Origin of the sequence: Streptomyces fumanus (assembly GCF_014655295.1) — a bacterium.
GTDB lineage: Bacteria > Actinomycetota > Actinomycetes > Streptomycetales > Streptomycetaceae > Streptomyces > Streptomyces fumanus.
In genome coordinates this window covers 279,757-336,386 of the sequence record NZ_BNBI01000006.1, presented here as the reverse complement: position 1 = coordinate 336,386, position 56,630 = coordinate 279,757, and the positions used below count along the sequence as shown (strand labels likewise).

Here is a 56,630-nt window from a genome sequence, read left to right as displayed (position 1 = left end):
CCGCGCGGGGCGCCGGGGCCTTTGCCGGGGCGACCGGGCGTTTGCCGGCCCATGGGGCGCAGGCGCGCGGTACGGCCCGGTTCACGCGCCGGCGTTCTTCGCCGCCACCACCGCGTCGAACACCTGCCGCTTGGGCAGCCCGGCCTCGGCGGCCACCGCGGCGATCGCCTCCTTGCGGCGCTCCCCCGCCTCCTCGCGAACCCGGACCCGGCGGACCAGTTCCGCGGCGTCGGTCTCCTCGGGGCCCGGTGCGGGGGCGCCCTCGACGACCACGGTGATCTCGCCGCGCACCCCCTCGGCGGCCCACGCCGCCAGGTCGCCCAGCGGGCCCCGCCTGACCTCCTCGTACGTCTTGGTCAGCTCCCGGCAGACGGCGGCCCGGCGGCCGGTGCCGAAGACCTCGGCCATCGCGGCGAGGGTGTCGTCCAGGCGGTGCGGGGCCTCGAAGTAGACGAGGGTGCGGCGCTCGGAGGCGACCTCGCGGAGCCGGGCGAGGCGCTCGCCGGCCTTGCGGGGCAGGAAGCCCTCGAAGCAGAACCGGTCGACGGGCAGCCCGGACAGGGCGAGCGCGGTGAGCACGGCGGACGGGCCGGGCACGGCGGTCACCTTCACGTCCCGTTCGACGGCGGCGGCGACCAGCCGGTAGCCGGGGTCGGAGACCGAGGGCATCCCGGCGTCGGTGACCAGCAGCACCCGGGCGCCGGCGAGGAGTTCCTCGACCAGTTCGGGGGTGCGGGCGGACTCGTTGCCCTCGAAGTACGACACCACCCGGCCCTGGGGGGTGACGCCGAGCGCCTGGGTGAGCCGGCGCAGCCGCCGGGTGTCCTCCGCGGCGACGACATCGGCGGCGGCCAGCTCCGCGGCGAGCCGGGGCGGGGCGTCCGCGATGTCCCCGATGGGGGTGCCGGCGAGGACCAGGGTTCCGGTGGTGACTGTCACGTTTCCATCCTCGCAGGGACAAGGACGGGACTCGCACAGGCCGTTTCCCTACGATGGCGCGGTGACCAGTACAGCGTCGTCCACGGACTCCACGGACACCCGGCAGGACCAGGTGCCGCACGACCAGCGGCACACCTGGCGGCAGAAGCTGCGCCGCTTCGGCTACACGGCGGGCCCGGCAGACGATGTCCGCGACCGCCTGGTGCCGCCGTACACGCGACCGGGTTCCCGGCTGTGGGCCTTCTTCGGGCTGCGCGGGCCGGTGACCGACCGGATCGCGCGCTGGTCGGACTGGGGCGGGCCGCTGCTGGTCACGCTGCTGGCGGGGGTGCTGCGGTTCTGGAACCTGGGCAGTCCCAAGGCGGTCATATTCGACGAGACGTACTACGCCAAGGACGCGTGGGCGCTGATCAACCGCGGGTTCGAGGTCAACTGGGACAAGAACGCCAACGGCCTGATCCTCGACTCCGGCGGTGACGTCCCGGTCCCCACCGATCCGTCGTACGTGGTGCATCCGCCGGTCGGGAAGTACGTGATCGGCGCCGGGGAGTGGCTGTTCGGGTTCACGCCGTTCGGCTGGCGGTTCATGACGGCGCTGCTCGGCACCCTGTCGGTGCTGCTGCTGTGCCGGATCGGGCGGCGGCTGTTCCGCTCGACGTTCCTGGGCTGTCTGGCGGGCGCGCTGATGGCGGTGGACGGCCTCGCGTTCGTGATGAGCCGGACCGCGCTGCTGGACAGCGTGCTGGTGTTCTTCGTGCTGGCCGCGTTCGGCTGTCTGCTGGTCGACCGGGACCGGGCGCGGGCCCGGCTCGCCGCCGCGCTGCCGGTGGACGCCGACGGCCGGGCCCGGCCGGACGCGCACATCGCCGAGACCACCCGGCTCGGCCCGCGGCCGTGGCGCTGGGCGGCCGGGCTGATGCTGGGCCTGGCCGTCGCCACCAAGTGGAACGGCCTGTACATCCTGGTGGCGTTCGGCGTGCTGACGGTGCTGTGGGACGTGGCCGCCCGCCGGGTGGCCGGCGCGGTGCGGCCCCGCACGGCGGTGCTCCGGCACGACCTGGGCTGGGCGTTCCTGTCGACCGTGCCGGTGGTGGTCGCCACCTATCTGCTGTCCTGGCTGGGCTGGATCCTCTCCCCCGCCGACGGCACCGGCGGCTACTACCGCGACTGGGCGGCCACCGACGGCCGGCACAGCGACTGGTCCTGGCTGTTCCCGGACTGGTGGCGCAGCATGTGGCACTACGAGACGCAGGTCTACTGGTTCCACACCCACCTGACCTCGCCGCACACGTACCAGTCCAACCCGTGGAGCTGGCTGGTGCTGGGCCGGCCGGTCTCCTACTTCTACGAGTCCCCCGCGCCCGGCACCGACGGCTGCCCGGCGGACGCGGGCGGCAAGTGCGCCCGCGAGGTGCTGGCGCTGGGCACGCCGCTGCTGTGGTGGGTGGGCTGCTTCGCGCTGGCGTACGTGCTGTGGCGGTGGGCGCTGCGCCGGGACTGGCGGGCGGGCGCCATCGCCTGCGCCGTCGCGGCGGGCTACCTCCCCTGGTTCGTCTACCAGGAGCGGACGATCTTCCTGTTCTACGCGGTGGTCTTCCTGCCGTTCCTGTGCCTGGCGGTGGCGATGCTGCTGGGGGCGCTGATCGGCCGGGCGGGCTGCAGCGACACCCGGCGGGTGGCGGGCGCGACGGCGGCGGGCGTCCTGGTCCTGCTGATCGTCTGGAACTTCATCTACTTCTGGCCCCTCTACACCGGCACCGCGATCCCCATCGACGACTGGCGGGCGCGGATGTGGCTGGACACCTGGGTCTGAACCGGACGGACCGCTTCTTCGTCTAGCCAGCAAAGGGGAACTTCCGTACCCGGGCGTCACCCCTGGCGCATAGAGTGCCAGGGGTGACCGCTTTCTGAACGCGTTCAATCGAGGGGACTGCCGGATGGGCAAGGGGGTGAAGGCCGCCGTCATCGGTGGTGTGTTCGCCGTGATGGTGGGCGGGGCCGGGTACGGCGCCTACAACGTCGTGTCGACGGTGAACGGCGACTCCGCGGACGCGGCGCGGACCGGGCCGCCGAGCGCGGAGGAGGTCGAGAAGGCGTCGGCCGAGTTCTTCGCCGCCTGGGAGAAGGGCGATCCCCGCCGGGCGGCGTCGCTGACCAACGCCTCGGCGGCGGCGACGCGGCTGCTGACCGACTACGCCGAGGAGGCGCGCATCAAGGACGTCAGCGTCACGCCCGGTGCGCGGACCGGGCGGACGGTGCCGTACACCGTGCGGGCGAAGGTGTCCTTCGGGGGCGTCACCAAGCCGCTCACGTACCGCAGCAAGCTGACCGTGGTGCGCGGGGAGACCACCGGGCGGGCCCTGGTCGACTGGCAGCCGTCGGTGGTCCACCCGGAGCTGAAGAAGGGCGACACCCTGGTCACCGAGGAGTCGGTGACCCCGCCGATCGAGGCGGTCGACCGCGACGGCAAGGTGCTGACCAAGGCGAAGTACCCCTCGCTCGGCCCGGTCCTGGACACCCTGCGCGAGAAGTACGGCGAGCAGGCGGGCGGCGAGCCCGGGGTCGAGCTGGTCGTCCGGCACGCCTCCGCCGAGGTCGCCGACACCCCGCTGCTGACGCTGACCGAGGGCGAGCCCGGCACGCTGCGCACCACGCTGAGCGCCGGTGTGCAAAAGGCGGCGGAGCGGGCGGTGAAGGAGTTCGACGAGTCCTCGGTGGTCGCGCTCAAGCCCAGCACCGGCGAGGTGCTGGCCGTGGCCAACCACCGCGCCGACGGCTTCAACGCGGCGTTCCAGGGCCGGGTGGCGCCCGGCTCCACCATGAAGATCATCACCGCGGCGATGCTCATCGACAACGGCGTGACCTCGATGAACGAGGCCGCGCCCTGCCCGGACACGGCGGTCTGGCAGGGCCAGGTCTTCAAGAACCTCACCGGCATGGAGCCCAACGAGTCCGCCACCCTCGCCAACAGCTTCCTGCGGTCGTGCAACACCGCCTTCATCAAGCTCGTCGACGAGAAGCCGCTGACGGACGCCTCGCTGACCGAGGAGGCCCAGGAGCGGTTCGGGCTGGGCCGGGACGACTGGAAGACCGGCATCGTCTCCTTCGACGGCAGCGTGCCCGCCTCCGGCGGACCGGACCGGGCGGCCAACGCCATCGGGCAGGGCCAGGTCCAGATGAACCCGCTGAACATGGCCTCGGTGACCGCCACCGCCGTCACCGGCACCTTCCGCCAGCCCTATCTGGTCTCCCCCGACCTGGACGACCGGGAGATCGCCACCGCCAAGGGCCTGTCGCCGGACACCTTCGCCCAGCTCAAGCAGATGATGCGGCTCACCGCCACCGAGGGCACCGGCGCCAAGGCGATGGCCGGGCTGAGCGGGGACATCGGTGCCAAGACCGGCTCCGCCGAGGTCGACGGGCAGAAGACGTCCAACAGTTGGTTCACCGGCTTCCGCGGCGACCTCGCGGCGGCGGCGATGACCGAGGAGGGCGGCCACGGCGGCGACGCGGCCGGCCCGATCGTCGCGGACGTGCTGCGCGCGGGAGGCTGAACACGTACCGCCGGCGCGGGACTTTAGGCTGGGTGCCGTCGTTGGACATCGCCGACGGCACCGAGGGAACGGGAAGCAGTGGGCAACAGAAGGCACGGGGCCGCGCGCCGCGGGACCGGACCCGCCGTGATCGGCACGGCGATCGCCGCGGTCGTCGCCGCGGCGGCCGGGGTCGGCGCCTACGCGCTGGCCGGCGGCGAGGAGGACGGCGACGGGGCGCGGGCCGCCACCGCCGAGCGGGTGAGAACCGGCCCCCTCACCGCCGCCGAGGTCACCTCCGCCGCCCGGCGGTTCCTGACCGCCTGGCAGTCCGGCCGGATCGCCGCGGCGGCCGCCGCCACCGACGCCGCCGCTCCCGCGAAGGACCTGCTCACCGCCTACCGCGAGGACGCCCGGATCGAGGACGTCACCCTCACCCCGGGCACCCCCGCCGGCACCGAGGTCCCCTTCTCCGTCGAGGGCACGGTCGTCTGGAAGGACACCCGCAAGCCGCTGGCGTACGACAGCGAGCTGACCGTCGTGCGCCGGGCCGGCGACGGCGAACCCCGGGTGCGCTGGCGGCCCGCCGTGCTCCACCCCGCCCTCCACGACGGCGACCGGCTGGTCACCGGCGAGTCCGGCACCCCGCCGGTCACCGCCCTGGACCGCGCGGGCGGGAAGATCACCACCGCGAAGTACCCGTCGCTGGGCACCGTTTTGGACGGGCTGCGCGACAAGTACGGCGACCGGGCCGGCGGCACCGCCGGGGTCGAGCTGCGGGTGGTGCGCGGCAAGGAGTCCACGGCGGGGAAGCTGTCCGGCAAGACCCTGCTGGAGCTGACCGAGGGCACCCCGGGCACCGTGAGGACCACCCTCGACCCGGAGCTCCAGGCCGCCGCCGAGCGGCAGGTCGCCCGCAAGCCCAGGGCGTCGGTGGTCGTCACCCGCGCCTCGACCGGGGAGATCCTCGCGGTCGCCAACAGCGGCCACGGCTTCAACACCGCCTTCCAGGGCTCCCTGGCACCCGGCTCCACGATGAAGGTCATCACCTCCTCGCTGCTCATCGAGAAGGGCCTGGCCGCCGCCGACAAGCCGCACCCGTGCCCGAAGTACGTCAGCTACGGCGGCTGGAAGTTCCAGAACGACGACAAGTTCGCCATCAAGGGCGGCACCTTCAAGGCGAGCTTCGCCCGCTCCTGCAACACCGCCTTCATCAGCCGGGCCCGGAAGCTGGCCGACGACGACCTGACCCGGCAGGCCAAGGAGGTCTTCGGCCTGTCGAGAAACGACTGGGCGATCGGCGTGCCCTCCTTCGACGGCGCGGTCCCGGTGCAGCACGACGCCCTCAAGGCCGCGTCCCTCATCGGTCAGGGCGGGGTGCGGATGAACCCGCTGAACATGGCCTCCGTCGCGGCGACCGTGAAGTCCGGCTCCTTCCACCAGCCGTACCTGGTCGCCCCCTCGGTCGACGGGCGGGAGCTCGCCACCGCCTCGCGCACCATGTCCTCCGGCACGCTGGCGCAGTTGCGGGAGCTGATGAACTACACCGCCCGCTACGGCACGGCGGCAAAGGCGATGGCCGGTCTCTCCGGGGACGTGGGCGCCAAGACCGGCTCCGCGGAGGTCGACGGCCAGAAGAAGCCGAACGGCTGGTTCACGGCGTACCGCGGGGATCTGGCCGCGGCGGGCGTGGTGCAGTCCGGCGGCCACGGCGGCGACACGGCCGGTCCGATCGTGGCGGCCCTGCTGAAGGCGGGCGGCTAGCGGGTCAGCGGGCGACGGGCTGGGCCGCCACCGCGTACGTCCGCTCCAGGAAGCGGACCAGGGCCTTCGCGTCGAACTGCACCACCGAGCAGCCGTGCGCGGAGTGGAACTCCACCACCGTCTGCACCCGCCCGCACGGCCAGACCCGCACCTCGCCCGTACCGGCCGGCCCGCGCAGCCCGCGCTCCAGCAGCTCGCGGGCGAAGACGAACTCGCGGACCCGGGCGCCGGGCCCCCGGCCGGGCAGCGCGATCCGCACCGCGCGGGGGTCGCCCCCGGGGTCGTAGCGCAGCACCACCGGCACGGTCGGGCCGTCGCCCCCGTCCGGGGCGTCCGCGTCGGTCAGGACATGGACCCGTGCGTACTCCTCGACTACCGGCATCGGTCGGCCCCTCACGCTGTGTGACCTGTCGGAACCTCTGCGTCCACCCCCACTCCAATGTCGCACATTTCCCGGATCGCGCGCCCCGGGCCCGATACCGGCTGTGAGATGCGCCTCCCGCTCTCTCTTGCACACGGGTCGCAACTACTCCCTATCATCGGTACGTGCATGTACCTGACGGATTCATCAACGCCCCGACCTCGGCGGTCACCGGAGTCGTCGCCGCGGGCGCCATCGCGGTCAGCCTGCGCGGCGCGCGCCGGGAACTGGACGAGCGGACCGCCCCGCTGGCCGGTCTGGTCGCGGCGTTCATCTTCGCGGTGCAGATGCTGAACTTCCCGGTCGCCGCGGGGACCAGCGGGCATCTGCTCGGCGGCGCGCTGGCGGCGATACTCGTCGGCCCCTACACCGGGGTCCTCTGCGTCTCCGTCGTGCTGCTGATGCAGGGCATCCTCTTCGCGGACGGCGGCCTGACCGCGCTCGGCGTCAACATCACCGACATGGCGATCGTCACCACCGTCGTCGCCTACGCCCTCTTCCGCGGCCTGGTGAAGGTGCTGCCGCGCGGCCGCCGGTCGGTCACCGCAGCCTCCTTCGCCGCCGCGCTGGTCTCCGTCCCGGCCGCCGCCCTCGCCTTCACCTTCATCTACTGGATCGGCGGCACCACCGACGTCGCCATCGGCAAGGTCGCCACCGCCATGATCGGCGTGCACGTCCTGATCGGCATCGGCGAGGCCGCGATCACCGCGCTGACCGTCGGCGCCGTCATCGCCGTCCGCCCCGACCTGGTGTACGGCGCCCGGGGGCTGACGCAGCGGCTCAAGCTGCGGGTGGGCGGCGAACTCGTCGACGCCCCCGCCGCCGAGCCGGCCGCCGCCCCCGCCGCCGCCCGCTCCCACCGCAAGCTGTGGCTCACCGGCCTGGTCACCTCCCTGGTCCTCGCCGGGTTCGTCAGCTTCTACGCCTCCGCCAACCCCGACGGACTGGAGAAGGTCGCCGCCGACAAGGGCATCGACAAGACCGCCGAGGAGCACGCGGCCGCCGACTCCCCGCTCGCCGACTACGGCGTCAAGGACATCACCGACGCCCGGCTCTCGGGCGGCCTGGCGGGCGTGATCGGCGTCGGCGTCACGGTCGTCGCGGGCAGCGCCGTCTTCTGGGCGGTCCGCCGGCGCCGTACCGACGACGTCTCCCCCACCAGCACGAGCGTCTGACATGGGGTCCGGCCACGCGCACCGGCTCTACCGGCACGGGCACTCCCCCGTGCACGCCCTGCCGCCGCACACCAAGCTCGCCGCCGCGTTCGCCTTCGTGGTCGTCGTGGTCTCCACCCCGCGCGAGGCGATGTGGGCGTTCGCCCTGTACGCCGTGCTGCTCGCGGCGGTGGCGTACGCGGCCCGCGTCCCCGCCGGCTTCCTGCTCAAGCGCCTGCTGATCGAGGTGCCGTTCGTCGCCTTCGCGGTGCTGATGCCGTTCGTCGCCGAGGGCGAGCGGGTGGACGTGCTCGGGCTGTCGCTGAGCGTGAACGGCCTGTGGGGCGCCTGGAACGTACTGGCCAAGGGCACCCTCGGGGTCGCCGCCTCGGTCCTGCTGGCCGCCACCACCGAACTGCGCGAACTCCTGCTGGGCCTGCAGCGCCTGAAGCTGCCCCCGCTGCTGGTCCAGATCGCCTCCTTCATGATCCGCTACGGCGATGTCATCACCGACGAGATGCGCCGGATGCGGATCGCCCGCGAGTCGCGCGGCTTCGAGGCGAGGGGCGTACGGCACTGGGGCGTGCTCGCCAAGTCCGCGGGCGCCCTGTTCATCCGCTCCTACGAACGCGGCGAACGCGTCCACCTGGCCATGGTCAGCCGGGGCTACGCCGGTGCCATGCCGGTCATCGACGAGGTGACCGCCTCCCGGGCCCAGTGGACCTGCGCACTGGCCCTCCCCTGTGCCGCGCTCGCGGTCTGTCTGCTGGGATGGACGCTGTGACTGCTTCCCTGGAGGTCTCCGGCCTCGCCTTCGCCTACCCCGACGGCCACCAGGCCCTGTTCGGCGTCGACTTCACCGTCGCCCGCGGCGAGCGGGTCGCCCTGCTCGGCCCGAACGGCGCCGGCAAGACCACCCTCGTACTGCACCTCAACGGCATCCTCACCGGCGGCGCGGGCACCGTGCGGGTGGCCGGGCTGCCGGTGGACCGGAAGAACATGGCCGAGATCCGGCGCCGGGTCGGCATCGTCTTCCAGGACCCCGACGACCAGCTCTTCATGCCGACCGTCCGCGAGGACGTGGCGTTCGGCCCGGCCGCGGCCGGACTGAAGGGCGCCGAGCTGGAGGCCCGGGTGGACCGGGCGCTCGCCCTGGTCGGCATGGGCGAGTTCAAGGACCGTCCCCCGCACCACCTCTCCTTCGGCCAGCGCCGCCGGGTGGCCGTGGCGACCGTGCTGGCGATGGAGCCGGAGATCCTCGTCCTGGACGAGCCCTCCTCCAACCTCGACCCCGCCTCCCGCCGCGAACTCGCCGACATCCTGCGCTCCCTGGACGTCACCGTCCTGATGGTCACCCACGACCTGCCCTACGCCCTGGAGCTGTGCCCCCGCGCCCTGGTGCTGAGCGACGGTGTGATCGCCGCGGACGGGCCGACCGGTGAACTCCTCGCCGACGAGGAGCTGATGCGGGCGCACCGCCTGGAGCTGCCGTTCGGCTTCGACCCCCGCTCGGTGGCGACGGGCGCCTGACCGGGGAATCCACCGGCGGTCGGTGGCTGTTGCAGCCATTGTCACCGGCGAGTGGGAAGGAACGGACGTGGACGTGGACGTGCACGGCACAGTGGCCGAGGGGTTCGAACCGGTCAGGGACGCGTTCGCGGCCAACTTCACCGGCCTGGGCGAGCGGGGCGCCGCCGTCGCCGTCTACCGCGACGGCCGGCGGGTCGTCGACCTGTGGGCCGGCACCCGGGACATCGACGGCACCGAGCCCTGGCGGCGGAGCACCGCCCAGGTCGTGCGCTCCGCGACCAAGGGCGTCGCCGCCGCCGTACCGCTGCTGCTGCACCAGCGCGGGGAGCTGGACCTGGACGCGCCGGTCGGCACGTACTGGCCGGAGTTCAAGGCGCGCGGCAAGGAACGGGTGCTGGTCCGGCACCTGCTGAACCACCGGGCCGGGCTGCCCGTCCTGGACCGGCCGCTGACGCCCGAGGAGGCCCTCGACCCGGCGCGCGGGCCCGAGGCCGTCGCCGCCCAGGCCCCGGTGTGGGAGCCCGGCACCGGTCACGGCTACCACGCGCTGACCTACGGCTGGCTGGTCGACGGGCTGGTGCGCCGGGTGACCGGCGGCCGGGGCACCGGCGCGTGGATCGCCGACGAGATCGCCCGGCCCCTCGGCCTCGACCTGTGGCTGGGCCTGCCGCCCGGCGAGCAGGCGGCCGGGCGGGCGGGCCGGGTCGGGCCCGCGCCGGAGACCGAGCCGCCCGGCGGGCTCCGGCTGCGCCCCAAGCGGGCGGTCACCGCCGCCTACGCGGACCCCGGCTCGCTCACCCGCCGCGCCTTCGCCGCGATCACGCCGTTCCCCGACCAGAACGACACCGCGTACCGGGCGGCGGCGCTGCCCGCGACCAACGCGATCGCCACCGCCGACGCGCTGGCCCGCTTCTACGCGGCCCTGATCGGCGAGGTCGACGGCGTGCGCCTGTTCACGCCCGGGACGCTGGCGCGGGCCCGGGCCGAGGAGTCGGCGGGACCCGACCGGGTGCTGGTCGTCAACACCCGCTTCGGCCTCGGCTACATGCTGCACGGCAGCGCCTCCCCGCTGCTGTCCCCCGGTTCCTTCGGCCACCCCGGCCGCGGCGGCTCCCTGGGCTTCGCCGACCCGGAGGCGGGCATCGCCTTCGGCTATGTCACCAACGGCCTGCGCCGGACGGTGACGGCGGATCCGCGGGCCCAGGCCCTGGTCAAGGCGGTGCGCACGGCCCTCGGCGCCCGCTGACCGGGCCTCAGCCGGCCGGGCGCTCGCGGACGTCCGCCAGGGTGGCGCCGGCGTGCGCGACCAGGTCCTTCGGGGCCATCGGGAAGACGGAGTACGGGGTGCCGGCGGCGGCCCAGACCAGGTCGTGGGCGAGCAGCGAGCGGTCGGCGAGGACCCGGGTGCGGGTGCGGTGCCCGAAGGGCGGGACGCCGCCGATGGCGTACCCGGTGGTCTCCCGGACGACGTCGGCCCTGGCGCGGGTGACCCGCTGGGCGCCGAGTTCCTCGCGGACCCGTTCCACGTCGACGCGGGAGGCGCCGTCCATGAGGACCAGGACCGGCACGCCGTCCGCCGCGAAGATCAGCGACTTGCAGATCTGGCTCAGTTCGCAGCCGATCGCGGCGGCGGCCTCGGCGGCGGTCCGGGTGGCCTCCGGGAAGGTCCGTACCCGCGCGGTGACGTCGGCCAGGCCGAGGGCGGTGAGGGCGTCGGCGAAACGGGGGTGGGCTGCGGTCGTCGTCATGGGGGCACGCTAGCGGCGCGGGCGCGCGGCGGGCGACCCGGTTTCCGTCGTCCCGCCGCGGCCCCGGCGGAAGGGCGCGGGGAAGGCCGGTGAGGGCCGCCCCGTCCCCACGGAGCCCTCACCGGCCGGTCGTCGTCCCGGGCGGTGCCGGGTCAGACGCGGGCCAGGTCCCGATCCTTCTCCCGGGTGTCGAGGGCCTTGAGTCCCTCGCCCTCCACGTCCACGTTGGGCAGCGCGCGGTCCAGCCACTTCGGCAGCCACCAGGCCCGCTTGCCCAGCAGGGCGAGGACGGCCGGGACCAGCGCCATGCGGACCACGAACGCGTCGAACAGGACCGCGACGGCCAGGCCGAAGCCGATCATCTTGACCATGGACTCGCTGGAGCCGATGAAGCCCGCGAAGACCGCCATCATGATCACCGCGGCGGCGGTGACGACCCGGGCGCCGTGCTTGAAGCCGGTGACGATGGCCTGGCTGGGCGACTCGCCGTGGACGTACGCCTCGCGCATCCGGGTGACCAGGAAGACCTCGTAGTCCATCGCCAGGCCGAAGACCACGCCGACCATGAAGATCGGCATCATCGACATGACCGGGCCGGTCTCCTCCACGCCCATCAGGCCGGCCAGCCACCCCCACTGGAAGACCGCGACGACGGCGCCGAGCGCGCCCAGCACGCTGAGCAGGAAGCCGAGGGCGGCCTTCAGCGGGACCAGGATCGAGCGGAAGACGACGATCAGCAGCAGGAAGGCCAGTCCGACGACCAGCACCAGGTACGGGATCAGCGCGTCGTTGAGCTTCTGGCTGACGTCGATGTTCATCGCCGTGGAGCCGGTGACCAGGGTCTCGGCGCCGGTGCCGGCGCGGACGTCGGCGCCCGCGTCGCGGATGGCGTGCACCAGGTCCTCGGTGGCGACGGAGGACGGCTTGGAGTCGGGGACGACGGTGATGGTGGCGGTGTCACCGGCCTTGTTGGGGGCCGGCGGGGTGACCGTGACGACGTCCTTCAGGTCCTTGATCTCGTCGGAGACCTTGGTGAACGCGGCGTCGGGGTCCTTGCTGCCCTTGGCGTCGACCACGACCATCAGGGGGCCGTTGAAGCCGGGGCCGAAGCCCTCGGAAAGCAGGTCGTAGGCGCGGCGCTGGGTGGTGTCGGTGGGCTGGGAGCCGTCGTCGGGCAGGCCCAGTTCCAGGGAGGCGGCCGGGATCGCGGCGGCGCCCAGGCCGATGACGCCCAGCAGCAGCACGGCCAGCGGGCGGCGGACCACGAAGCTCGCCCAGCGGGTGCCCATGTTGGCCTTGGCGGGCTGCGGCGCGCTCTCCCGCGCGCCGCGCCGCTCGCGCCGGGCGCCGGCCGGCTTGACCCGGCGGCCGGCGTAACCCAGCAGGGCGGGGACCAGGGTGAGGGCGATGAGGACGGCGATGGCGACGGTGCCGGCGGCGGCGACGCCCATCTTGGTCAGCATCGGGATGTTGACGACGGCGAGGCCGACCAGGGCGATGACCACGGTGAGGCCGGCGAAGACCACCGCCGAGCCCGCGGTGCCGGCGGCCCGGCCCGCGGCCTCCTCCCGGTCCCGGCCCTCGGCGAGTTCGGCGCGGTAGCGGGAGACGATGAACAGGGCGTAGTCGATGCCGACCGCGAGGCCGATCATCATCGCCAGGATGGAGGTGGTGGAGCCCAGGTCCAGGGCGCTGGCCAGCGCGGTGATGGAAGAGACGCCGATGCCGACGCCGATCAGGGCGGTGAGCAGCGGCAGCCCGGCGGCGACCAGCGAGCCGAAGGTGATCACCAGCACGACGGCGGCGACCGCGATGCCGATCACCTCGGTGGCGCCGGTGTGCGGGGCCGCGGCGAGCGCGTCACCGCCGATCTCGACGGTCAGCCCGGCCTCCCGGGCCTGCTGCGCGGCGGCCTCCAGGGCGTCCTTGGTGGACTCCTCCAGCTCCATGCCGGAGACGTCGTACTTGACGGAGGCGTAGGCGATGGTGCCGTCCTTGCTGACGACCTTGCCCTGGTAGGGGTCGGCGACCGAGGCGACCTCGGAGCCGTCGGCGAGATCGGCGACGGTCTTCTCGACGGTCGCCTTGTTCCCGGCGTCCGTCATCTTCTCGCCGCCGGGCGCCTTGAAGACGACGCGGGCGGTGGCGCCGTCGGCGCTCTGCCCGGGGAAGCGCTGTTCCAGCAGGTCGAAGGCTTTCTGCGCCTCCGTGCCGGGGATGGAGAACGAGGTGTTGCCGGCGGGCGGCGCACTGGCCGCGCCGACTCCGGCGAGGGTCAGCAGCGCCACCCATATCAGGGCGACGAGATGCCGTCGCCGGAAGGCGAGCCGGCCGAGTTTGTAGAGCATCGTGGCCACGAGGGCGTACTCCCGGTCAGGTCGTGGGGTCTTCAGGGCAGGGTCGACCAGCCCGACGACGTGAGCGGTGACGTCAGGTGAGGGCTAGCTAGGGGGGACGTGTCAGGAGGTGGAGACGCCGAGGGCGGGGAGGATCACGGCGTCGATGTAGGAGGTGAGGAAGGCCCGCGTCGGCGGCTGGTCCTCCAGCAGGGTGCGGGTGGCGAAACCGCCGACCATCATGTGCACGAGGAAGTCCAGCGCCGGGCAGTCCGGTCTGATCTCCCCGCGGTCGACGGCGCGCTGCAGCAGCCGCCGGAACTCCGCCATCTCCGGTTCGATGAGCTGTTCCCGGAACGCCTGGCGCAGGTCCGGGTTCTGGTGCAGCGCCATGGCCAGGCCCCGCATCAGCGCGGAGTTCTGCTCCATGGTGCAGTCGTCCTCGCGGGCCAGCAGGGCGTGCAGGTCGCCGCGGAGGGAGCCGGTGTCGATGTCGCCGGTGCGGCCGGGCTTGTCGTGCCGGACCGCCTTGACGACCAGCTCGGCCTTGCCGCCCCACTGGCGGTAGAGGGTGGCCTTGCTGGACCGGGTGCGGGCGGCGACGGCGTCCATGGTGAGGGCGTCGTAGCCGACCTCCCGGAGCAGGTCGAGCACGGCGCCGTACAGCTCGGCCTCGCGCTCGGGGGTGATCCGGCTGCGGCGGGCCGTCACGGTCTCCGTCATCTTCCCGCCACCTCTCTGCTCCGCACGGCATGGTCTGCGTACGTGACGAATGTATCCCACCCCACAAGCGAAACGAAACGGTTTCGTACGTGGTGTGGGTCACGGTTGTCGGCGCGGCGTAAGCACCGGCACGAGTTGCTGGGGTCCGGGGCCCGGAAAAGCATGGGGAGGGTGAGCTACCCGCGCTTTCCGCACCTCCACTCTGACCTGCTCTGCTTCGTCGCCGAGGACGACCTCTGGCTGGCCCCGCTGGACGGTTCCGGCCGCGCCCGGCGGCTCACCGTCGACCGCACCAAGGCCGGGCACCCGCGCTTCTCGCCCGACGGCCGCCACCTCGCGTACACGAGCTGGCGCACGCTGGTGCCGGAGGTGCACCTGGTGCCGGTGGACGGCGGGCCGGGGCGGCAGCTCACCCACTGGGGCAGCCCGGACACCCGGGTCTGCGGCTGGGCGCCGCCCGATCCGGACGGTACGGCGGCGGTCCTCGCCGTCACCTCCCAGGGCGAGCCGTTCTCCCATCTGACCTGGGCCTACACGATCGGCCTCGACGGCGGCCCCGGCCGCAAGCTGCCCTGGGGGCCGGTCGCCGACCTCCAGACCGCCGACCTCGGCGGCGAGCGCCGCACCCTGCTGCTCACCGGCACCCCGCCGCACGAACCCGCCGCCTGGAAGCGGTACCGGGGCGGCGCCACCGGCCGCCTGTGGCTGCACGGCGAACGGCTGCCGGCCGGCCTCGGCGGCCATCTGCACTCCCCCCTGTTCGTCGGCGGCCGGATCGCCTTCCTCTCCGACCACGAGGGCGTCGGCAACCTCTACTCCTGCGCCCACGACGGCTCCGACCTGCGCCGGCACACCGACCACGACGCCTGCTACGCCCGGCACGCGGCCAGCGACGGCACCCGGGTGGTCTACCAGTGCGCCGGTGACCTGTGGCTGGTCGAGGACCTGTCCGCCGGTTCGGTCCCCCGCCGCCTGGAGGTGCGGCTGAACGGGCCGCGCGCGGGGCGGCGCCCCCACCAGGTGCCGGCCGCGCGGCACCTGGGCGGCCTCGCGGTGGACGAGACCGGCCGGGCCAGCGCCGTCGTCGTCCGGGGCAGCCTGTACTGGCTCACCCACCGGGACGGCCCGGCCCGCGCCCTCGCCGACATCCCCGGGGTACGGGTGCGGCTGCCGGAGATGCTCGGCGGGAGCGGCCGGATCGCCTACGTCACGGACGCCGAGGGCGAGGACGCGGTGGAGATCGCGCACCTGCCCCGGGCCACCGGCGGCCGGGCACCGTGGAGGCTGGCCGCGGGGCGGCTCGGCCGGGTGCTGGAGACGGTCTCCGACCCGCTGGGTGAACGGCTGGCCGTCGCCGCCCACGACGGCAGGCTGCTGCTGCTCGACGTGACCGAGGAGGCGCCGGACGGCGGGGCCCGCGTCACCGAGCTGGTCCGGTCCGTCAACGGGCCCGTCCGCGACCTCGCCTTCTCCCCGGACGGGGCCTGGCTGACCTGGTCGCACCCCGGTATCGGGCGCAGCCTGCGGCAGATCAGGCTGGCCCGGATCACCGGCCAGGGCGGCGACCCTTCGATCATCGACGTCACCGACGGCCGGTTCGAGGACGAGAACCCGGTCTTCACCCGCGACGGCCGCTATCTGGCGTTCCTGTCCTGGCGCGGCTTCGACCCGGTGTACGACGTGCACACCGGCGACCTGTCCTTCCCGCTCGGCTGCCGCCCGTACCTGGTCCCGCTCTCCTCGGCCACCCCCTCCCCGTTCGCGCTGAACCCGGAGGGCCGCCCGGCGGCCGGCGGCCTGGACCCGGACGAGGACGGGCCCGGTGAGGGCGGCGCGGTCACCGTCGAGGCGGAGGGGCTGACCGAGCGGGTGACGCCGTTCCCGGTGACCGCGTCCAAGTACTCGGCGCTGTACCCGGTGGCCGGCGGCGGACTGGTCTGGCTGCGCTGGCCGATCTCCGGCGCGCTGGGCGAGACCTTCGCCAACCCGGACGACCCGAGCGAGCGGCCCACCCTGGAGCACTTCTGCCTCGCCCGGGCCAGGAAGTCCGAACTCGTCGGCCACCTCGACGCGTTCGGCGTCAGCGGCGACGGCACCCGCCTGGTCGTCGTCGACGAGGGCGAGCTGCGCGCCGTACCCGCCGCGGAGGCCGCCGACGGGGACACCACCACCTGGATCGACCTGCGCCGCATCCTGCACCGGGTGGATCCGGGCGCCGAGTGGCGGCAGGCGTACGAGGAGGCGGGGCGGCTGACCCGGGCCTACTTCTGGGATCCGGGCATGTGCGGCATCGACTGGGACGCGGTGCTGGCGCAGTACCGGCCGCTGGTGGACCGGGTGGCCTCGCCGGACGAGTTCGCCGACCTGCTGCGCGAGGTCCTCGGCGAGCTGGGCACCTCGCACGCCTATGTGGCCGCCGCCCGCCGCAACGAGGGCCCGCCGCACTACCAGCGCCTGCAGGGCCTGCTCGGCGCCGACTTCACCCGCCGGGACGGCCGCTGGCTGGTCCGGCGGGTGCTGCCCGGCGACGCCTCCGACTCCCGGGCCCGCTCCCCGCTGGCCGGCACCGGCATCCGCGAGGGCGCGGCCCTCACCCACGTGGACGGCCGTCCGGTCGACCCGGTGGCGGGGCCCTGCCCGCTGCTGGCCGGGGCGGCCGGGACGACGGTGGAGCTGACCTTCGCGCCGCCGGGCGGCACCGGTCCCGCCCGGCGGGTCGCCGTCGTCCCGCTCGACGACGACCGGCCGCTGCGCTACCAGGACTGGGTGACCAGACGCCGGGCGGTGGTGCGGGAGCTGAGCGGCGGGCGGTGCGGCTATCTGCACATCCCGGACATGGGCGGCTCGGGGTGGGCGCAGTTCACCCGCGATCTGCGCGGGGAGGTGTCCCGGCCGGCGCTCATCGTGGACGTGCGCGGCAACGCGGGCGGCAACATCAGCGAACTGGTCATCGAGAAGCTGACCCGGACCGTGCTGGGCTGGGACCTGACGCGGGACGCGCAGCCGGTGTCGTACACCTCGAACGCGCCGCGCGGGCCGGTGGTGGCGGTCGCGGACGAGGCGACCTCCTCCGACGGCGACATGATCACGGCGGCGTTCAAGCTGCTCGGGCTGGGCCCGGTGGTCGGGCAGCGGACCTGGGGCGGGGTGGTCGGGATGACCGGCCGGCACCGACTGGGCGACGGCACGGTGATCACGGTGCCGATGAACGCGGCCTGGTTCGACGCCTACGGCTGGTCGGTGGAGAACCGGGGCGTCGACCCCGACGTGCCGGTGCTGCGCACCCCGCTGGACTGGGCCGAGGGCCGCTACCCGGTGCTGGGCGAGGCGGTGCGGCTCGCCCTGGCGGCCCTGGAGAGCGACCCGCCGGCCACCCCGCCGGACCTGAGCGACGTACCGGACCGCTCCCGTCCGCCGCTGCCGCCGCGGGGGTGAGCGGCGCGGCGCCCGGACCGCTCCCGTCAGCGGCCACCGCCCCGCGGCCGGGCAGCACGGAAGGGGCGCCCCCCCCCCGTCGCCGGAGGGCGCCCCTGGTCCGCGTCGGGGACGCGGCGCGTCAGGCGTCGAAGTCGCGTTCCAGGCGGTCCTCCGCCTCGCGGCGCGCGGGCTGGTCCAGGTCGTCGTCACGGCGACGGCGCTCCTGTCCCTGCTCCCTGGCCTGGTCGGCCCGCTGCCGCCCCTGCTCCCGCAGCCGCTCGGACTTCTCCTGGAACTGGTCCTTGATACCCATGTGGGTTCACTCCTGGGTGAGTCGGGTCCGGCCGAGACAATGGCCGGGCCCGATCAGATTCACACGCGCCGTGACCCGTCGCATGTCGATCAGTCACGGACCGTAGTGCGGTGCTGTTCGTCGGCGGCGCCGCCCGCCCCGACCAGCCCGCCGCGCATCCCGTCGAGCCGGTCCGCGAACCGCCGCATCTCGCGCTGCCCGACGGTGCCGATCAGCGCGGGCAGATAGCCGCGCACGCCCTGCATGCCGCGCAGCCACCACTGCCCGTACACGTGCGCGGACCGCCGCTCTATGCCCTCCACCAGCCGGTCGACGGCCGGGCCCAGCGGGTACGTCTTGTTGGTCGGCCAGGGCAGCCGCCCCCGCAGCTCCCGCATCACCTCGTCCTGGTCGGCGCCGCGCACCATGTCGGTGTCGGTCCAGGACAGATAGCCGACGCCGACCCGCACGCCCCGGTGCCCGACCTCGGCGCGCAGGCTGTGCGCGTACGCCTCCACGCCCGACTTGGAGGCGCAGTAGGCGCTCATCATCGGCGCGGGCGTCAGCGCGGCGAGGGAGGCGACCTGGAGCAGGTAGCCGCGGGTGTCCAGCAGCGCCGGGAGGAAGGCGCGGGCGGTGACCGCGGAACCGATCAGGTTGACCTCGATGACCCGGCGCCACGCCTCGGGGTCGGAGCCGGTGAACGGGCCGCCGGTGGCGACGCCCGCGTTGGCGACGACGATGTCGACCCGGCCGAACCGCTCCCGGACCTCGGCGGCGACCCTGGTCATCGCGTCCTGGTCGGTGACGTCGGCGTACCAGTGGTCGCTGTCGCTGTGCAGCCTGGCGGCGACCTGCTTCAGCGCGTCCGGCTCCAGCCCGACCAGCGCCACCTTCACGCCGCGCGCGGACAGTTTCCGGGCCAGCAGCTCCCCGACGCCGCGCGCCGCCCCCGTGACGACGGCGACCCGGCCCTCCAGACTCACCCTGCTCATGCGCTCTCCTCGGCTCGTACGGCGGTGGACGTGGGTATGCGGGCGGCCGGCCGGGTCACGCGCCCACCTGCGCGGGCGCCGCGGTCGCGGACCGCTCGGCCGAGGGGCGCAGGACCGTGTACTCGGCGAGGTCCACCTGCCGGGTGGCGCGCCGGAACTCGGCGGTGGTGCCTGGCCAGACGGTGGTGTTGCGGCCGCTGGGGTCCAGGTACCAGCTCGTGCAGCCGCCGGTGTTCCACACCGTGCGCTCCATGCGCCGCTGCACCCGCTCGTTCCAGGCGGCGACGGCGGCGGGGCGGGCGTCGAGGGCGACCTTGCCGCCGAGGACGCGGAGCTGGCGCAAGTAGTCGGCCATGTAGTTCAGTTGGGACTCGATCATCAGGATCATGGAGGAGTTCCCCAGGCCGGTGTTGGGCCCGATGATCGTCATCCAGTTGGGGAAGCCGGCCGCCGAGGCGCCGCGCAGTGCCTCCATGCCGCCCTTCCAGGTCTCGGCGAGGGTGCGGCCGTCCGCGCCCACCACCCGTTCGGCGATGGGCATGTCGGTGACGTGGAAGCCGGTGCCGAAGACGATCGCGTCCACCTCGGCCTCGCTGCCGTCGGCGGCGACCAGGGTGGAGCCGCGCACCTCGCTGAGACCGGCGGCGACCACGTCGACGTTGGGCCGCGCGAGCGCCGGATAGTAGGAGTTGGAGAGCAGGATGCGCTTGCAGCCGATGCGGTAGTCGGGGGTCAGCTTGGCGCGCAGCGCCGGGTCCTTGATCGCGCGGGCCATGTTCCGCTTGGCCAACTGCTCGACGAAGCCCAGCTCGCCGGGGTGCTTGGTGAACGCCTGCACCTGGAGCTCCCGGATGCCCCACAGCACGCCCCGGCGCAGCTTGGCGGTGACCGGCAGCGCCCGGTGCAGCGCCCGCTCCACGCCGCTGATCTCCCGGTCCACCCGGGGCATCACCCAGGCCGGGGTGCGCTGGAAGAGGGTGAGCCGGCCGACCTTCGGCTGGATCGACGGCACGATCTGGATGGCGGAGGCGCCGGTGCCGATCATGGCGACGCGCTTGCCGGTGAGGTCGTAGTCGTGGTCCCAGCGGGCCGAGTGGAAGACCTTCCCGGGGAAGGTGTCCAGGCCGGGGATGTCCGGGATCTTGGGGTCGGAGAGCGGCCCGGTGGCGGAGACCACGACGTCGGCGGTGAGGGTGCCCCGGACGGTCTCGATCTCCCAGCGGAACTCCTCGGCGTCCCACGTCATCCGCTTCACCTCCGAGTCGAAGCGGAGGTGCGGGCGCAGCCCGAAGGTGTCGGTGACCCGCTCCAGGTAGGCGCGTATGTGCGGCTGTCCGGAGAAGGTGCGCGGCCAGTCCGGGTGCGGCGCGAAGGAGAAGGAGTACAGGTGCGAGGGCACGTCGCAGGCGCACCCGGGGTAGCTGTTGTCCCGCCAGGTGCCGCCCACGCTGCCGGCCCGCTCCAGGACCACGAAGTCGGTGATCCCCTCGCGGCGCAGCCGCACCGCGGCGCCCAGCCCGCCGAATCCGGACCCGACCACCGCCACCTTCACATGCTCGTGCTCGGCCATCCCGACGCCTCCACACCTCGCCATCGACTCTGCCAGTGAACACTGGCGTAATGGGGAGAGTAGGCGAGGCGGCTACCGATGGGTAGGGGTCGGGCCAAAGAAAGTTACCGGCGGTACGCCGTAGGGTCGGGGGGTGAGCGACAAGCGTGAGTACCGCATGGAGGAACTGGCCGAGCTGGCCGGCATCACGGTGCGCACCCTGCGCTTCTACCGCGAGCGCAAGCTGATCCCGCCGCCCCGCCGCGAGGGCCGCATCGCCTGGTACGACGACCACCACCTGGCCCGGCTGCGCACCATCTCGGCGCTGCTGGAGCGCGGCCACACCCTCAGCGGCATCGCGGAACTCGCCGACGCCTTCGACCACGGCCGGGACGTCGGCGACCTGCTCGGCCTGGGCGAGCCCACCGAGGAGACCCCGGTCCGGCTCACCCCCGAGGAACTCGCCGACCGCTTCCAGGGCCAGGACACCCCGGAGAACCTCGCCGCCGCCCTGGAGCTGGGCTACCTGGGCACCGACGGCGAGAACATCGTCCACATAAGCCGCCGGCTGCTGGACGTCTCCTCCGCCCTGGTCCGCGAGGGCATCCCGCTGGCCGGCGTCCTCGACGCCGGACGCCGGGTCCGCGAGCACGCCGAGGCCCTCGCCGGCATCTTCGCCGACCTGGTCCTCGCCCACGCCCGCGAGGAGGACCTCCCCCGGCTGCGCCCGCTGGCCCGCGCGGTGGTCGAGGCGGAACTCTCCCTGGCCCTGGACCGGCGCCTGCGCACGCGGTCCGAGGAGGACTAACGGTCGTAGACCACCGTCACCGGCGCGTGGTCCGACCAGCGCTCGTCATGGGTGGCGGCGCGCTCCACGTACCCCTTGACGGCCGTCGCCGCCAGCCCCGGGGTGGCGGCGTGCAGGTCGATCCGCCAGCCCGCGTCGTTGTCGAACGCCCGCCCCCGGTAGGACCACCACGAGTACGGGCCCTCGGTGTCCGGGTGCAGGGCGCGCACCACGTCCACGTAACCGCCGTCCGCCGGGTCCAGGACCCGGTCCAGCCAGGCGCGCTCCTCGGGGAGGAAGCCGGAGTTCTTGCGGTTGGCGCGCCAGTTCCGCAGGTCGGCCTCGCGGTGGGCGATGTTCCAGTCGCCGCAGACCAGGACCTCGCGGCCGTCGGCGGCGGCGCGTTCGCGCAGCTCCTTGAGGTAGCCGAGGAACTCGTCCATGAAGCGGACCTTCTCGTCCTGCCGCTCGGTGCCGACCTCGCCGGACGGCAGGTAGAGGGAGGCGACCGTCACACCGGGCAGGTCGGCCTCCACGTACCGCCCGCTGCCGTCGAACTCCGCCGAGCCGAAGCCGATCCGCACCCGGTCGGGCTCGCGGCGGGTGTAGAGGGAGACCCCGGCGCGGCCCTTGGCGGCGGCGGGGGCGTGCGTCACATGCCAGCCCTCGGGCTCGCGGACCGCCGCGGGGAGCTGCTCCGGCTCGGCACGCACCTCCTGCAGGCAGAGCACGTCGGCGCCGGTGGCGGCGAGCCACGGGAGAAAACCCTTTTTCGCGGCGGCCCGCAGGCCGTTTACGTTGACGGAGGTCACGGTGAGCACCAGGGAACCTTACCGGCACACTGGACCCTGTCCCGTTCTGGATCGATTCGACGCGGAAGGCACCATGGAGATACGCCCGGTCCCCTTCGACCACCCCGACGCCGTGAAGCTCAACGACGAGGTGCAGGCCGAGTACGCCCTGCGCTACGGCGACGGCGGCGACGAGACGTACCTGGAGCCCTCGCACTTCGCACCGCCCAACGGCCTGTACCTGATCGCGTACGACGAGGCCGGCGTCCCGGTCGCCACCGGCGGCTGGCGGGCGCAGGAGGCCAACGAGGAGAACTACCGGGACGGCGACGCCGAGCTGAAGCGGATGTTCGTCATCGAGCAGATGCGCGGCCGGGGCCTGGCCCGCCGCATCCTGGCCGCGCTGGAGGCGGACGCCCGCGCGGCGGGCCGCACCCGGATGGTCCTGGAGACCGGCACCCAGCAGCCGGAGGCCGTGGCGCTGTACCTGTCCAGCGGCTACGAGCCGTGCGACAAGTTCGGCTACTACCGCTTCCACGAGAGCAGCCTCTGCTACGCGAAGCAGCTCTAGGCCGTGTCCGCAAAGTCCCTCCTGCCCCGCGACGCCTGGCACGCACTCTCGCCGCACCGGACACAGCCCCGAGTACGCCCAGTACGAGGGACTGCGTCCGGCACGCCGAGAGCACGCACCAGACGCCGCGGGGCCCGCCCTCCGGGCGGACGGAGGGACTTTGCGGACACGGCCTAGGCGCGCAGGAACGCCAGGACCGCCAGGACCCGGCGGTGGGTGTCGTCGGCCGGCGGCAGGTCCAGCTTGGTGAGGATGGACCCGATGTGCTTGCCGACGGCCGCCTCGGACACCACCAGCGCCCGCGCGATCGCGCCGTTGGACCTGCCCTCGGCGACCAGCGCCAGCACCTCCCGCTCGCGCGGGGTGAGCCGGGCCAGCGGGTCGCGGCGCCGGCGCAGCAGTTGCCGTACCACCTCGGGGTCGACGACCGTGCCGCCGGCCGCGACCTCGGCGAGGGCGGTGACGAACTCCTCGACCTGCCCGACCCGGTCCTTGAGCAGATAGCCGACACCGGTGCCGTCGCCGGAGTCGAGCAGCTCGGCGGCGTAGGCGCGCTGCACGTACTGGCTGAGCACCAGCACCGGCAGCCCGGGCCGCTCCGCCCGCAGCTCCACGGCGGCCCGCAGCCCCTCGTCGTGCAGCCCCGGCGGCATCCGTACGTCCGTCACCACCACGTCCGGGTCGTGCTCGGCGACCGCCGTGACCAGGGCCTCGGCGTCGCCGACCGCCGCCGCCACCTGGTGGCCGAAGCGGGTGAGCAGGCCGGTCAGCCCCTCGCGCAGCAGCACGCTGTCCTCGGCGAGGACTATCCGCAGGGGTCGGTCGGCCGGCAAGGGATCTCCACTCGCAGCAGGGTCGGTCCGCCCGGCGGGCTGGACAGGGAGAGTCTGCCATCGAGCACCGACACCCGGTCGGCGAGCCCGGTCAGCCCGCTGCCCCCGGCGGGATCGGCGCCGCCGTGCCCGTCGTCGCCGATCTCCAGCACCAGCCGTCCGTCCGTGTGGCCGCCGCGCACCCGGGCGCGCCGGGCCCCGCTGTGCTTGGCGATGTTGGCGAGGGCCTCGCAGACCACGAAGTACGCGGCGCTCTCCACCGGCCGGGGCAGCCGCCCGGGGAGGTCCAGGGCGAGGTCGACGGGGACCGGACTGCGGTCGGCGGCGTCGGCGACGGCGGCCCGCAGACCGTAGTCGGTGAGGACCTGGGGGTGGATGCCGTGGATGAGTTCGCGCAGTTCCGCCAGGGCCCGGCCGGCCTCGTCGTGCGCCCTGGCCAACTGGTCGGCGAGCGGCCCGGGCGGGGCGTCGAGCCGGGCCAGGCCCAGGGTCATGCTGAGCGCGACGAGCCGCTGCTGGGCCCCGTCGTGCAGATCGCGTTCGATGCGCCGCCGCTCCGCCTCGAAGGCGTCGACCAGGCGGACCCGGGAGCGGACGAGTTCGGTGACCCGGTCGCCGTCGTCCCCGGCGCCGAGCAGGACCCGCGCGAGTTCGGCCCGCGCGCCGGCGTACCCGCCCAGCGCGTACGCCCCCGCGGCGAGCAGCACCACCCCGAGGGCGGCGACCGCGCAGGCGGCGGGCCAGGAGTGCACGGTCCACAGCTTGACGGCCTTGGCCTCGCCGTCGGCGGCGAACAGCGCCGGCACCGCGAGCAGCGCCAGCGGCCCCCCGGCGGCGCAGGCCACCGCCAGCGCGTCCAGCGGCCACAGCAGCGTGCCGAGCAGCACGGCGTACGCCAGTTCCCGCCAGGTGGCCGGCTCCCGCAGCCGCGTCGCCAGCCACGCCGGGAGGCCGGGGGCACCGGGGGTGCGGTGCCGCGCGGGGACGGGGCCGAGGCCGGCCAGCCGCAGCCGGTGGCGCTCCACGGCGGCCACGGGTATCCCGGCCAGCGCGGTCAGCCCGAGCAGCGGCAGCCCGATCACCAGCACGGCGAGCGCGCCCCCGACGACCAGCCCGCCCAGGACCGCCACCAGGACGAGCGCCCCGAACAGCGCCCCGCTCAGCAGATAGGCCGCCGCCCGCCAGGGCCACGCCGACCTCAGATATCCCCGCTCGCCGAGCGCCCCCCACACCGTCATGCCGATCACCGTACGGGCGGTCCGGCGGGCCCCACCACCGGTCTGGCCCCCGCTTCGGGGTATGCCTGGCCCTACCCCCGTTTCTCGCCCCTGCCGCAATGATCGGCGGGCCCCTCCCGGGGTTGGCTGGAGCCCTCAACAGCGAGCCGAGGGGCGGGACATGGGAACCGACGCGATCGAACTGCGGTCCGTGCGCAGACGGTACGGGGCCGGGGACGGCGGGGTGACGGCGCTGGACGGCGTCTCGCTCGCCTTCCCCGCCGGTACCTTCACCGCCGTGATGGGCCCGTCCGGGTCGGGCAAGTCGACGCTGCTGCAGTGCGCGGCGGGCCTGGACCGGCCGACCTCGGGGTCGGTGCGGCTGGGCGGGACGGAGCTGACCGGGCTGAGCGAGCGGCGGCTGACGCTGCTGCGCCGGGAGCGGATCGGGTTCGTCTTCCAGTCGTTCAACCTGCTGCCGTCGCTGACCGCCGAGCAGAACGTCGCCCTGCCGCTCCGCCTGGCCGGCCGCCGCCCCCGCGCCGCCGAGGTACGGGAGGCGCTGCGCCGGATCGGCCTCGCGGACCGGGCCCGGCACCGGCCCGCGGAACTGTCCGGCGGGCAGCAGCAGCGGGTGGCGCTGGCCCGGGCGCTGATCACCCGCCCGGAGGTCCTCTTCGGCGACGAGCCGACCGGCGCGCTGGACTCGGCGACCGGCCACCGGGTGCTGACGCTGCTGCGGGAGACCGTCGACCGCGACGGCCGCACGCTGATCATGGTCACCCACGACCCGGTGGCCGCCGCGTACGCCGACCGGGTGGTGTTCCTGGTCGACGGCCGGGTGCACGGCGAACTGACGGGGGCGACGGCGAGCGACATCGCTGCGCGGATGACGGAACTGGAGGCGCCGGGCGGGGCGGCGGCGCTGGGCGCGATGGGCAAGACACGTCCGGCCGGCCCGGCGGGGGTGCTGTCGTGCTGAGTCTCGCCCTGCGCACCCTGCGGACCCGCTGGACCGCCTTCGTCGGCGGCTTCGCCGCTCTCGCCCTGGGGGTCGGGCTGCTCACCGTGATGGGGCTCTCCCTGGCCTCCGCGGCGGACGCCCCCGGCCGTGCCCCGGAGCGGTTCGCCGCCGCGCCGGTGGTGGTGCGCGGCGCGGACACCCTGCGCGTACCGACCCCGATCGGCGTACGGACGCGGCCGCTGGCCGTGCCGCGGCCCGTCCCGGCGGACACGGTGGCCGCGCTGCGCGCGCTGGGCCGGGTGACCGAGGACCGCTCCTATCCGGTACGGGTCGCGGGCGGGCCGTCCGGCCTGGTCGGCCACCCGTGGTCGACGGCCGCCTTCGCCCCGTACCGGCTGACCGGGGGCCGGGCGCCGCACGCGGACGGTGAGGTGGTGACCACCGGCACCTGGGCGGCGGTGGGCGAGCGACTGCGCACCGACCGCGGCACGGTCCGCGTGGTGGGCACGGCGACCGGCCCCGGCACCGAGCGGGCCGTCTTCCACACCGACGCGCGGGCCGCCCGACTGGCGCCGGTGAGCGTCCAGCTCGTGGTCGACGCCGACCCGGCGGCGGTACGACGGGTGGTGGGCGACCGGGCCCGGGTGCTGACCGGGGACGCGCGGCGGGCGGCGGACACCGGCGCCGACCGGGACCGGGAGGCGGTGACCGCGCTGAACGCCCTGTTCGGGACGGCCGGCGGGGTGGCCGGGTTCGTGTCGGTGTTCGTGGTGGCGTCGACGTTCGCGTTCACGGTGGCCCAGCGGCGCCGGGAGTTCGGGCTGCTGCGGCTGGCGGGCGCGACCCCCGGCCAGGTCCGCCGGACGGTGCTCGCGGAGGCGCTGCTGGTCGGCGTGGCCGCCTCTGCGGCGGGCTGCGCGCTGGGCGGGTACGCCGCCCCGTTCCTCGCCGCGCGGGTGGTGGCGGAGGGGCTGGCGCCGGACTGGTTCGTGATCGGCGGGCACTCCTGGCCGTACCACGCGGCGTTCTGGACGGGCCTGGCGGTGGCGGTGTGCGGGGTGGTGGCGGCGTCCTGGCGGGCGGGCCGGACCCGGCCGGCGCAGGCGCTGCGCGAGGCGTCGGTGGACGCCGGCACCCTGACCCGGGGCAGGCTGCTGTGCGGGGCCGCGCTGCTGCTGGCGGCGGCCGGGACGCTCGCCTGGGCGCTGCTGACCGACCCCTCCGACCTGCTGCACCGCAAGACCTACATCAGCCGGCCCATGCTGCTGATCACGGCGGTGGCGCTGCTGGCCCCGCCGCTGGTGGGCCCGGCGGTCCGGCTGCTCGGGTGGCTGCCGTCCCGGTTGCCGGGCGCGGGCGGCACGCTGGTCCGGGAGAACGCCGCCGGGGGCGTCCGCCGGGGCGCGGCGGTGGCGGCACCGGTGCTGGTGACGGTGGCGCTGGCGGGTTCGCTGCTGGGGGCGACGGCGACCCTGGGCGAGGCGGCGGCGGCCGAGGCGCGGGCCCGCACGGCGGCCGACCTGGTGGTCACGGCGGACGGCGGCACCCTGGACGCGGCGACGGTACGGAAGCTGCGCGCGGTGCCCGGCACGGCGGCGGTGTCGGCGTCCGCGCCGAGCGCGGTGTACGCGCTGGAGGACGGCGTGGCCCTGATCCGTGCCGAGGCCCGCGCCGCCGACCCCGGGGCGCTGGCGGCGACGGCCCGGCTGCCGGTGACGGCGGGCCGGATCGGGGACCTGGACGACGGTTCGATCGTGGTCGACGAGGAGTGGCAGGGGGCGGCCGTCGGCCGGCGGGTCGCGGTCTGGCTCGGTGACGGCACCCGCCGCTCGCTGCGGATCGCGGCGGTGCTGCCGGCCGGCACGGGCGGCCACGGGGTGTACGTCACCCCGGCCAACGCGCCGGGCGCCCGGGTGGACCGGGTGGAGGTGACGGTGGCGCCGGGCGCGGACCGGGCCGCGGTGGCGGCGGGGCTGCGCGCGGCGACGGGGCCGGCCGGCGGGCGGGTGCTGGACGCCGGGGCGTGGGCGCGGGCGGTCGCGCCGGGCGGTGGCGGCACGACCCGGCTGGGTCTGCTGGTGGTGCTGGGTATCGCCCTGGTCTACGCGGGCATCTCGCTGGCGGGCACGCAGGCGATGGCGACGGCCGGCCGGGCCCGGGAGCTGGCCGCGCTGCGGCTGGCCGGCGCGACGCGCGCGCAGGTACTGCGCCTGGTCGGGGCGGAGGCGCTGACCGTGGCGGCGGCGGGGGCGCTGTTGGGCCTGCTGGTGGCGGTGGTGAACCTGCTCGGCATGACCGGCGCCCTGGCCCTGCTGTCGGCCCCGGCCCGGCTCGCCCTGCCCTGGCCGGCCCTGGCGGCGACGGCCGGCGCCTGCGCGGTGATCGCGGTCACCTCGGCGGTCCTGACGGCGGCCCGCACCCTGCGCCGCCCCTGATCTGACGGATCGCCAGCGGCCGGGACGAAGCGAACCCCGCCCGATCGAACCCGATCGGGCGGGGTTCGCTTCGTTCCGGTCACGGTGCCGAACGCCTCCGCTGCACCAACCAGGTGCCCCCTGTCACCGCCCCCGTCACCGACAAGCCCACGATCAGCGACTTCCTGAGCTCCTCCACCTTGCTGCCGTCGTCCGCGACCACCACCGACAGCGCCGTGATGACGACCGTGATCACCAGCCCGATGGCCAGGTTCTTCCTCACGCGCGATACCAGCAACTGCTTCTCCCTCCCCGGCCGTCTAGCGCGCGGCGGACGGTGATCCGCCCGCGGCGGACAGGGCAGGCGGCTCGTAGTCGTACAGGTATCCCTGCGCCCGTTCGAAGAAGGGGAGGAGTACGCGCATCTTCGCCGTGTTGATCTGCCGCTTCACGGTGCTGGGCCGCTTGGTCTCACGGGCGTTGTTCCCGTGCTTGAGCAGCTTGTCGATGCGCGGGCGGCGTGCCGCGTCGTACGCCGTGAGTGCCGCCGGGACGGTCGGGGCGCCGCTCAGCGCCGCCGCGAGCTCCAGCGCGTCCTCGATCGACACCGAGGCGCCGTGTCCGACGCCGACCGGGTGGGCGGCGTCGCCGACCAGGACCATCCGCCCGCTGTGCCACGTCCGGACCGGGTCGCAGACGTTCAGGTAGCCGGACGCGACGATCGAGGTCGCGGCTGCGATGACGGCCCGCGGCATCGCCTCCGGGAACAGCTCGGTGACGCGCCGTATCCACTGCGCGTCGTCGATGCCCCGCAGGTCGGGCTTGGCCGGGTCCCCGATCTGAGCCGCCCACCACTGGGTGTTCTCGTCGATGGTGGTGTAGACGAAGGCACCGCTGCGCGCGTAGACGAGGTTCCAGATGCCGGTCTCGAGACCCGTCACGTTGGCGATGCCCGCGACCCCGTAGAGCCCCGCGTACTGCGCGCGCGGCGCGGAGGAGTCGATCAGCCCGCGTACGGTCGACCAGATGCCGTCGGCGCCCACGAGCAGCTCGGCGGTGTCGCGCCGGCCGGAGGCGAATTCGGCCACCACGCCGGTCGCCGACTCCGCCGCGCCCACCAGGCGTTCGCCGGTGACGATCTTCGCTCCCGCGTCGAGCGCCGCGCGCCGCAGGATCGCCACGAGCCGTCCGCGGTGGAGCGCGACGCTGCGCATCGAGTCGGCTTCGCGCCGAAGGCGTGGCGCGTCGCCCAGCAGGTGGCCGCCCGCCGTGTAGAACCGCATCCGCTCGACGGGATACCCGGCCGCCTGCACCTCGCGCAGCAGGCCCAGCTTCTCCAGCGCGCGCAGGCCGTTGACCGCCAGGCCGAGGTGGGCGCCGACCTCCTCGGGCGGCACGTCGTACGCCTCGTACACGGTCACGTCGTGACCGGTCTGCCGCAGTGCGAGGGCGACGGCGGGTCCGGCTATCCCGCCACCGATCACGATCGTCCGCATGACACTCCCTGAATCGCCGTTCACTGAATTTGGATTCGGTGAAAGTCTGTTCCGATACGCTGGCGTCTGTCAACAGCCGAGGGAGGACGACATGCCGCGGGCGAGCACCGCCAGCCGAAAAGAGCGGGCGGCCCAGACTCGTGCCGCGCTGCTGGACGCGGCTCGGGGCCTGTTCAGCGAGCGCGGCTACCTCAATACGAAGATCACCGACATCACCGCCGCGGCCGGCCGCTCGACCGGCTCCTTCTACGAGCACTTCGCCGACAAGGACGAGCTGCTCCAGGCGCTCCTCACCGAGATGGAGGCCGCGATCGACGAGCGGATGGTCGGCCTGGAGCACCCCCGCGACCACGACCTGACCGACCGCGACCAACTGCGCGACCACGTCGGTGTGGCGTGGAAGGTGATGCGGCAGAACCGCCCGGTCACGCTCGCGCTGTTCCAGGCGATGGTGGCCGACGACCCCGGCACCGGCCGGGCCTGGCGCGATCTGCGCGAGCAGACGGGGACCATCCGGGAGCATCTGGAGTACCTGGTCGAGCGCGGACACCGGCTGCCCGGCGACCCCGAGTTCATCGCGGCGGCGATCGGCGCGATGCTCGTCACCCTCAACTACGCGGTGCTCACGCCCCCCGGCGGCGAAGACGACCAGCAGGTCGTCGACACCCTCACGGATCTGCTGCTGCACGGGCTGGCCGGACCGGCGTCACGGTCGGCGGACGCGTCCTGAAGGACGACGTGCGCCCGTGGGCGGACTCGCGCACCAACCCCGCCTGAAACGGCGCTATCTGCCGCGGAAGCTGCCGTACGACATGCCAAAGCCCCGGTCGGGAGATCCCGACCGGGGCTTTGAGCTGCGTGGACCTGAGGGGATTTGAACCCCTGGCCCCCTCGATGCGAACGAGGTGCGCTACCGGACTGCGCCACAGGCCCTTGCAACGAGTGAAACTTTAGCACCCCGATCGGGCTGCTCAAAAATCCGTTCCGGGGAGCGGCCGGCGGGCTACTCGTTGGCGGCCCGGGGCCGGTCGCCGTCCTCGTACTGGTCGAACAGCGGGGTGCGGCCGCGCTCCCGGGCCCGGCGCGCGGACGCGGCCCGGCGGACACCGCGGGGGGCGGGCTCCTCCGGGCGGTCGTCGGGGCCGGCCGGGCCGGCGGATGCGTCGCCGGCCGGGGTGTCCTCCTGGCCGGGGGCGGCGGCGCTGGAGCGGGCAGAGCTCCAGGCGTCCGGGGCGCCGAGGTCCACGCCGGAGGTGGCGCGGGGGGCGACCGGCGCGGTGACGTACGTCGGCAGCGGTACCGGGACCGGGTCCCAGCTCTCGCCCTGTCCGGGGCGCCGCTGCCGTTCGCGCTGCTGGTCGACCCACTCGGCGTGGTCGGTCTGCTCGACCAGGGCCCGCCGGTCGGCGGCGAGCGCGGCCAGGCCGGGGTCGGCCGCCGCCTCGGGGGCCTCGTCGGGCTCCTCGGTGTCGGGCTCGCCGCCGGGTCCCGGGCCCGGGCCGGGGCCGGCGGCGCGGCGGCGCTGGCGGTCGCGCAGTTGCCGGGCCGCGTCCTCGGCGCGGCGGCGGTCCATCTGGTAGGCGAAACGGTGCCGTTCCTGGGACCGCAGATAGGCGATGTACGCGCTGAGCAGCACGGCGGGCACGCCGGGCGCCCACAGGAAGGCCAGTCCGCCGACGGCGGCGACGATCGCGCCGAGCGTGAAGGCGAGGAAGAGCACCACGGTGGTACGGCGCCGGCGGGCGAGCACCTTGGAACGGCGGGCGCGGGCGGCGGCGGCCTCGGCGGCGGCGTCGCGCCGGGCGGCGGGCACCCGCGCGCGGACGGACCCGGACCGCTGGGCGGCGGCGGGCCGCTGCTCGGCGGAGCGCTGCTGCTCGGCGGGCCGTTCGGCGGCGGGCGGGGTGTCCTGGGGGCGGAGTTCGCGGCGGGTCTTGGACACGGCGAAGGCCCGGACGTCCACCGAGTCGGTGACGGCGTCCGGGTCGGCGTCGAACTCCGCCTCGTCGGCGGAGCGCGCCCGCAGGTCCTTGGCGTACCGGCGCTCCATGCCCGCCCGTCCGGACAGGAGCCGGATGGCGGTGCTGAAGCGTTCCGTCGGACGGGCCTCGTTCAGCTCGTCCTGCCTACGGAGCCACATCGGCACCAAGTAGGCGGCCCAGGCCCCGACGATGACTGCGTAGATGAGGCCGCTGCTGCTCACGCCTCACACGGTAGAGGGACGGGCCCGAGGCGATCCGCCAATTGGGCCGGTGTGTCGCACGATCTGGCTGATAATTCAAAATTTTTTTGCGACGGATGACAATAACGACGGTTCTTTCGAACGTTTATTCAATTCCGGAGGTGTTCTGGGCGCGGGTGCGGCGCCAGCGGCCCAGCAGTCCGTCGGGGACTTCCTCGGCGGTCAGGGCGAAGACGAGGTGGTCGCGCCAGGCGCCGTCGATGTGCAGATAGCGGGGCCGCAGCCCCTCCTCGCGGAATCCGAGTTTCTCCACGACCCGGCGGCTCGGCCCGTTCTCCGGGCGAATGCAGACCTCGACGCGGTGCAGTCCGACGGTGTGGAAACAGTGGTCGACGACGAGGGCCACGGCGGTCGGCATCACCCCGCGCCCGGCCACCGCCTCGTCCACCCAGTAGCCGATGTGCCCGGAGCACATGGAGCCCCAGGTGATCCCGGCGACCGTCAACTGGCCGACCAGTTGCCCCTGGTACTCGATGACGAACGGCAGCATCCGGCCCGCGTTCGCCTCGGAGCGCAGGTGGCGCACCATCTGGCGGTAGGTGGGCCGGTGCGTCGGCGGGCCGCCGGGGACGGGCGGCGGGATGGTGGCCTCCCAGGGCCGCAGCCAGTCGCGGTTGCGCCGGTTGACCTCACGCCAGGCCCGCTGGTCGCGGAGCTTTATCGGCCGCAGGACGATGTCGCCGTCCACCAGTTCGACGGGCCACGAGGGGCTGTTCAGCTCGCACCCCCACGGCCGGACGCGGGATGGTCGCCGCCGCGGATCTGGTCGACGGCGTGCTGGAGCAGAGGTTCGAGAACCGCAAGCCCGTCCTTCACCCCTCCGGGGGAACCGGGCAGGTTGACGATGAGGGTGGCGCCGGCCACGCCCGCCAGACCCCGGGAGAGCGCCGCCGTCGGCACCTTGTCCCGGCCGTACGCCCGGACGGCCTCGGCGATGCCCGGCACCTCACGGGCGATGACCGCGCGGGTCGCCTCGGGGGTGCGGTCGGTCGGGGAGAGGCCGGTGCCGCCGGTGGTGACGATCACGTCGTAGCCCGCCGCGACCCCGTCCCGCAGGGCGGCCTCGACGGGGTCGCCGTCGGGGACCACCCGGGGGCCGTCGACGGTGAAGCCGAGCCGCCCGAGGGCGTCGGCGATCAGCGGGCCGCCCCGGTCCTCGTAGACCCCGGCGGCGGCCCGGTTGGAGGCGGTGACGACCAGGGCGCGGTACGTCATGACCGGCTCCAGTCGCCCGACTTGCCGCCCGTCTTCTCCTCCACCCGCACGTCCGTGATGACCGCTCCCTTGTCGACCGCCTTCACCATGTCGACCACGGTGAGCGCGGCGACGGTGACCGCGGTGAGGGCCTCCATCTCGACGCCCGTGCGGTCCGTCGTCCGCACGGTCGCCGTGATCTCCACGGCGTCGTCCGCGACCGACAGGTCCAGTGTCACACCCGACACCGACAACGGGTGGCAGAGCGGGATCAGGTCGGGGGTGCGCTTGGCGCCCATGATGCCCGCGATCCGCGCGGTGGCCAGGGCGTCGCCCTTGGGCACCCCGCCGCCGCGCAGCAGTTCGACCACGCGGGGCGCGACGAGGACGCGGCCGCGGGCGCGGGCGGTGCGCGCGGTCACGTCCTTCTCCGATACGTCGACCATGCGGGCGGCGCCCGCCTCGTCGAGGTGGGTCAGTCGATCCTGCGTGCTCATGCTGTGCGGCGCTCCCGGTCCGGCCTGTCGTGCGCGACACGGTACCCCCATCGCGGCGGGACCGGTGGGGCCGGGCGGCCCGGCGGGCGGGCCGGCGGGCGGCTCAGCCGAGCCGGATGACCTCGACCTCGGCGCCGGGCTCGACGGTCTCGGTGTCCTCGGGGACGACGATCAGCGCGTCCGCGCGGGCGAGGGCGGCCACCAGGTGCGAGGAGGCGCCGCCGACCGGGGTGACCGACCCGTCGGCGTACCGGCCGCGCAGGAACTGCCGGCGGCCCTGGGGGGAGGTCAGCGCCTGGCCGGCGGCCAGGCGGGCGGTGGTGCGGGGGCGGTGCACGTCGGGCAGGCCCATGAGGGTGCGGATCGCGGGCCGCACGAACAGTTCGAAGGAGACGTACGAGGAGACCGGGTTGCCCGGCAGGGCCAGCAGCGGGGTGTGGTCGGGGCCGATGGAGCCGAAGCCCTGCGGTTTGCCGGGCTGCATGGCGAGCTTGCGGAACTCCACGCCGCTGCCCGGCTCGTCCTCGTCGGCGACGTGCGCGAGGGCCTCCTTGACCACGTCGTAGGCGCCGACGCTGACCCCGCCGGTGGTGACCATCAGGTCGGCGCGGACGAGCTGGTCCTCGATGGTGGAGCGCAGCGTCTCGGCGTCGTCGGTGACGGCGCCCACCCGGTAAGCGATCGCGCCGGCGTCGCGGGCGGCGGCGGTCAGGGCGAAGCTGTTGGAGTCGTAGATCTGACCGTGGGCCAGTTCCTCGTCGGGCTGGACGAGTTCGCTGCCGGTGGAGAGCACCACCACGCGGGGGCGGGGCCGGACGGTGACCCGGCCCCGGCCGATCGCGGCGAGCAGGCCGATCTGGGGCGGGCCGAGGAGGGTGCCGGCGGCCAGCGCCCGGTCACCGGCCCGTACGTCGCTGCCCGCGGCGCGCACATGGGCGCGCGGGCCGGCCGGCCGATACACCTGGACCTGGCCCTCGGCGCCCTCGGGGGCCTGGCTGCGGGCGCGCATCCGGTCGACCGGGCCCCGGCCGAGGCCGCCGTCGGTCCACTCCACCGGCACCACCGTCTCGGCGCCGGAGGGCAGCGGGGCGCCGGTCATGATGCGGGCCGCCTGGCCGGGGCCGACATGCACCGGGTCGGCGGCGCCGGCGGCGACGTCCCCGACGACCTCCAGGGACGCCGGGAACTCCTCGCTGGCGCCCGCGACGTCCGCGACGCGCACCGCGTACCCGTCCATGGAGCTGTTGTCGAACGGCGGCAGGGAGACCGGCACCGTCACGTCCTCGACCAGGACACAGCCCTGGGCGTCGAGGAGGTTCAGCTCGATGGGTTCCAGGGGGCGGACCGTGGCGAGGATGTCCTCCAGGTGGTCCTCCACCGACCACAGGCGGTCCTCGCCCTGGTCCTGGCCGGTGGCGCGGGGCGCGGCGCTGCTCAACGTCCTTGCATCTCCTCGGCTACGTAACTGCGGAGCCAGGTCCGGAAGTCCGGGCCCAGGTCTTCACGTTCGCATGCGAGTCTGACAATGGCACGCAGATAGTCGCCGCGGTCGCCGGTGTCATAGCGGCGGCCCTTGAAGACGACGCCGTGCACGGGGCCGCCGATCTTCTCGTCGGCGGCCAACTGCTGGAGGGCGTCGGTGAGCTGGATCTCGCCGCCGCGGCCCGGTTCGGTCCGGCGCAGGATGCCGAAGACGTGCGGGTCGAGGACGTAGCGGCCGATCACGGCGTAGTGGGAGGGCGCGTCGGCCGGGTCCGGCTTCTCGACCAGTCCGCTGACCCTGACGACGTCGCCGTCCTCGGTGGTGTCGACGGCGGCGCAGCCGTAGAGGTGGATCTGCTCGGGGGCGACCTCCATCAGGGCGATGACGCTGCCGCCGTACTGCTCCTGGACCTCGATCATGCGCTGGAGGAGCGGGTCGCGGGGGTCGATCAGGTCGTCGCCGAGCAGGACCGCGAAGGGCTCGTCGCCGACGTGCGGGGCGGCGCACAGGACGGCGTGGCCCAGACCCCGGGGGTCGCCCTGCCGCACGTAGTGGATCATCGCCAGGTCGCTCGACTCCTGGACCTTGGCCAGCCGCTCGGTGTCGCCCTTCTTCTCCAGGGCGGACTCCAGCTCGTAATTGCGGTCGAAGTGGTCCTCAAGGGGTCGCTTGTTACGGCCCGTCACCATGAGGACGTCGTCGAGGCCCGCCGAGACGGCCTCCTCGACCACGTACTGGATCGCGGGCTTGTCGACCACCGGCAGCATCTCCTTGGGAGTGGCTTTGGTGGCCGGCAGGAACCGGGTTCCGAGTCCCGCCGCGGGGATGACAGCCTTGCTGATCCTGGGGTGCGACTGAGTCATGCCCGCCACCATATCCGGTGTCATTGGGCGGATTCTGTGACTCCAGCCGCTTGACGCTCATATGAGCGCATTGGAACCGTACGGGAGTGACCATGACGCACAGTGAGACCGCGGCCGAGTCTGACAAGCGCAGGTTGCGGCGGGAACTCCTCGCGGTGAGGAACAGGTTGACGGCGGATGACCTGCGGGAAACCGCCGGGGCGCTGGCCGGGCGGGCGCTCGGGCTGCCGGAGCTGGCGGGGGCGCGCACGGTGGCGGCGTACGTCTCCGTGGGCGCCGAGCCCGGCACGCTCGCGCTGCTGGACGCGCTGCGCGCGCGGGGCACACGGGTCCTGCTCCCGGTCCTGCTGCCCGACGGCGACCTGGACTGGGGCGCCTACGCCGGGGAGGGCTCCCTCGCGCGGGTGCGGCACGGCGGGCGGATGGCGCTGTGGGAGCCGGCCGGCGAGCGGCTCGGCCCCGAGGCGGTGACCGGCGCGGACGCGGTGCTGCTGCCGGGCCTGGCGGTCGACCCGCGCGGAATGCGGCTCGGGCGCGGCGGCGGCTCCTACGACCGGGTGCTGGCCCGGCTGGACCGGGCGGGGGCGCGTCCGGCGCTGCTGGTGCTGCTCTACGACTGGGAGGTCGTCGCGCGTGTCCCCGCCGAGCGGCACGACCGGCCGGTGGACGCGGTGGTGACGCCGTCGGGGGTGCGGCGTCTGGGCTGAGCGGCGCGGTCGGCCGGGGGCGGCGTGCGGGCTGAGCCACGCGGCGGTTCTCACGCGCGGTGGCTGTGTACGGCGACGGCCCCCCACGCGCGCGTGAGGGGCCGTCGTGCCGGGGTGTCGCCTAGGGCTTGAGCACCAGGGTGTCGGTGGTGCTGTCCTGGACCGCCTTGTCGGAGAACGACCAGGGCAGCAGCTCGCCCTTGGCCCACTTGCCGGTCTGGTCGGTGTAGTGGGCGCTGTAGGCGTGGCCCGAGGCGCCGCTGAGGTTGATCCAGCGGGACTTGTCGAGGTCGCCGAGGTTGACCACCATCCGCATCGACGGCACCCAGACGACGCCGTAGCCGCCGGCCGCGTTCCAGCCGGTGGCGTTGACCGCCGCCTCGCCGCCGCTGAGCTTCCAGGGGCCGCGGTTGAGCGCGTACTTGAGGAAGCCGGGGCCGGAGGTGCCCAGGGTCTGGTTCTTCAGGAACAGGCGGTGCAGCCGGCCCCAGCTCCAGGTGTCGATGTCCTTGCCGAGCTTGGCGGTCAGCTCCCAGCGGGCGTCGATCATGGCGCGCTTGAACAGGTCGTCGCGGTCGTGGTCGGCGCCCTTGCGGGTGCCGCTGGCGGGCGTGGTCCACCAGTCGCTGTCCTCGTCGTCCATCAGGGTGCGCACCACCTCGAACCAGCGGTCGCCGCCGTCGGGCTGCGCCTCGTCGGCGTCGCGCCGGCCGCACTCGCGGACCTTCTGCTCCTCGTCGGCCGGGCCGGTGGTGTTGACCGGGTCGACCCACAGGCACTGGCCCTCGACGCGCAGCTCCTTGGGCAGCTTGTTGCCGAAGGCGAGCTTGAGGATGTTGCGCCAGACGGCGTTGAAGTACGCGGCGGCGGCCGAGTCGGCGTCCTGGGTGTAGTCCCAGCCCTCCAGGAGCTTCTGCGCCTGCCGGACGTCCTTGTCGTCGACGTCGATCTTCAGCAGCAGGGGCACCAGCTTGCGGGCGATCTCGTTGCTGTTGTCGAGCTGCATCTGCCGCATGTCGTCGGTGGAGATCTTGCCGCCGTCCTCGATCTTCTGCTCGATCAGCTCGGTGATCCGCTGGCTGCGGGTGCCGTAGCCCCAGTCCGTGGTGAGGGTGTAGGGGTAGTCGTCCTGGTCGACGACGGCCTGGTTGGCGGTGACGATGTAGCCGCGCTCGGGGTCGTACTCGTAGGGCAGTTGGTCGTCCTCGATGTACTGGCCGGTCCAGCGGTAGGCGGGGTCCCAGCCCGGCGCGGGGAGGGAGCCGTCGTGCTTCTCGGCGCGGATCGGGATCTGCCCGGGGAGCGTGTAGCCGATGTGGTCGGCGTCGGCGTACACCAGGTTCTGCGAGGGCACGTCGAACAGGGCGGCGCCCGCGCGGAACTCCTCCCAGTTCTTCGCGCGGTCGATCGCGAAGACGGCGTCCATGGTGGTGCCGGGGTCCAGGGCGGTCCAGCGCAGGGCGACGCCGTAGCCGTCGCCGCGGTCGGGGGCGGCGGCGTCGACGGTGGCCTTCTTGCCGACCTTGACGAGTTCGTTGTCGCGGTCGGAGAGCAGCGGCCCGTTGTTGGTGGTGCGGACGACGATCTTCTTGGACCTGCCGCCGGCGACCTTGATGGTCTCCTCGCGGGTGTCGAAGGGGACCACCTTGCCGTCGTACTGGTAGCCGTCGGCGGTGATCTTCTCCAGGTAGAGGTCGGTGACGTCGACGCCGGAGTTGGTCAGGCCCCAGGCGATCTTCTGGTTGTGGCCGACGATGACGCCGGGCATCCCGGCGAAGGTGTAGCCGGTGACGTCGTACTGGCACTTCGCCGAGACGCTGCGGCAGTGCAGGCCCATCTGGTACCAGACGGAGGGCAGCGACGGGGAGAGGTGCGGGTCGTTGGCGAGCAGCGGCTTGCCGGTGATGGTGTGCTTGCCGGACACCACCCAGGCGTTGGAGCCGATGCCGTTGCCGTTGACGCCGACGGCCGTGGGGAGGTCCTCCAGGACGCCCTGGAGGCCGGAGAGCTGGCTCTGGAGGGCGGAGGTGCCGGAGGTGGTGCCCGAGGTGCCTGAGGTGGTGCCGGTGGTGCCGCCCGTGCCGGTGGTTCCTCCGGTGCCCGTGGTGCCGGTGGTTCCTCCGGTGCCGGTGGTGCCGGTCGTTCCGCCGGTGCCGGTGGTGCCGCTGGTGCCCGAGGTACCGGAGGTGCCCGTCGTGCCGCCGTCGCCGCCGGAGAAGGTGCCCGTCAGCTCGTCGTACTGGCCCTCCTGGACGATCGTCTCGTGCCGGTCGTACGGGTACTCCGGGTAGAGGTCGGCGATCTGCTTGGGGCCGAGGCGGCTGGTCATCAGGGCGCGGTCGATCTCGTCCTGCATGTTGCCGCGCAGGTCCCAGGCCATCGCCTTCAGCCAGGAGACCGAGTCGACCGGGGTCCACTTCCGGGGCTTGTAGTCGTTGGTGAAGCCCAGGGCGGCGTACTCCAGGGAGATCTCCGCGCCGTCCTTGCCCGCCAGGTAGGCGTTGACCCCCTTGGCGTACGCCTGGAGGTACTTCTTCGTGCCGGCCGACAGCTTCTTGTCGTACTCCTCCTTCGCCACCCGGTCCCAGCCCAGGGTGCGCAGGAACTCGTCGTTCTCGACCTGGCTCTTGCCGAACATCTCCGACAGGCGCCCGGAGGTCATGTGCCGGCGCACGTCCATCTCGTAGAACCGGTCCTGCGCCTGGACGAAGCCCTGCGCCATGAAGAGGTCCTCGTCGGTGGAGGCGTAGATCTGCGGGATGCCGTAGTCGTCGCGCTTGACGTCGACCGGGCCCGAGAGGCCGTCCAGGGTGAGGGAGCCCTTGGTCTGCGGGAAGGAGGCGCGGACGGTACTGACCGACCAGTACGCCCCGTAGGCCAGGCCGCCGATGAGGGCCAGGACCAGCACGAGGACGATCAGTCGGGCTCTGCGCCCCTTCTTCCTGCGCGACTTGGCGGGCTGCTGACCCGAAGAGGCGGTGTTGGTGGGGGGCATCGCTGTCCTTGCTGTCCTAACACGAGCGGCAGGGGCGGGCTGTGCTTTCTGCTGAGCGTCTCTTGAGCGCTGGAGCAACCATAGGCGCAGGGTCCGGCGCGCCTTGACGCGGAGTCGGGAACCAGCGGGTACGGGCGTTCGATCTTGCCAAGGTCCGCGTCAAGAAATCGTCAAGAGTTAGGTAAGGTAACGAACTAGTTGTGTCTTTTCCAGCCAACTAGTCATGTCTCTTCTGTCAGGAAGGAACGGCCGCTGACTGTTCACCACCTCAACCAGCTCCTGCTCGTCTGCTCGCTCGTCCTGCTCGTCGCGGTGGCCGCGGTCCGGATCTCCTCGCGCAGCGGACTGCCCAGCCTGCTCGTCTACCTCGCCATCGGCATCGCCATGGGCCAGGACGGCCTCGGCGACATCCACTTCGACAACGCCGAACTCACCCAGGTCATCGGATACGCCGCCCTGGTCGTCATCCTCGCCGAGGGCGGCCTCGGCACGAAGTGGACGGAGATCCGACCCGCCCTGCCCGCCGCCTCCGCCCTGGCCCTGGCCGGGGTCGCCGTCAGCGTCGGCGTCACCGCGGCCGGCGCCCACTACCTGACGGGCCTGGAGTGGCGGCAGGCGCTGATCATCGGGGCGGTGGTGTCCTCCACGGACGCGGCGGCCGTCTTCTCCGTACTGCGCCGCATCCCGCTCCCCGCGCGGATAACGGGCACCCTGGAGGCCGAGTCCGGCTTCAACGACGCCCCCGTCGTCATCCTGGTGGTCGCCTTCTCCACGGCCGGCCCGATGGAGCACTGGTACGTGCTGCTGGGCGAGATCCTGCTGGAGCTGGCCATCGGCGCGGCCATCGGCCTCGCGGTCGGCTGGCTGGGCTCCTGGGGCCTCAGACACGTGGCGCTGCCCGCCTCCGGCCTCTACCCCATCGCCGTCATGGCGATCGCCGTCACCGCCTACGCCGCCGGTGCCATGGCCCACGGCAGCGGCTTCCTCGCCGTCTACCTGGCCGCCATGGTGATGGGCAACGCCCGGCTGCCGCACTGGCCGGCCACCCGCGGCTTCGCCGACGGGCTCGGCTGGATCGCCCAGATCGGCATGTTCGTGCTGCTCGGCCTGCTGGTCACCCCGCACGAACTGGGCGACGACATCCTGCCCGCCCTGCTGATCGGCCTGGTGCTCACCATGGTGGCCCGGCCGCTGAGCGTGGTGCTGTGCCTGCTGCCGTTCCGGGTGCCCTGGCAGGAGCAGACCCTGATGTCCTGGGCGGGACTGCGCGGCGCGGTCCCCATCATCCTGGCGACCATCCCCATGGTCGAGGGCGTCCAGGGCAGCCAGCGCATCTTCAACATCGTCTTCGTCCTGGTCGTCGTCTACACACTCGTCCAGGGCCCGACTCTGCCCTGGCTGGGCCGCAAGCTGCGGCTGGGCGACGACTCGGAGGCCGCCGACCTCGGCATCGAGTCCGCGCCCCTGGAACGGCTGAGCGGGCACCTGTTGTCGGTCGCCATCCCCAAGGGCTCCCGGATGCACGGCGTGGAGGTGGCCGAGCTGCGGCTGCCCGCCGGGTCCGCCGTCACCCTCGTCGTCCGCGACGGCACCTCCTTCGTACCGGCCCCCACCACCGTGCTGCGGCGCGGCGACGAACTCCTGGTGGTCGCCACCGACCCGGTCCGCGACGCCGCCGAGGAACGCCTGCGCGCGGTCGGCCGCGGCGGCAAACTCGCCAGTTGGCTGGGCACGGGCGGCGCGGCGGAGCGGCGGGGGGCCGGGTGAGGGGCGCGCTTGCGGGGGGGGCTGCGGGGGGGGGGCTGCGGGGGGCGGGGCCGGCCGGGTGGCTGAGCCGCCCGGGTCCGGCCGGGTGTCCCTGTACGATGAAGCGGTCACCTGATCGAACCAACTCTGCCTGACGCAGAGCTGGCGCGACCGTATGGCGGCCGGTCCGCCCCGTGACGCGCCTCCCGCGCGCGTCCCCCTCCAGAGGGCGGGTTCCGGTATCTACCGCAGTCCGCGCAAGAGGACAGCTCTCGGCGCGCGCCCTGACCGGCGACCGCGCTACCAGGCGGCGGAAAGGCACGGACCGTGGCACCCACGGTCACCCCGGCGAAGAGGACCCGTCCCGGATACGGCCAGTTGCTGCGCACCCGCGGCGCCTGGACGTTCCTGCTCCCCGGCTTCGCGGCACGCCAGCCGTTCGCGATGCTGACGATCTCCATCGTCCTCCTCGTCCAGCACACCACCGGCTCCTACGGCGCGGCCGGCGCCGCCGCGGCCGTCACCGGCGTCTCCATGGCCGTGTTCGCGCCCTACAGCGGCCGGCTCGCCGACCGCTACGGGCAGCGTGCCGTGCTCGTCCCCGGCGTCCTGGCGCACGTCCTGTCCGGGCTGGCGCTGACCGGCCTGGCGCTCGCGGACGCGCCCCTGTGGGCGCTGTTCGCGGCGGCCGTGCCCACCGGGGCCTCGGTGCCGCAGATCGGGCCCATGGTGCGCGCCCGCTGGGGCGTGGCGCTCAAGGGCTCGCCCCTGATGTCCACCGCGGCGGCCTTCGAGTCCGTCACCGACGAGCTGACCTTCGTCATCGGCCCGCTGCTGGCCACCGCCCTGTGCACGGCCGTCGACCCGGCCGCCGGGCTGGTCACGGAGGCCGCGCTCACCCTGCTGGGCGGCCTGCTGTTCGCCGCCCAGAAGCGCACCCAGCCGGCCGTCGGCCGCCTCGGCCCCGGCACGGGCGCCGACGCGGGGCACGCGCGCGTGGCGCCCGTCCCGGCGCTGCGCGTCCCCGGCGTACGCGTGCTGATCGTCGCCTTCCTCGGCATCGGCTCGGTCTTCGGCGGCATGCAGGTGTCGCTGGCCGCGTTCACCGAGTCGATCGGCGAGCCCGGCCTGAACGGCGTCCTCTACGGCGTCTTCGCCGCGGGAAACATGCTCTCCGGCGTCGTCTGCGGCGCCATCGCCTGGAAGGTCGCCCCGCGCCGCCGCCTCCTCGTCGGCTACACCGCCCTGGCGGTGACCACGTCCGGCCTGTGGGCCGCGCACTCGGTGCCGCTGCTGGCCGGGCTCGGCCTGCTGGTCGGCGTGTGCATCGCGCCCGCCCTGATCACCGGCTACACCCTGGTGGAGAGCCTGGTCCCGGCCGGGGCCCGTACCGAGGCGTTCACCTGGCTGACCGGCGCGGTCGCCCTCGGCCAGGCGGCGGCCGTGACCGTCGCCGGGCAGGCCGAGGACCGCCTGTGGGACGGCGCCGGTTTCCTGGTGCCGATGGGCGGCACGGTGCTCGCCCTGGGCACGCTGCTCGCGCTGCGCGCCCACCTGTCGGGGCGGCCCGGTGGACGGACCGTGGCACGTGGCGTGGATCACCGCTCGCCCGTCGCAGTGGACTGATGCCGAGGAATACGTCACTATGGACCGTCGTTAGCACTCATTGAGTGAGAGTGCCAGGAGGAAGACAGTGCCGACCTACCAGTACCAGTGCACCGAGTGCGGCGAGGGCCTCGAGGCGGTGCAGAAGTTCACCGACGACGCCCTGACCGAGTGCCCCAACTGCGGGGGCCGGCTGAAGAAGGTCTTCTCGGCCGTCGGCATCGTCTTCAAGGGCTCCGGCTTCTACCGCAACGACAGCCGCGGCTCCTCGTCGAGCAGCTCGCCGGCGTCGTCCAAGTCGTCGTCCTCCTCGTCCTCGTCCTCTTCGGCGTCCTCGTCGTCCTCCTCGGACTCCGGGTCGTCCTCGTCCTCGGGCTCGGCCAGCGCCGCCTGAGTCTTCGCACGAGCGTTCTCTTCCCCGGGGCCCCGTCGTCGTCCGACGACGGGGTCTCCGGCGTTCTCCGGCCCGGGGCCGGCGGCTAGGGTGCGGGCATGGCGAACAAGGCGAACGCCGAGATCGGCGTGATCGGCGGCTCCGGTTTCTACTCGTTCCTCGACGATGTGACCGAGGTCGCGGTGGACACCCCGTACGGGCCGCCCAGCGACTCCCTCTTCCTCGGCGAGGTCGCCGGCCGGCGGGTCGCCTTCCTGCCCCGGCACGGCCGCGGCCACCATCTGCCGCCGCACCGCATCAACTACCGGGCCAACCTCTGGGCGCTCCGCTCGGTCGGCGTCCGCCAGGTCCTCGGCCCGTGCGCGGTCGGCGGGCTGCGCCCCGAGTACGGGCCCGGCACGCTGCTGGTACCCGACCAGTTCGTGGACCGCACCAAGTCCCGCGCCACGACGTACTTCGACGGGCTGCCGCGCCCCGACGGGACGGTGCCGAACGTGGTGCACGTGTCGCTGGCCGACCCGTACTGCCCGGTCGGGCGGGCCGCCGCGCTGAAGGCGGCGCGCGGCCGGGACTGGGAAGCGGTGGACGGCGGCACCCTGGTCGTGGTCGAGGGACCGCGCTTCTCCACCCGTGCCGAATCGTTGTGGCACCAGGCGCAGGGCTGGTCGGTGGTGGGCATGACCGGCCACCCGGAAGCGGCCCTCGCCCGCGAGCTGGAGCTGTGCTACACGTCACTGACCCTCGTCACCGACCTCGACGCGGGCGCCGAGAGCGGCGAGGGCGTCTCGCACGAGGAGGTGCTGCGGGTCTTCGCGGCCAACGTGGACCGGCTGCGGGGCGTGCTCTTCGACGCGGTGGCGGCGCTGCCGGCCGAGACGGAGCGGGACTGCGCGTGCGCGACGGCCCTCGGCGGTATGGACCCGGGGTTCGCGCTGCCGTAACGGTGTCCCCGGCGGCGGAACGGCTCCGGACCTGCCGACGGGGATGTCCCCGGCGGCGGAACGTCCCCTTCGGGTGAGCGGGTTGTCCACAACCGGCCGGTAGTGCACCGGCTCCAGCGGGCGGCGGCGCCGGGCCTCATCGTGGTGAGCGCAAGCCGGTCCCTCGTCGCAGGTGGTGGTCACCATGTCCTACGCCCCGCTCCCCCCGCCGTCCCCGCACGCCGCGCTGTCCCGCCCGTTGGGCACCGACGCCCCGCCCACCCGCGAGGTGCCGCACTTCGCGCCGGTACGGGTGCGCGGCGGACGCGACCGGATGCACCGCCTGGACCGGCTGGTACGGCACCGGCGGCGCGCGGTGGCCGCCGGGCTGGCCGTCACGGCGGCGGCACTGCTGGCGGTGGGTCCGCCGACGGGCCCGGACACGCGGGACGAGCGGCGGGCGAGAGGGCATCCGGCGGCCGGCCAGGATTCACAGCGGCGTGCCGCGAAGCTGGTGGCGGCGCCGGTGCGGATCGCCGACGCGGAGACGGTACGGCTGCTGCGGCCCGGGGACCGGGTCGACGTGGTCGCGGCCGAGGCGGGCGGCGGCACCTCCGTGCTGGCGCGCGGGGCGCGGGTCACCGAGGTCCCGGAGACCGCCGACCCGGGCGGGCCTGGCGGGCCCGGCGGGCCCGGCGGGGCGCTGGTGGTGCTGTCGGTGCCCCGCGGCACGGCGGCGAAACTGGTCGGCGCGGGAGCCTCGGCCCGGCTGGCGGTGACACTGTGCTGACCCGGACATCGGCACCCAACCCCTCGATCAAGGGGCCGGATTGGACAGGGCGGCCCGGCGCTGACGTAGGTTGCGGAGCGTTTTGTTCCACAAGCTGTTCATGCGAGGAGATCCCCCGAGGTGAGCGAGAAGAAGCCGAGCGTCTGGGAGGGCTTCAAGTCCTTCCTGATGCGCGGGAACGTCATCGACCTGGCCGTGGCGGTCGTCATCGGCGCCGCCTTCACCAACATCGTGAACTCGGTGGTGAAGGGGATCATCAACCCCCTGGTCGGAGCCTTCGGCACCAAGAGCCTGGACCACTACAGCTCCTGTCTGAAGGCCCCCTGCGAGATCGCGAAGGACGGCACGGTCACCCAGGGCATCCCGATCATGTGGGGTTCCGTGCTGGGCGCCACCCTCACCTTCCTGATCACGGCGGCCATCGTCTACTTCCTGATGGTCCTGCCCATGTCGAAGTACCTGGCCCGGCAGGAGGCCCGCCGCAAGGCCAAGCAGGGCGCCCAGGAGGTGGTCGAGGTGAGCGAACTGGAGGTGCTCAAGGAGATCCGGGACGCGCTGATCGCCCAGCGCGGCTCGGGCCACGACCGCACCTAGCGCGAGAAACCCGTCAGAGGTGGTGCGGCGGCTTCTCGTCGAGGAAGCGCTTGAGATCGGCCGCCGCGTCCCCGTCGCCGCCCGGCCGCTCGCCCCACCCGCGGTCCGTGTCGTCCGAGGACTGCTGGTCCAGCGGGTCGTCGAAGATCAGCGCGGGCTTGGGCGCGCGCGGCTCGGGCTCGGGGGCGTTGCTCATGCCTCCAGGGTACGGCGGCCCGGACCCGCCGCGTCGGCCCCGAGGACACGGGCGCCTGGACGACACTGACGCCATGACTGCTGACGCGTTGACGGACGTCACCGGGGTGCGGGTCGGCCATGCGACCCGCACCGGCGGCGGATGGCTCACCGGCACGACGGTCGTGCTGGCCCCGGAAGGCGGCGCGGTCGCCGCGGTGGACGTGCGCGGCGGCGGACCCGGCACCAAGGAGACCGACGCCCTGGACCCACGCAACGTCGTCCAGAGGGTCGAGGCGATCGTGCTGACCGGCGGCAGCGCCTACGGGCTGGACGCGGCGTCCGGGGTGATGGCCTGGCTGGAGGAACGGGGCCGCGGTGTGCGGGTCGGCCCGGACCCGGCCCATGTCGTCCCGGTCGTGCCCGCCGCCTGCGTCTTCGACCTGGGACGCGGCGGCGACTTCCGGGCCCGGCCGGACGCGGCCACCGGACGGGCCGCGGTCGAGGCCGCCGCCGCGAGCGCCCCGGGGGCACCCGTGCCCGAGGGATGCGTGGGCGCCGGGACGGGAGCCGTGGCCGGGCTGCTCAAGGGCGGGGTGGGCACCGCGAGCACCGTCCTGGACTCGGGCGTGACGGTCGCCGCCCTGGTGGTGGCCAACGCGGCGGGATCGGTGCTGGATACGGAGACGGGGGTGCTGTACGGGCAGTTGTGGGAGGGGCGGCGCGTGACCTGGCCCGGGGCGGACGTCCGGGAGTCCGCCCGGCGGCGCCTCGCCGAGGTGGCGGCCCGCAACGCCCCTCCCCCGCTCAACACCACGCTCGCCGTCGTCGCCACCGACGCCGGCCTGACCAAGGCCCAGGCCCAGAAGCTGGCCGGCACGTCCCACGACGGCATCGCCCGAGCCGTCCGCCCGGTCCACCTCCTGAACGACGGCGACACGGTCTTCACCCTGGCCACCGGCGCCCGCCCGCTCGACGCCGACCGGCCGCTGGCCCTGAACGCCATCCTGGCGGCCGGTGCCGACGTGGTGACCCGCGCGATCACCCGGGCCGTACTGGCGGCGGAGGGGACGGACGGGCCGGTGGGCGGGGCGAGCGGGGGCTGGCCTTCGTATCGGGAGCTGTACGGGGTGGGGTGAGAGAGAGCGTCCCTACGCGCCTTCCCTGGGCGCGCGGGTCGGAGCGGAGGGAGGATCATGAGGACTTCGTCGCGGTCATCGCCCGCCGCGGGCCGTGGGTCACGGCATGGACCGCAGGGGCGGGTGCTGTGTCGTTATCCCTGGGGGCTGGAGCAGTGGCGGCGGTTCCGGACCAGGGTCCTCGACGACGACCACGCCGGCGGCCGCGGGGGCGAACCCGGCCGGCCAGCGAGTGTTCGCGCTGGCCATCGCGCCGGTCAGACGTGCCTGGAGAAGGTCGGCCGTGTTCAGGTCGGCGCCACGCAGGTCGGCCAGACGCAGGTCGGCGTGGCGGAAAACCGCACCGCCCGCGTCGGCCTTGCGCAGATTCGCCTCGCGCAGGTCCGCCTCGGTGAAGTCCGCTTCGCGCAGGTCGGTTTCGACCAGCCGTGCGCCTCGAAGGTCGGCCCGTACGCAGCGGGCCCGGCGCAGGATCGCGGTCTTGAGGTCGGCGTGCCGCAGGTTGACCGAGACGAGAGACGCCTGCGTCAGGTTGGCGCGGTACAGGCCCGCCGCCTCCATACAGGACCGGTCGAAGTTGACCTCGTGCAGCCACAGCCCGTCGCAGTCGGCCCGGCGCAGGTCCGTGACGCTGAGGTTGATCCAGGACTGTTCCCGGGGTTGCAGCAACAGCACGCCGAGCCCGGTCAGCGCCACCTGGGCGTCGGCGGCACGGATCTCCAGCGGCACGACGTCGTTGATGGGCAGGTCGGCCGCCGGGGCCTGCGGTCCGGCGGGCGGCCAGGGCAGGTGCGTACGCAGGTAGGCGGCCTGGATGGAGAGGACGGCTTCGCGGTCGCGGGCGGAATGTTCGGCGATCCGCCACAGCGCGTGCAGACCTCCGATGCGTGTCTCCAGCTTGTCGCTGCCGAGCTGATCGACGGCCGTGCTGAACCGGTCGGTGACATAGCCCTCCTGGGTGGCGCGCAGACCTTCCTGGCTGACGCGCAGTTGCCTCCAGGTGGCGTACGCGCCGAACAGCACGACCATGCCGCCCACGGCCTGCAGAAAAGTCGCACGGACGTCGTTCACCGCTTTGAGCCGGTCCTGGGCGGCGACGCTCGCTCCGGCGAGATCGTGGTCGACCACGACACCCGGCAGGACGACGAGCACGGTCCCCAGAACGGTCAGCACCACCGTCCCGGCCAGCAGGGCCGCGATGGCACGGTGTCTCACCAGCCGATCGCGCCACGGTCCGCGACCACGGCCCGGCTCCCCCATCCCCGTCCCCATGCAGGGGACCTTAGGCGCCGTCCCACAGGTGATCAACACGCGACGGTCCATCATCGGCGCGGCCCGCCAAGCGAATCCGGCAAGCCGTGATCCGCGGGAAGGCTTCCGCCCCCGCATTGTCGCGGTTCCGTCACGCCACCGTGCCCAGCGGGAACGGGGGGAACCTCCAGGGAGCCGGGTTGCTCTTCCCCCACGCAGTACGACGTACGACCCATGTAGCCCGTACCGGAGCGCAGTACGCGCGTCATACGAACCTGGAGCAGCCCGTGACAACGCCGGACAACGCAGCGCGGCGCGCACTGGGGGCCTGTGCCGTCCTGGTGGTCGGCGCCCTCGCCCTCACCGCGTGCGGTGGGAGTGCCGACGCCAAGGACGAGCGGGACGGGAAGGACGGCAAGGACACGGCCGCCCGGATCGTCATCTCCGCGAAGGACGGGTCGACCGGCGCGTCGATCAACCGCACCGGGGTGCGGGTCAGCCGGGGCACGCTCACCGAGGTGCGGATGACGGAGGCGGGGTCGGGCACGGCCGTGCCGGGTGTGCTGGCGAAGGACGGGGCCGGCTGGAAGCCCAAGGAGCAGTTGGAGCGCGGCACGGAGTACCGGATCACGGCGACCGCGAAGGGGGCCGACGGGCGGACGGCGAGGGCGGATTCGACGTTCACGACGGTGTCGAAGGAGAACAGCTTCATCGGTACGTACACGCCGGACGGCGGGACGACGGTGGGGGTGGGGATGCCGGTGTCCTTCCGGTTCGACAAGGCGATCGGTGACAAGAAGGCCGTGCAGTCGCACATCACGGTCAGTTCCAGCAGCGGGCAGAAGGTGGTGGGGCACTGGTTCGGTGCGCAGCGGCTCGACTTCCGGCCCGAGGAGTACTGGAAGGCCGGTTCGAAGGTGACGGCCACCATCGATCTGGACGGTGTCGAGGGCGCCGAGGGTGTGTACGGGGTGCAGCAGAAGACGGTGACGTTCACCGTCGGCCGTTCGCAGGTCTCCACCGTGGACGTGGCGACGCAGACCATGACGGTGGTGCGGGACGGCAGGACGGTCCGGACGGTGCCGATCTCGGCGGGCAGCCCGGAGCACACCACGTACAACGGGCAGATGGTGATCTCGGAGAAGTTCACGCAGACCCGGATGAACAGCCGGACCGTCGGGCTCGGCGGGGAGTACGACATACCGGATGTGCCGCACGCCATGCGGTTGACGACGTCGGGGACGTTCGTCCACGGCAACTACTGGTACGACAAGGGCAATCCGCCCTTCGGCAGCCAGGGCACCAGCCATGGCTGTGTCGGGATGGCGGACGTCCGGGGCGGGCAGGGCGCCACCGAGGCGAAGTGGTTCTACGACAACTCCCTCGTCGGGGACGTGGTGATCGTCAAGAACTCGGCGGACAAGACGGTCGCGCCGGACAACGGGCTCAACGGCTGGAACCTGCCGTGGAGCGAGTGGATCGCCACAAGTGCCGTCTGAGCAGCGGATTTTGAGGCACGGTCGGGCCGCGCGGGAATTTTTCGCGCGGCCACCGCGTTTTTCCCACAGACGTTTTCTCGGTTCCCGGGCACGATGTCCGACCGAGGGGCTACGGTATGCACCCACAAGGTGACATGCAGCAACGCCGGGAGAGACCTTGAGCGTTCCGTACGAGACCGCACCGTACGAACCATCCGAGTCGCCCGAGTCTCCGGAGGAGCATCTCGCGCGACTGCTCGGCCGCGCCCTCAACTCGTTCGAACTGCCCGACGACACCCTCCGCCGGCTGGACTGCGCGCTGGCGCACGACGGTTCGCTGCACTCCGCGCACCACAGCGCGGGGCTGCACCGGGAGACGTACCGGCACACCTGGCTGCTCGCCGACGGTTCGGCGCTCACGCTGTGGGAGCTGGTGCACAACACCTCGCCGGGCAGCGAGCCGCAGCACGAGGTGTACGTCGACGAGGAGGAGCTGCGGGCCGCCACCGCGCGGCTGCCGCTGCCCGCGGACACGCCGGACTTCGAGCTGCCGGTGCTGGCGCAGTTGTCGCCGATCGCGGCGCCGCGTCATACGTATGTGCCGGACGGTTCGGCGGACCACGCGCGCCGGCTGCTGCGCCGCGCGGAGAACGCGGACCGGCCCGGCGCGGAGATGGCCGCGCTGCTGGCCACGGCCGCCGCGCATCAGATCACGCAGGCGTTCGGCCGTCCGGCCCGGGCGGGGCGCGCGGGGCTGTCGTTCTCGCTGTACGAGCACGCGTTCCTGCTGCGCGGCGGCGAGGAGATCTCCCTGTGGGAGGTCGAGCACACGGCGACGCCGGACGGACGGCACATGTGCGAGGTGTACGTCAGTGAGGACGCCGCCCGGCGGGCGATGGAGCGGCGGGCGGCTCAGATCTCCTGAGCCGCCGCCCGTGCCCCCGACGCCCCCTGGTCCGAGGGCGCCGGGTAGGTGCCTTAGCCGGGCCCCGTGAGGGAGCCGGGTAGGGGCCGCAGCCGGGCCCCGTGAGGGACCCGGCTTCCGTGAGGCACCCGGCTCCCGTCACGCGGTGACCGGCTGCTGGTCCGTTCCCGTTCCCGTACCCGTTCCTGTTCCCGTTTCCGCTTCCGTTCCCGTCGGCGTGTTCCGCGTGGCCGTGCCGGGCCCCCCTGGAGCCGGTGTCCCGGCGGCCGGCCGGCGCAGCCCCTTGAGCAGGACGACCAGCCCGGCGCTGACGCAGACGCCCGCGGCGACGGCGACCAGGTAGAGCAGCGGGTTGCCGATCAGGGGGACGACGAAGATGCCGCCGTGCGGGGCGCGCAGGGTGGCGTCGAAGGCCATGGACAGGGCGCCGGTGACCGCACCGCCGGCCATGGCGGAGGGGATGACGCGCAGCGGGTCGGCCGCGGCGAACGGGATGGCGCCCTCGGAGATGAAGGAGGCGCCGAGGACCCAGGCGGCCTTGCCGTTCTCGCGCTCGGTGGCGGTGAACAGCTTGCCGCGCACCGTCGTGGCCAGGGCCATGGCCAGCGGCGGGACCATGCCGGCCGCCATCGCCGCCGCCATGATCTTCATGGCCGCGTCGCTGGGGTCGGAGACGGCGATCCCGGCGGTGGCGAAGGTGTAGGCGACCTTGTTGACGGGGCCGCCGAGGTCGAAGCACATCATCAGGCCGAGCAGCGCGCCGAGCAGGACGGCGTTGGTGCCGGAGAGGCCGCCGAGCCAGTCGGTCATCGCCTGCTGGGCGGAGGCGATGGGCTTGCCGATGACGACGAACATCAGGAAGCCGACGACCGCCGAGGAGATCAGCGGGATCACCACCACCGGCATGATGCCGCGCAGGGCCGCGGGGATGCGTATCCGCTGGACGGCCAGGACGACCGCGCCGGAGATCAGGCCGGCGGCCAGGCCGCCGAGGAAGCCGGCGTTGATGGTGAGCGCGATGGAACCGCCGACGAAGCCGGGCACCAGGCCGGGACGGTCGGCCATGCCGTAGGCGATGTATCCGGCGAGGACGGGGACGAGGAACCCGAAGGCGACGCCGCCGATCTGGAAGAGCAGCGCCGCCCAACTGTCGGCCTGGCCCCAGGCGAAGTGGTCCATGACCGAGGGTGCCTTGTTGACCTCGTAGCCGCCGATGGCGAAGCCGAGGGCGATCAGGAGGCCGCCGGCGGCGACGAAGGGAACCATGTAACTGACGCCGGACATCAGCCACTTGCGGAGCTTGGTGCCGTAGCCCTCGCCGGATTCGCCGGTGCGTTCGACGGGGGTGGTGCCCGGGGCGGCGGCCGTGACCTCGCCGCGGGCGGCCTTGGCGCGGACCTCGGCGATGAGGTCGGCGGGCCGGTTGACGGCTGCCTTGACGCCGGTGTCGACGGTGGGTTTCCCGGCGAAGCGGTCCTTGTCGCGTACGGGGACGTCGTGGGCGAGGATCACGCCGTCGGCGGCCTCGATCACGGCCGGGTCGAGGCGGGTGAAGCCGGCGGAGCCCTGGGTCTCGACGACGAGGTCGACACCGGCGTCGCGGCCGGCGTTCTCCAGGGCCTCGGCGGCCATGTAGGTGTGGGCGATGCCGGTGGGGCAGGAGGTGACGGCGACGATACGGAAGGGGCGGGGGGTTTCGTCGGCGGGGGCCGCGGTGCCGGCCGGTGCGGAACCGTCGGCTCCGTCGCCGTCCGTGCGGGATGTGGCGGCGCCCTCCGTACCGCCCGTCCCGGTGTCACCGGCGTCCGCCGCCACCGCGTCCCCGCGGATCAGGGCCGCCGCCCGTTCCGCGTCGGTCACGGCCCGGAGGGCGTCGGTGAACTCGGTGTTCATCAACTGCCGGGCCAGCGCGGACAGAATGGTCAGGTGGGCGTCGTCGGCGCCCGCGGGCGCGGCGATCAGGAAGATCAGGTCGGCGGGCCCGTCCACCGCTCCGAAGTCGATGCCGTGCGCGCTGCGCCCGAAGGCGAGGGTCGGCTCGGTGACGTGGGCGCTGCGGCAGTGCGGGATGCCGATGCCGCCGTCGAGGCCGGTGGGCATCTGGGCCTCGCGGGCGGCCACGTCGGCGAGGAAGCCGTCGAGGTCGGTGACCCGGCCGAGGGCGGCCATCCGTTCGGCGAGGGCGCGGGCCGCGGCTTCCTTGGTGTCGGCGGACAGGTCGAGGTCGACCAGGTCCGCGGTGATCATGTCGCTCATCGCGGGCTCCTTCGCTCGCGTGTTCCCCGTACGAGGACCGGAACGGGGACGGGGACGGGGGCTGAGGCTGGGGTTGGGATCAGAGGGACTGATGCGGTCACGGAACCGGCTCTTCCAGTACGCGGTCCACCGGCACCTCGGCCGTGACGGTGACCGCCGCCGGGTCGAGGTCGGCCGGGGTCGGCATGACGCTGCCGGGCAGGCGTACGGCGGCGGCTCCGTGGGCGATCGCGGAGGCGAGGGCGTCGGGCCCGGTGCCGCCGGCGATCAGGAACCCGGCGAGGGAGGCGTCCCCGGCGCCGACGTTGCTGCGGACGGCGTCCACGCGGGCGGTGCCGTACCAGGTGCCGGTGTCCGTGACCAGGAGCTGCCCGTCGGCGCCGAGGCTGGCCAGGACGGTACGGGCGCCGAGGCCGCGCAGTTCCTCGGCGGCCTTGACGGCGTCGCCGACGGTGGCGAGGGGGCGGCCGACGGCTTGGGCGAGTTCCTCGGCGTTGGGTTTGACCACGTCGGGGCGTTCGCGCAGGGCCCGCAACAGGGCGGGGCCGGAGGTGTCCAGGGCGATCCGGACGCCGGCGGTGTGGGCGCGGGCGACGAGGTCGGCGTACCAGGAGGGGGCGAGGCCGCGCGGGAGGCTGCCGCAGCAGGCGATCCAGTCGGCGTCGCGGGAGCGGGTCCGTACGGTCTCCAGGAGGAGTTCGCGTTCGGCGGCCGTCAGCTCGGGCCCCGGTGCGTTGATCTTGGTGAGGACTCCGTCGGTCTCGGCGAGGGCGATGTTGGAGCGGGTGGCTCCGCCGACCGGGACGGCGGCGACCTCGATGCCCTGGGCGTCGAGGAGGTCGGCGACGAGCGCGCCGGGTGCGCCGCCGAGCGGCAGGACGGCGACGGTGCGGCGGCCGGCGGCGGTGACCGCGCGGGACACGTTCACGCCCTTGCCGCCGGGGTCGACGCGTTCGCCGGTGGCCCGGACGACCCCGCCCCGGTCGAGGGAGGGGACCTCGTAGGTGCGGTCGAGGGAGGGGTTGGGGGTGACGGTGACGATCATGCGCGTACCACTTCCGTGCCGCCGCGGGCGAGGGCGGCGGTGTCCTCGGGGCTCAGCCCGCTGTCGGTGATCAGCAGGTCCACGTCACCGAGGCCGCCGAAGCGGGCGAAGTGCTCCTGGCCGTGCTTGGAGGAGTCGGCGAGCAGCACCACGCGGCGGGCGGCGGCGACGGCCGCCCGTTTGACGGCGGCCTCGGCGAGGTCGGGGGTGGTCAGGCCGTGTTCGGCGGAGAAGCCGTTGGCGGCGACGAAGGCCACGTCGGCGCGGATCTCGCCGTACGCGCGCAGCGCCCAGGCGTCCACGGCGGCGCGGGTGCGGTGCCGTACCCGGCCGCCGACGAGGTGGAGCTGGATGCCGGGGTGGTCGGCGAGGCGGGCCGCGACGGGCAGGCTGTGGGTGACGACGGTGAGGCTCGTCTCGGGCGGGAGGGCGGCGGCGAGGCGGGCGAGCGTGGAGCCGGCGTCGAGGATCACGGTGCCGTCGGCCGGGAGTTCGGCGAGGGCGGCCTTGGCGATGCGGTCCTTCTCGTCGGCGGCGGTGGTCTCGCGTTCGGCGAGGTCGGGTTCGAAGTCGAGACGGCCGGCCGGGATGGCGCCGCCGTGCACCCGGCGGAGCAGTCCGGCGCGGTCCAGGGCCTTCAGGTCGCGGCGGATGGTCTCCGCCGTCACCTGGAACTCCTCGGCGAGCGAGACGACGTCGACCCGGCCGCCGTCCCGGGCGAGCCGGAGGATCTCCTGCTGCCGCTCCGGTGCGTACATGTCCGTTCGCCTCCGAGTGTGCCCGAACGTGTGGTTTCATCAGGAGGCTACGGGCGCTTTTCGAGAAAGTAAACAGGAACGGACCCACGACCGGGCATGAACGGGCATGACCGGTCGTGGGTCCGTGGGTCCGTACGACCGCAGCCGAACGTCTCCGTCCTACCGATCGCTCGGCCCGGCCGAGGGGGCGCTCACGAGTTCCCGCTCCCCCGCCTCGACTCCTGCCTCATCCCCTGCCTTCTCCTCGGCCGTCTCCCCCACCGGCTCCGTCGCCCCCTCCACATGCTGGGCCGGACGCTTCGGCAGTGCGGTCATCAGCAGGAAGATGACGCCCATCACCGCGGCCACCCAGCCCAGCGCGTGCTGGAAGGCGTCCACGTACTCCGGGCCGATCCGCGCGGGGCCCGCGTGGTCGTCGATCACGCCGAAGAAGACGACGGAGACCAGGGCGAGGCCGAGCGCGTTGCCCATCTGCTGCACGGTGTTGATCAGGCCCGATGCGGCCCCGGCGTGCTCGCGCGGCACCTCGGAGAGCACCGCGTCGGTGAGCGGGGCGACGATCAGGCCCATGCCGGCGCCCATCACGACCAGGGGCGCGGCCATCTGCCAGGAGGTGATGGACAGTCCGTACCGGCCGGCCTCCCAGAGGTAGAGCAGCACTCCGGCCGCCATCACCAGCGCGCCCGCCTGGAGCACCTTGCGGCCGAAGCGCGGGACGAGTTTCTGCACGGACATCCCGGCCGCCGTCGACACCGCGAGCGAGAACGGCACGCCGGTCAGCCCGGCCCGCAGCGCGCTCCAGCCGAGGCCGACCTGCATGTAGAGCGTCCAGACCAGGAAGAACACGCCGAGCCCGATCCCGAAGACGGTCTGTACGGCGATGCCCGCCGCGAAGCTCTTGACCTTGAACAGCGACAGTTCGATCAGCGGTGAGCCGTCCCGGGCCGCCTTGCGCCGCTCGTACGCCACCAGCGCCGCGAAGACGGCCAGCGCGCCGCCCATCGAGACGTACCCCCACAGCGGCCAGCCCAGCTCGCGGCCCCGGGTGAGCGGGTAGACCAGCATCAGCAGGCCGGCGGTGACCAGGGCGACGCCCACCAGGTCGAGGCGGAGCGCGCGGGGCGCCTTGGACTCGGTGATGAAGCGGTGGCCGAGGAGCAGGCCCGCGATACCGACGGGCAAGTTGATCAGGAAGATCGGCCGCCAGCCCAGGCCGAACAGGTCGCCCTCGGTGAGCAGCGCGCCCAGCAGGGGTCCGGAGACCGCGCCGAGGCCGACGATCGCGCCGAACAGGCCGAAGACCTTGCCGCGTTCGTGCGCGGGGAAGGTGGCGTGCACGATCGAGAGGACCTGCGGGACCATCAGCGCGGCCATGGCGCCCTGCAGGACGCGGGAGGCGACCAGCATCTCCGGGTTCACGGCGAGTCCGCAGAGCGCGGAGGCGAGGGTGAAGCCGCCGATGCCGACGAGGAAGACCCGTTTGCGGCCGTGGATGTCGCCGAGCCGGCCGCCGGTGATCAACCCGGCGGCGAAGGCGAGGGCGTATCCGGCGGTGATCCACTGGATCTGGCTGAACGAGGCGCCCTCCTCGCGCTGGATCGACGGGACGGCGATGTTCACGATCGTGACGTCGACGAGGTCCATGAAGGCGGCGGTCATCACGATCGCGAGGGCGAACCAGCGGCGGCGGTCGCCCGCGCCGGGCGGTGCGGTGTCCGGGGTCTGCGTGAAGGTCATGTCCGCACGGTAGAACGGCAGTAGGACAGATCGCGTCCTAGTACGCGGTCCGGTACTGAGGCATGCTCTGACGCATGACGACGGACACCCCGGCCCGGCTGCTGACGCTCCTCTCGCTCCTGCAGACGCCCCGCGAGTGGCCCGGCGGTGAGCTGGCCGAGCGGCTCGGGGTGTCCCGGCGCACGGTCCGGCGGGACATCGACCGGCTGCGCGAGCTGGGCTACCCGGTGCGGGCGTCCATGGGCGCCGACGGCGGGTACCGGCTGGTCGCGGGCAAGGCGATGCCGCCGCTGGTGCTGGACGACGAGGAGGCGGTGGCGATCGCGGTGGGGCTGCGGGCCGGCGCCGGGCACGCGGTCGAGG

50 protein-coding genes and 1 tRNA gene (1 of these 51 running past the window's edge) are annotated in these 56,630 nt (G+C 73.7%); 24 read left to right on the top strand and 27 right to left on the bottom strand.

Going from position 1 to position 56,630, the window contains the following annotated elements; all coding sequences use genetic code 11:
• Positions 1–81 precede the first annotated feature (81 nt).
• Entirely contained in the window at positions 82–939 is an 858-nt protein-coding gene (gene rsmI / locus IE316_RS15770; RefSeq protein WP_190204951.1) for a 16S rRNA (cytidine(1402)-2'-O)-methyltransferase, read from the bottom strand.
• 61 nt (positions 940–1,000) lie between these two features.
• On the opposite strand from rsmI, the gene IE316_RS15765 reads away from it, so the two are divergent.
• The 3 genes from IE316_RS15765 (at position 1,001) to IE316_RS15755 (ending at position 6,236) form a co-directional block, all read left to right on the top strand.
• A complete protein-coding gene (locus tag IE316_RS15765; RefSeq protein ID WP_190204950.1) occupies positions 1,001–2,752 on the top strand; it encodes a dolichyl-phosphate-mannose--protein mannosyltransferase in 1,752 nt (583 codons plus the stop codon).
• 124 nt (positions 2,753–2,876) lie between these two features.
• Positions 2,877–4,493 (top strand): penicillin-binding transpeptidase domain-containing protein, encoded by a 1,617-nt coding sequence (locus IE316_RS15760; RefSeq protein ID WP_190204949.1) that lies wholly within the window; start codon positions 2,877–2,879, stop codon positions 4,491–4,493.
• 78 nt (positions 4,494–4,571) lie between these two features.
• A complete protein-coding gene (locus IE316_RS15755) occupies positions 4,572–6,236 on the top strand; it encodes a penicillin-binding transpeptidase domain-containing protein (protein ID WP_190204948.1) in 1,665 nt (554 codons plus the stop codon).
• 4 nt (positions 6,237–6,240) lie between these two features.
• Here the strand turns inward: IE316_RS15755 and IE316_RS15750 are convergent, their stop codons facing one another.
• Positions 6,241–6,618, bottom strand: coding sequence for an SsgA family sporulation/cell division regulator (locus IE316_RS15750; RefSeq protein WP_190204947.1), 378 nt, complete (start codon positions 6,616–6,618; stop codon positions 6,241–6,243).
• Positions 6,619–6,782: 164 nt separating this feature from the next.
• Between IE316_RS15750 and IE316_RS15745 the strand changes: the two genes are divergently transcribed.
• The 4 genes from IE316_RS15745 to IE316_RS15730 all read left to right on the top strand — a co-directional run bounded on the left by IE316_RS15745 (position 6,783) and on the right by IE316_RS15730 (position 10,587).
• Entirely contained in the window at positions 6,783–7,832 is a 1,050-nt protein-coding gene (locus tag IE316_RS15745; protein ID WP_190204946.1) for an energy-coupling factor ABC transporter permease, read from the top strand.
• A gap of 1 nt (position 7,833) precedes the next feature.
• Positions 7,834–8,595: a cobalt ECF transporter T component CbiQ gene (gene cbiQ, locus IE316_RS15740; protein WP_190204945.1), complete on the top strand. Its 762-nt coding sequence runs from the start codon at positions 7,834–7,836 to the stop codon at positions 8,593–8,595.
• Positions 8,583–9,341, top strand: coding sequence for an energy-coupling factor ABC transporter ATP-binding protein (locus tag IE316_RS15735; protein ID WP_190204944.1), 759 nt, complete (start codon positions 8,583–8,585; stop codon positions 9,339–9,341). The genes cbiQ and IE316_RS15735 overlap by 13 nt, the downstream gene beginning before the upstream one ends.
• 73 nt (positions 9,342–9,414) lie before the next feature.
• Complete coding sequence (locus IE316_RS15730; RefSeq protein WP_190205092.1) at positions 9,415–10,587, top strand: serine hydrolase domain-containing protein; 1,173 nt, start codon at positions 9,415–9,417, stop codon at positions 10,585–10,587.
• A gap of 7 nt (positions 10,588–10,594) precedes the next feature.
• Here the strand turns inward: IE316_RS15730 and IE316_RS15725 are convergent, their stop codons facing one another.
• From IE316_RS15725 to IE316_RS15715, 3 genes are all read right to left on the bottom strand, one after another.
• Positions 10,595–11,089, bottom strand: coding sequence for a YbaK/EbsC family protein (locus tag IE316_RS15725; protein ID WP_190204943.1), 495 nt, complete (start codon positions 11,087–11,089; stop codon positions 10,595–10,597).
• Between the two features lie 152 nt (positions 11,090–11,241).
• Positions 11,242–13,446 carry an MMPL family transporter gene (locus IE316_RS15720; protein WP_190204942.1) on the bottom strand — a complete coding sequence of 735 codons (2,205 nt, stop codon included), beginning with the start codon at positions 13,444–13,446 and terminating at the stop codon, positions 11,242–11,244.
• A 102-nt stretch (positions 13,447–13,548) separates the two neighbouring features.
• Positions 13,549–14,148: a TetR/AcrR family transcriptional regulator gene (locus IE316_RS15715; protein WP_190204941.1), complete on the bottom strand. Its 600-nt coding sequence runs from the start codon at positions 14,146–14,148 to the stop codon at positions 13,549–13,551.
• Between the two features lie 171 nt (positions 14,149–14,319).
• Here IE316_RS15715 and IE316_RS15710 point away from each other — a divergent pair, with 171 nt between their 5' ends.
• Complete coding sequence (locus IE316_RS15710; RefSeq protein ID WP_190204940.1) at positions 14,320–17,583, top strand: S41 family peptidase; 3,264 nt, start codon at positions 14,320–14,322, stop codon at positions 17,581–17,583.
• A gap of 121 nt (positions 17,584–17,704) precedes the next feature.
• Here the strand turns inward: IE316_RS15710 and IE316_RS15705 are convergent, their stop codons facing one another.
• The 3 genes from IE316_RS15705 to IE316_RS15695 form a co-directional block, all read right to left on the bottom strand.
• Positions 17,705–17,878, bottom strand: coding sequence for a hypothetical protein (locus IE316_RS15705; RefSeq protein ID WP_190204939.1), 174 nt, complete (start codon positions 17,876–17,878; stop codon positions 17,705–17,707).
• Positions 17,879–17,967: 89 nt separating this feature from the next.
• A complete protein-coding gene (locus tag IE316_RS15700; protein WP_190204938.1) occupies positions 17,968–18,852 on the bottom strand; it encodes an SDR family oxidoreductase in 885 nt (294 codons plus the stop codon).
• A 55-nt stretch (positions 18,853–18,907) separates the two neighbouring features.
• Complete coding sequence (locus IE316_RS15695) at positions 18,908–20,422, bottom strand: flavin-containing monooxygenase (RefSeq protein ID WP_190204937.1); 1,515 nt, start codon at positions 20,420–20,422, stop codon at positions 18,908–18,910.
• A gap of 133 nt (positions 20,423–20,555) precedes the next feature.
• On the opposite strand from IE316_RS15695, the gene IE316_RS15690 reads away from it, so the two are divergent.
• Positions 20,556–21,209, top strand: coding sequence for a MerR family transcriptional regulator (locus IE316_RS15690; protein ID WP_190204936.1), 654 nt, complete (start codon positions 20,556–20,558; stop codon positions 21,207–21,209).
• On the opposite strand, the gene IE316_RS15685 is transcribed toward IE316_RS15690, so the two are convergent.
• Positions 21,206–22,009: an exodeoxyribonuclease III gene (locus tag IE316_RS15685; RefSeq protein ID WP_190204935.1), complete on the bottom strand. Its 804-nt coding sequence runs from the start codon at positions 22,007–22,009 to the stop codon at positions 21,206–21,208. The two genes, IE316_RS15690 and IE316_RS15685, sit on opposite strands and share 4 nt — an antisense overlap.
• A 64-nt stretch (positions 22,010–22,073) precedes the next feature.
• On the opposite strand from IE316_RS15685, the gene IE316_RS15680 reads away from it, so the two are divergent.
• Complete coding sequence (locus IE316_RS15680; RefSeq protein ID WP_190204934.1) at positions 22,074–22,550, top strand: GNAT family N-acetyltransferase; 477 nt, start codon at positions 22,074–22,076, stop codon at positions 22,548–22,550.
• A gap of 173 nt (positions 22,551–22,723) precedes the next feature.
• Here the strand turns inward: IE316_RS15680 and IE316_RS15675 are convergent, their stop codons facing one another.
• Together IE316_RS15675 and IE316_RS15670 are read right to left on the bottom strand one after the other, a co-directional pair.
• Entirely contained in the window at positions 22,724–23,383 is a 660-nt protein-coding gene (locus tag IE316_RS15675) for a response regulator (protein WP_190204933.1), read from the bottom strand.
• Positions 23,356–24,621, bottom strand: coding sequence for a sensor histidine kinase (locus IE316_RS15670; RefSeq protein WP_190204932.1), 1,266 nt, complete (start codon positions 24,619–24,621; stop codon positions 23,356–23,358). Before IE316_RS15670 ends, IE316_RS15675 begins: the two co-directional genes overlap by 28 nt.
• A gap of 160 nt (positions 24,622–24,781) precedes the next feature.
• Between IE316_RS15670 and IE316_RS15665 the strand changes: the two genes are divergently transcribed.
• The gene (locus IE316_RS15665) at positions 24,782–25,582 is read left to right on the top strand and encodes an ABC transporter ATP-binding protein (RefSeq protein ID WP_190204931.1); all 801 of its coding nucleotides are present in this window, start codon (positions 24,782–24,784) and stop codon (positions 25,580–25,582) included.
• Complete coding sequence (locus IE316_RS15660) at positions 25,576–27,999, top strand: ABC transporter permease (protein WP_190204930.1); 2,424 nt, start codon at positions 25,576–25,578, stop codon at positions 27,997–27,999. The genes IE316_RS15665 and IE316_RS15660 overlap by 7 nt, the downstream gene beginning before the upstream one ends.
• A 79-nt stretch (positions 28,000–28,078) precedes the next feature.
• Here the strand turns inward: IE316_RS15660 and IE316_RS15655 are convergent, their stop codons facing one another.
• Positions 28,079–28,261, bottom strand: a complete 183-nt coding sequence (locus IE316_RS15655; RefSeq protein WP_229910404.1) for a hypothetical protein — start codon at positions 28,259–28,261, stop codon at positions 28,079–28,081.
• A 37-nt stretch (positions 28,262–28,298) separates the two neighbouring features.
• Positions 28,299–29,474, bottom strand: a complete 1,176-nt coding sequence (locus tag IE316_RS15650; RefSeq protein WP_190204928.1) for an FAD-dependent oxidoreductase — start codon at positions 29,472–29,474, stop codon at positions 28,299–28,301.
• Between the two features lie 91 nt (positions 29,475–29,565).
• Here IE316_RS15650 and IE316_RS15645 point away from each other — a divergent pair, with 91 nt between their 5' ends.
• Complete coding sequence (locus tag IE316_RS15645; protein ID WP_190204927.1) at positions 29,566–30,204, top strand: TetR/AcrR family transcriptional regulator; 639 nt, start codon at positions 29,566–29,568, stop codon at positions 30,202–30,204.
• Between the two features lie 129 nt (positions 30,205–30,333).
• Here the strand turns inward: IE316_RS15645 and IE316_RS15640 are convergent.
• The 7 genes from IE316_RS15640 to galU form a co-directional block, all read right to left on the bottom strand.
• A tRNA-Ala gene (locus tag IE316_RS15640) sits at positions 30,334–30,407 on the bottom strand.
• Between the two features lie 70 nt (positions 30,408–30,477).
• Positions 30,478–31,677, bottom strand: coding sequence for a divisome protein SepX/GlpR (gene sepX, locus IE316_RS15635; RefSeq protein WP_190204926.1), 1,200 nt, complete (start codon positions 31,675–31,677; stop codon positions 30,478–30,480).
• Positions 31,678–31,801: 124 nt separating this feature from the next.
• Positions 31,802–32,404, bottom strand: a complete 603-nt coding sequence (locus IE316_RS15630; RefSeq protein WP_229910403.1) for a GNAT family N-acetyltransferase — start codon at positions 32,402–32,404, stop codon at positions 31,802–31,804.
• A 26-nt stretch (positions 32,405–32,430) separates the two neighbouring features.
• Positions 32,431–32,931 carry a MogA/MoaB family molybdenum cofactor biosynthesis protein gene (locus IE316_RS15625; RefSeq protein WP_190204925.1) on the bottom strand — a complete coding sequence of 167 codons (501 nt, stop codon included), beginning with the start codon at positions 32,929–32,931 and terminating at the stop codon, positions 32,431–32,433.
• Entirely contained in the window at positions 32,928–33,407 is a 480-nt protein-coding gene (gene moaC, locus IE316_RS15620) for a cyclic pyranopterin monophosphate synthase MoaC (RefSeq protein ID WP_190204924.1), read from the bottom strand. Before moaC ends, IE316_RS15625 begins: the two co-directional genes overlap by 4 nt.
• Before the next feature lie 103 nt (positions 33,408–33,510).
• On the bottom strand, positions 33,511–34,845 hold the full coding sequence (glp, locus tag IE316_RS15615; RefSeq protein WP_190204923.1) for a molybdotransferase-like divisome protein Glp: 1,335 nt from the start codon (positions 34,843–34,845) through the stop codon (positions 33,511–33,513).
• Positions 34,842–35,753 carry a UTP--glucose-1-phosphate uridylyltransferase GalU gene (gene galU, locus IE316_RS15610; protein ID WP_190204922.1) on the bottom strand — a complete coding sequence of 304 codons (912 nt, stop codon included), beginning with the start codon at positions 35,751–35,753 and terminating at the stop codon, positions 34,842–34,844. The genes glp and galU overlap by 4 nt, the downstream gene beginning before the upstream one ends.
• A gap of 92 nt (positions 35,754–35,845) precedes the next feature.
• On the opposite strand from galU, the gene IE316_RS15605 reads away from it, so the two are divergent.
• On the top strand, positions 35,846–36,460 hold the full coding sequence (locus tag IE316_RS15605) for a 5-formyltetrahydrofolate cyclo-ligase (protein ID WP_190204921.1): 615 nt from the start codon (positions 35,846–35,848) through the stop codon (positions 36,458–36,460).
• A gap of 121 nt (positions 36,461–36,581) precedes the next feature.
• On the opposite strand, the gene IE316_RS15600 is transcribed toward IE316_RS15605, so the two are convergent.
• Positions 36,582–39,455, bottom strand: a complete 2,874-nt coding sequence (locus tag IE316_RS15600) for a penicillin acylase family protein (protein WP_190204920.1) — start codon at positions 39,453–39,455, stop codon at positions 36,582–36,584.
• Between the two features lie 198 nt (positions 39,456–39,653).
• Here IE316_RS15600 and IE316_RS15595 point away from each other — a divergent pair, with 198 nt between their 5' ends.
• From IE316_RS15595 to mscL, 6 genes are all read left to right on the top strand, one after another.
• Positions 39,654–41,222, top strand: a complete 1,569-nt coding sequence (locus tag IE316_RS15595; RefSeq protein WP_190204919.1) for a potassium/proton antiporter — start codon at positions 39,654–39,656, stop codon at positions 41,220–41,222.
• A 306-nt stretch (positions 41,223–41,528) separates the two neighbouring features.
• On the top strand, positions 41,529–42,827 hold the full coding sequence (locus IE316_RS15590) for an MFS transporter (protein ID WP_190204918.1): 1,299 nt from the start codon (positions 41,529–41,531) through the stop codon (positions 42,825–42,827).
• A 67-nt stretch (positions 42,828–42,894) separates the two neighbouring features.
• A complete protein-coding gene (locus tag IE316_RS15585) occupies positions 42,895–43,200 on the top strand; it encodes an FmdB family zinc ribbon protein (protein WP_190204917.1) in 306 nt (101 codons plus the stop codon).
• A gap of 98 nt (positions 43,201–43,298) precedes the next feature.
• Positions 43,299–44,141 (top strand): S-methyl-5'-thioadenosine phosphorylase, encoded by an 843-nt coding sequence (locus IE316_RS15580; RefSeq protein WP_190204916.1) that lies wholly within the window; start codon positions 43,299–43,301, stop codon positions 44,139–44,141.
• Positions 44,142–44,325: 184 nt separating this feature from the next.
• Complete coding sequence (locus IE316_RS15575) at positions 44,326–44,910, top strand: hypothetical protein (RefSeq protein WP_190204915.1); 585 nt, start codon at positions 44,326–44,328, stop codon at positions 44,908–44,910.
• A gap of 120 nt (positions 44,911–45,030) precedes the next feature.
• On the top strand, positions 45,031–45,504 hold the full coding sequence (gene mscL / locus IE316_RS15570) for a large conductance mechanosensitive channel protein MscL (protein ID WP_190204914.1): 474 nt from the start codon (positions 45,031–45,033) through the stop codon (positions 45,502–45,504).
• A 13-nt stretch (positions 45,505–45,517) separates the two neighbouring features.
• On the opposite strand, the gene IE316_RS15565 is transcribed toward mscL, so the two are convergent.
• Positions 45,518–45,700: a hypothetical protein gene (locus tag IE316_RS15565; RefSeq protein WP_190204913.1), complete on the bottom strand. Its 183-nt coding sequence runs from the start codon at positions 45,698–45,700 to the stop codon at positions 45,518–45,520.
• A 73-nt stretch (positions 45,701–45,773) separates the two neighbouring features.
• On the opposite strand from IE316_RS15565, the gene IE316_RS15560 reads away from it, so the two are divergent.
• The gene (locus tag IE316_RS15560; protein WP_190204912.1) at positions 45,774–46,817 is read left to right on the top strand and encodes a P1 family peptidase; all 1,044 of its coding nucleotides are present in this window, start codon (positions 45,774–45,776) and stop codon (positions 46,815–46,817) included.
• Positions 46,818–46,916: 99 nt separating this feature from the next.
• On the opposite strand, the gene IE316_RS15555 is transcribed toward IE316_RS15560, so the two are convergent.
• Entirely contained in the window at positions 46,917–48,077 is a 1,161-nt protein-coding gene (locus IE316_RS15555; protein ID WP_190205090.1) for a pentapeptide repeat-containing protein, read from the bottom strand.
• Positions 48,078–48,355: 278 nt separating this feature from the next.
• Between IE316_RS15555 and IE316_RS15550 the strand changes: the two genes are divergently transcribed.
• Together IE316_RS15550 and IE316_RS15545 are read left to right on the top strand one after the other, a co-directional pair.
• Positions 48,356–49,567 (top strand): L,D-transpeptidase, encoded by a 1,212-nt coding sequence (locus IE316_RS15550; RefSeq protein WP_190204911.1) that lies wholly within the window; start codon positions 48,356–48,358, stop codon positions 49,565–49,567.
• 157 nt (positions 49,568–49,724) lie between these two features.
• Positions 49,725–50,471, top strand: a complete 747-nt coding sequence (locus IE316_RS15545) for a DUF6227 family protein (protein ID WP_190204910.1) — start codon at positions 49,725–49,727, stop codon at positions 50,469–50,471.
• Positions 50,472–50,609: 138 nt separating this feature from the next.
• Here the strand turns inward: IE316_RS15545 and IE316_RS15540 are convergent, their stop codons facing one another.
• The 4 genes from IE316_RS15540 to IE316_RS15525 form a co-directional block, all read right to left on the bottom strand.
• Positions 50,610–52,727 carry a PTS fructose transporter subunit IIABC gene (locus IE316_RS15540; protein WP_190204909.1) on the bottom strand — a complete coding sequence of 706 codons (2,118 nt, stop codon included), beginning with the start codon at positions 52,725–52,727 and terminating at the stop codon, positions 50,610–50,612.
• 97 nt (positions 52,728–52,824) lie between these two features.
• Positions 52,825–53,772, bottom strand: coding sequence for a 1-phosphofructokinase (gene pfkB, locus IE316_RS15535; RefSeq protein WP_190204908.1), 948 nt, complete (start codon positions 53,770–53,772; stop codon positions 52,825–52,827).
• Positions 53,769–54,530: a DeoR/GlpR family DNA-binding transcription regulator gene (locus IE316_RS15530; protein ID WP_190204907.1), complete on the bottom strand. Its 762-nt coding sequence runs from the start codon at positions 54,528–54,530 to the stop codon at positions 53,769–53,771. The genes pfkB and IE316_RS15530 overlap by 4 nt, the downstream gene beginning before the upstream one ends.
• A gap of 159 nt (positions 54,531–54,689) precedes the next feature.
• A complete protein-coding gene (locus IE316_RS15525; RefSeq protein ID WP_190204906.1) occupies positions 54,690–56,267 on the bottom strand; it encodes an MFS transporter in 1,578 nt (525 codons plus the stop codon).
• A gap of 74 nt (positions 56,268–56,341) precedes the next feature.
• Between IE316_RS15525 and IE316_RS15520 the strand changes: the two genes are divergently transcribed.
• On the top strand, positions 56,342–56,630 hold the beginning of the coding sequence (locus IE316_RS15520) for a helix-turn-helix transcriptional regulator (protein WP_190204905.1). 683 nt of this gene lie beyond the right edge of the window; only the first 289 of its 972 coding nucleotides appear in the window; the start codon lies at positions 56,342–56,344; its stop codon lies off the right edge, out of view.

Bases quoted from the DNA above. Each gene is read 5' to 3' on its own strand.
- IE316_RS15525 (WP_190204906.1), bottom strand. From the start codon at position 56,267: ATGACCTTCACGCAGACCCCGGACACCGCACCGCCCGGCGCGGGCGAC.
- IE316_RS15565 (WP_190204913.1), bottom strand. From the start codon at position 45,700: ATGAGCAACGCCCCCGAGCCCGAGCCGCGCGCGCCCAAGCCCGCGCTG.
- IE316_RS15705 (WP_190204939.1), bottom strand. From the start codon at position 17,878: ATGGGTATCAAGGACCAGTTCCAGGAGAAGTCCGAGCGGCTGCGGGAG.
- galU (WP_190204922.1), bottom strand. From the start codon at position 35,753: ATGACTCAGTCGCACCCCAGGATCAGCAAGGCTGTCATCCCCGCGGCG.
- IE316_RS15735 (WP_190204944.1), top strand. From the start codon at position 8,583: ATGGACGCTGTGACTGCTTCCCTGGAGGTCTCCGGCCTCGCCTTCGCC.
- pfkB (WP_190204908.1), bottom strand. From the start codon at position 53,772: ATGATCGTCACCGTCACCCCCAACCCCTCCCTCGACCGCACCTACGAG.
- IE316_RS15760 (WP_190204949.1), top strand. From the start codon at position 2,877: ATGGGCAAGGGGGTGAAGGCCGCCGTCATCGGTGGTGTGTTCGCCGTG.
- IE316_RS15575 (WP_190204915.1), top strand. From the start codon at position 44,326: ATGTCCTACGCCCCGCTCCCCCCGCCGTCCCCGCACGCCGCGCTGTCC.
- IE316_RS15750 (WP_190204947.1), bottom strand. From the start codon at position 6,618: ATGCCGGTAGTCGAGGAGTACGCACGGGTCCATGTCCTGACCGACGCG.
- IE316_RS15605 (WP_190204921.1), top strand. From the start codon at position 35,846: ATGACGCACAGTGAGACCGCGGCCGAGTCTGACAAGCGCAGGTTGCGG.
- IE316_RS15560 (WP_190204912.1), top strand. From the start codon at position 45,774: ATGACTGCTGACGCGTTGACGGACGTCACCGGGGTGCGGGTCGGCCAT.
- IE316_RS15700 (WP_190204938.1), bottom strand. From the start codon at position 18,852: ATGAGCAGGGTGAGTCTGGAGGGCCGGGTCGCCGTCGTCACGGGGGCG.
- IE316_RS15715 (WP_190204941.1), bottom strand. From the start codon at position 14,148: ATGACGGAGACCGTGACGGCCCGCCGCAGCCGGATCACCCCCGAGCGC.
- cbiQ (WP_190204945.1), top strand. From the start codon at position 7,834: ATGGGGTCCGGCCACGCGCACCGGCTCTACCGGCACGGGCACTCCCCC.
- IE316_RS15665 (WP_190204931.1), top strand. From the start codon at position 24,782: ATGGGAACCGACGCGATCGAACTGCGGTCCGTGCGCAGACGGTACGGG.
- IE316_RS15670 (WP_190204932.1), bottom strand. From the start codon at position 24,621: ATGACGGTGTGGGGGGCGCTCGGCGAGCGGGGATATCTGAGGTCGGCG.
- IE316_RS15645 (WP_190204927.1), top strand. From the start codon at position 29,566: ATGCCGCGGGCGAGCACCGCCAGCCGAAAAGAGCGGGCGGCCCAGACT.
- IE316_RS15680 (WP_190204934.1), top strand. From the start codon at position 22,074: ATGGAGATACGCCCGGTCCCCTTCGACCACCCCGACGCCGTGAAGCTC.
- IE316_RS15530 (WP_190204907.1), bottom strand. From the start codon at position 54,530: ATGTACGCACCGGAGCGGCAGCAGGAGATCCTCCGGCTCGCCCGGGAC.
- IE316_RS15555 (WP_190205090.1), bottom strand. From the start codon at position 48,077: ATGGGGGAGCCGGGCCGTGGTCGCGGACCGTGGCGCGATCGGCTGGTG.
- IE316_RS15625 (WP_190204925.1), bottom strand. From the start codon at position 32,931: ATGACGTACCGCGCCCTGGTCGTCACCGCCTCCAACCGGGCCGCCGCC.
- IE316_RS15600 (WP_190204920.1), bottom strand. From the start codon at position 39,455: ATGCCCCCCACCAACACCGCCTCTTCGGGTCAGCAGCCCGCCAAGTCG.
- IE316_RS15725 (WP_190204943.1), bottom strand. From the start codon at position 11,089: ATGACGACGACCGCAGCCCACCCCCGTTTCGCCGACGCCCTCACCGCC.
- IE316_RS15695 (WP_190204937.1), bottom strand. From the start codon at position 20,422: ATGGCCGAGCACGAGCATGTGAAGGTGGCGGTGGTCGGGTCCGGATTC.
- IE316_RS15580 (WP_190204916.1), top strand. From the start codon at position 43,299: ATGGCGAACAAGGCGAACGCCGAGATCGGCGTGATCGGCGGCTCCGGT.
- IE316_RS15650 (WP_190204928.1), bottom strand. From the start codon at position 29,474: ATGCGGACGATCGTGATCGGTGGCGGGATAGCCGGACCCGCCGTCGCC.
- IE316_RS15540 (WP_190204909.1), bottom strand. From the start codon at position 52,727: ATGAGCGACATGATCACCGCGGACCTGGTCGACCTCGACCTGTCCGCC.
- moaC (WP_190204924.1), bottom strand. From the start codon at position 33,407: ATGAGCACGCAGGATCGACTGACCCACCTCGACGAGGCGGGCGCCGCC.